This is a genomic window from Elusimicrobiota bacterium, assembly GCA_016218575.1.
GTDB lineage: Bacteria > Elusimicrobiota > Elusimicrobia > UBA1565 > UBA9628 > JACRDN01.
Genome location: JACRDN010000010.1, coordinates 1 through 57167, shown reverse-complemented (window position 1 = coordinate 57167; position 57167 = coordinate 1). Strand labels below are relative to the sequence as shown.

At 63.2% G+C, this 57167-nt stretch carries 47 protein-coding genes; 12 read left to right on the top strand and 35 right to left on the bottom strand.

Going from position 1 to position 57167, the window contains the following annotated elements; translation table 11 throughout:
- The first annotated feature begins 74 nt into the window (after positions 1 to 74).
- Complete coding sequence (locus HY921_02635; protein ID MBI5629764.1) at positions 75 to 734, top strand: hypothetical protein; 660 nt, start codon at positions 75 to 77, stop codon at positions 732 to 734.
- Here HY921_02635 and HY921_02630 read toward each other — a convergent pair.
- The 29 genes from HY921_02630 to HY921_02490 all read right to left on the bottom strand — a co-directional run bounded on the left by HY921_02630 (position 685) and on the right by HY921_02490 (position 39485).
- Complete coding sequence (locus HY921_02630; protein ID MBI5629763.1) at positions 685 to 2238, bottom strand: hypothetical protein; 1554 nt, start codon at positions 2236 to 2238, stop codon at positions 685 to 687. The two genes, HY921_02635 and HY921_02630, sit on opposite strands and share 50 nt — an antisense overlap.
- Positions 2239 to 2302: 64 nt before the next feature.
- Complete coding sequence (locus HY921_02625; GenBank protein MBI5629762.1) at positions 2303 to 3700, bottom strand: tetratricopeptide repeat protein; 1398 nt, start codon at positions 3698 to 3700, stop codon at positions 2303 to 2305.
- 347 nt (positions 3701 to 4047) lie between these two features.
- The gene (locus HY921_02620) at positions 4048 to 6405 is read right to left on the bottom strand and encodes a tryptophan 7-halogenase (protein MBI5629761.1); all 2358 of its coding nucleotides are present in this window, start codon (positions 6403 to 6405) and stop codon (positions 4048 to 4050) included.
- Positions 6402 to 8129 (bottom strand): tetratricopeptide repeat protein, encoded by a 1728-nt coding sequence (locus HY921_02615; protein ID MBI5629760.1) that lies wholly within the window; start codon positions 8127 to 8129, stop codon positions 6402 to 6404. The genes HY921_02620 and HY921_02615 overlap by 4 nt, the downstream gene beginning before the upstream one ends.
- Positions 8116 to 10140, bottom strand: coding sequence for a tetratricopeptide repeat protein (locus HY921_02610; GenBank protein MBI5629759.1), 2025 nt, complete (start codon positions 10138 to 10140; stop codon positions 8116 to 8118). Before HY921_02610 ends, HY921_02615 begins: the two co-directional genes overlap by 14 nt.
- Positions 10137 to 12170: a tetratricopeptide repeat protein gene (locus HY921_02605; GenBank protein MBI5629758.1), complete on the bottom strand. Its 2034-nt coding sequence runs from the start codon at positions 12168 to 12170 to the stop codon at positions 10137 to 10139. The genes HY921_02610 and HY921_02605 overlap by 4 nt, the downstream gene beginning before the upstream one ends.
- Positions 12167 to 14194 carry a tetratricopeptide repeat protein gene (locus HY921_02600; protein ID MBI5629757.1) on the bottom strand — a complete coding sequence of 676 codons (2028 nt, stop codon included), beginning with the start codon at positions 14192 to 14194 and terminating at the stop codon, positions 12167 to 12169. The genes HY921_02605 and HY921_02600 overlap by 4 nt, the downstream gene beginning before the upstream one ends.
- Complete coding sequence (locus tag HY921_02595) at positions 14169 to 15773, bottom strand: hypothetical protein (GenBank protein ID MBI5629756.1); 1605 nt, start codon at positions 15771 to 15773, stop codon at positions 14169 to 14171. The genes HY921_02600 and HY921_02595 overlap by 26 nt, the downstream gene beginning before the upstream one ends.
- Before the next feature lies 1 nt (position 15774).
- Positions 15775 to 17199, bottom strand: coding sequence for a tetratricopeptide repeat protein (locus tag HY921_02590; GenBank protein ID MBI5629755.1), 1425 nt, complete (start codon positions 17197 to 17199; stop codon positions 15775 to 15777).
- Complete coding sequence (locus tag HY921_02585) at positions 17196 to 18914, bottom strand: tryptophan 7-halogenase (GenBank protein MBI5629754.1); 1719 nt, start codon at positions 18912 to 18914, stop codon at positions 17196 to 17198. The genes HY921_02590 and HY921_02585 overlap by 4 nt, the downstream gene beginning before the upstream one ends.
- Positions 18911 to 19930 (bottom strand): radical SAM protein, encoded by a 1020-nt coding sequence (locus HY921_02580; GenBank protein MBI5629753.1) that lies wholly within the window; start codon positions 19928 to 19930, stop codon positions 18911 to 18913. The genes HY921_02585 and HY921_02580 overlap by 4 nt, the downstream gene beginning before the upstream one ends.
- Entirely contained in the window at positions 19927 to 20871 is a 945-nt protein-coding gene (locus tag HY921_02575) for a radical SAM protein (GenBank protein MBI5629752.1), read from the bottom strand. The genes HY921_02580 and HY921_02575 overlap by 4 nt, the downstream gene beginning before the upstream one ends.
- Positions 20868 to 24641: a tetratricopeptide repeat protein gene (locus HY921_02570; GenBank protein ID MBI5629751.1), complete on the bottom strand. Its 3774-nt coding sequence runs from the start codon at positions 24639 to 24641 to the stop codon at positions 20868 to 20870. Before HY921_02570 ends, HY921_02575 begins: the two co-directional genes overlap by 4 nt.
- The gene (locus tag HY921_02565) at positions 24626 to 25750 is read right to left on the bottom strand and encodes a radical SAM protein (protein ID MBI5629750.1); all 1125 of its coding nucleotides are present in this window, start codon (positions 25748 to 25750) and stop codon (positions 24626 to 24628) included. The genes HY921_02570 and HY921_02565 overlap by 16 nt, the downstream gene beginning before the upstream one ends.
- Positions 25728 to 26837: a radical SAM protein gene (locus HY921_02560; GenBank protein ID MBI5629749.1), complete on the bottom strand. Its 1110-nt coding sequence runs from the start codon at positions 26835 to 26837 to the stop codon at positions 25728 to 25730. The genes HY921_02565 and HY921_02560 overlap by 23 nt, the downstream gene beginning before the upstream one ends.
- Before the next feature lie 3 nt (positions 26838 to 26840).
- On the bottom strand, positions 26841 to 27290 hold the full coding sequence (locus HY921_02555; GenBank protein MBI5629748.1) for a hypothetical protein: 450 nt from the start codon (positions 27288 to 27290) through the stop codon (positions 26841 to 26843).
- 14 nt (positions 27291 to 27304) lie between these two features.
- Positions 27305 to 28759 carry a His-Xaa-Ser system radical SAM maturase HxsB gene (hxsB, locus tag HY921_02550; GenBank protein ID MBI5629747.1) on the bottom strand — a complete coding sequence of 485 codons (1455 nt, stop codon included), beginning with the start codon at positions 28757 to 28759 and terminating at the stop codon, positions 27305 to 27307.
- Entirely contained in the window at positions 28752 to 29225 is a 474-nt protein-coding gene (locus HY921_02545) for a hypothetical protein (GenBank protein MBI5629746.1), read from the bottom strand. The genes hxsB (HY921_02550) and HY921_02545 overlap by 8 nt, the downstream gene beginning before the upstream one ends.
- The gene (gene hxsB, locus HY921_02540) at positions 29225 to 30754 is read right to left on the bottom strand and encodes a His-Xaa-Ser system radical SAM maturase HxsB (protein MBI5629745.1); all 1530 of its coding nucleotides are present in this window, start codon (positions 30752 to 30754) and stop codon (positions 29225 to 29227) included. The genes HY921_02545 and hxsB (HY921_02540) overlap by 1 nt, the downstream gene beginning before the upstream one ends.
- Entirely contained in the window at positions 30751 to 31248 is a 498-nt protein-coding gene (locus tag HY921_02535; protein MBI5629744.1) for a hypothetical protein, read from the bottom strand. The genes hxsB (HY921_02540) and HY921_02535 overlap by 4 nt, the downstream gene beginning before the upstream one ends.
- A 49-nt stretch (positions 31249 to 31297) precedes the next feature.
- Entirely contained in the window at positions 31298 to 32260 is a 963-nt protein-coding gene (locus HY921_02530) for a hypothetical protein (protein MBI5629743.1), read from the bottom strand.
- Positions 32257 to 32676: a hypothetical protein gene (locus HY921_02525; GenBank protein ID MBI5629742.1), complete on the bottom strand. Its 420-nt coding sequence runs from the start codon at positions 32674 to 32676 to the stop codon at positions 32257 to 32259. Before HY921_02525 ends, HY921_02530 begins: the two co-directional genes overlap by 4 nt.
- A 263-nt stretch (positions 32677 to 32939) precedes the next feature.
- Positions 32940 to 33410 (bottom strand): hypothetical protein, encoded by a 471-nt coding sequence (locus tag HY921_02520; GenBank protein MBI5629741.1) that lies wholly within the window; start codon positions 33408 to 33410, stop codon positions 32940 to 32942.
- Positions 33385 to 34347: a radical SAM protein gene (locus HY921_02515; protein MBI5629740.1), complete on the bottom strand. Its 963-nt coding sequence runs from the start codon at positions 34345 to 34347 to the stop codon at positions 33385 to 33387. The genes HY921_02520 and HY921_02515 overlap by 26 nt, the downstream gene beginning before the upstream one ends.
- Position 34348: 1 nt before the next feature.
- Positions 34349 to 35320 (bottom strand): radical SAM protein, encoded by a 972-nt coding sequence (locus tag HY921_02510; GenBank protein ID MBI5629739.1) that lies wholly within the window; start codon positions 35318 to 35320, stop codon positions 34349 to 34351.
- Complete coding sequence (locus tag HY921_02505; protein ID MBI5629738.1) at positions 35317 to 36555, bottom strand: radical SAM protein; 1239 nt, start codon at positions 36553 to 36555, stop codon at positions 35317 to 35319. Before HY921_02505 ends, HY921_02510 begins: the two co-directional genes overlap by 4 nt.
- Entirely contained in the window at positions 36545 to 37822 is a 1278-nt protein-coding gene (locus HY921_02500; protein MBI5629737.1) for an aminotransferase class V-fold PLP-dependent enzyme, read from the bottom strand. The genes HY921_02505 and HY921_02500 overlap by 11 nt, the downstream gene beginning before the upstream one ends.
- Positions 37819 to 38649, bottom strand: coding sequence for a radical SAM protein (locus HY921_02495; GenBank protein ID MBI5629736.1), 831 nt, complete (start codon positions 38647 to 38649; stop codon positions 37819 to 37821). The genes HY921_02500 and HY921_02495 overlap by 4 nt, the downstream gene beginning before the upstream one ends.
- A gap of 80 nt (positions 38650 to 38729) precedes the next feature.
- Positions 38730 to 39485, bottom strand: a complete 756-nt coding sequence (locus tag HY921_02490; protein MBI5629735.1) for a hypothetical protein — start codon at positions 39483 to 39485, stop codon at positions 38730 to 38732.
- 100 nt (positions 39486 to 39585) lie between these two features.
- Between HY921_02490 and HY921_02485 the strand changes: the two genes are divergently transcribed.
- Positions 39586 to 41046 (top strand): hypothetical protein, encoded by a 1461-nt coding sequence (locus tag HY921_02485; GenBank protein MBI5629734.1) that lies wholly within the window; start codon positions 39586 to 39588, stop codon positions 41044 to 41046.
- Here HY921_02485 and HY921_02480 read toward each other — a convergent pair.
- Positions 41039 to 41710 (bottom strand): hypothetical protein, encoded by a 672-nt coding sequence (locus tag HY921_02480; protein MBI5629733.1) that lies wholly within the window; start codon positions 41708 to 41710, stop codon positions 41039 to 41041. The two genes, HY921_02485 and HY921_02480, sit on opposite strands and share 8 nt — an antisense overlap.
- A 351-nt stretch (positions 41711 to 42061) precedes the next feature.
- On the opposite strand from HY921_02480, the gene HY921_02475 reads away from it, so the two are divergent.
- The 5 genes from HY921_02475 to HY921_02455 all read left to right on the top strand — a co-directional run bounded on the left by HY921_02475 (position 42062) and on the right by HY921_02455 (position 47630).
- Entirely contained in the window at positions 42062 to 42640 is a 579-nt protein-coding gene (locus tag HY921_02475) for a hypothetical protein (protein MBI5629732.1), read from the top strand.
- Positions 42640 to 43986, top strand: coding sequence for an aminotransferase class III-fold pyridoxal phosphate-dependent enzyme (locus HY921_02470; GenBank protein MBI5629731.1), 1347 nt, complete (start codon positions 42640 to 42642; stop codon positions 43984 to 43986). Before HY921_02475 ends, HY921_02470 begins: the two co-directional genes overlap by 1 nt.
- Positions 43983 to 45554 carry an aldehyde dehydrogenase family protein gene (locus tag HY921_02465; protein MBI5629730.1) on the top strand — a complete coding sequence of 524 codons (1572 nt, stop codon included), beginning with the start codon at positions 43983 to 43985 and terminating at the stop codon, positions 45552 to 45554. The genes HY921_02470 and HY921_02465 overlap by 4 nt, the downstream gene beginning before the upstream one ends.
- 14 nt (positions 45555 to 45568) lie before the next feature.
- A complete protein-coding gene (locus tag HY921_02460; GenBank protein ID MBI5629729.1) occupies positions 45569 to 46864 on the top strand; it encodes an acetyl ornithine aminotransferase family protein in 1296 nt (431 codons plus the stop codon).
- Between the two features lie 199 nt (positions 46865 to 47063).
- Positions 47064 to 47630 (top strand): peptidylprolyl isomerase, encoded by a 567-nt coding sequence (locus HY921_02455; protein MBI5629728.1) that lies wholly within the window; start codon positions 47064 to 47066, stop codon positions 47628 to 47630.
- A gap of 274 nt (positions 47631 to 47904) precedes the next feature.
- On the opposite strand, the gene HY921_02450 is transcribed toward HY921_02455, so the two are convergent.
- The 3 genes from HY921_02450 to HY921_02440 are packed head-to-tail and all read right to left on the bottom strand — an operon-like array spanning position 47905 to position 50276.
- Positions 47905 to 48750: a hypothetical protein gene (locus HY921_02450; GenBank protein ID MBI5629727.1), complete on the bottom strand. Its 846-nt coding sequence runs from the start codon at positions 48748 to 48750 to the stop codon at positions 47905 to 47907.
- Positions 48750 to 49316, bottom strand: coding sequence for a LemA family protein (locus tag HY921_02445; protein MBI5629726.1), 567 nt, complete (start codon positions 49314 to 49316; stop codon positions 48750 to 48752). Before HY921_02445 ends, HY921_02450 begins: the two co-directional genes overlap by 1 nt.
- Positions 49317 to 49325: 9 nt before the next feature.
- A complete protein-coding gene (locus HY921_02440) occupies positions 49326 to 50276 on the bottom strand; it encodes a hypothetical protein (GenBank protein MBI5629725.1) in 951 nt (316 codons plus the stop codon).
- Between the two features lie 90 nt (positions 50277 to 50366).
- On the opposite strand from HY921_02440, the gene HY921_02435 reads away from it, so the two are divergent.
- From HY921_02435 to HY921_02415, 5 genes are read left to right on the top strand one after another with little or no spacing between them, the layout of a single operon-like run.
- Positions 50367 to 51248: a hypothetical protein gene (locus HY921_02435; GenBank protein MBI5629724.1), complete on the top strand. Its 882-nt coding sequence runs from the start codon at positions 50367 to 50369 to the stop codon at positions 51246 to 51248.
- A 49-nt stretch (positions 51249 to 51297) separates the two neighbouring features.
- Entirely contained in the window at positions 51298 to 52212 is a 915-nt protein-coding gene (locus HY921_02430; protein MBI5629723.1) for a CoA transferase subunit A, read from the top strand.
- 46 nt (positions 52213 to 52258) lie between these two features.
- Positions 52259 to 52951: a CoA-transferase subunit beta gene (locus tag HY921_02425; GenBank protein ID MBI5629722.1), complete on the top strand. Its 693-nt coding sequence runs from the start codon at positions 52259 to 52261 to the stop codon at positions 52949 to 52951.
- A gap of 3 nt (positions 52952 to 52954) precedes the next feature.
- Positions 52955 to 54643, top strand: a complete 1689-nt coding sequence (gene ettA / locus HY921_02420) for an energy-dependent translational throttle protein EttA (protein ID MBI5629721.1) — start codon at positions 52955 to 52957, stop codon at positions 54641 to 54643.
- The gene (locus HY921_02415; GenBank protein ID MBI5629720.1) at positions 54643 to 56190 is read left to right on the top strand and encodes a hypothetical protein; all 1548 of its coding nucleotides are present in this window, start codon (positions 54643 to 54645) and stop codon (positions 56188 to 56190) included. Before ettA ends, HY921_02415 begins: the two co-directional genes overlap by 1 nt.
- Here the strand turns inward: HY921_02415 and HY921_02410 are convergent.
- Together HY921_02410 and HY921_02405 are read right to left on the bottom strand one after the other, a co-directional pair.
- Positions 56183 to 56338 (bottom strand): hypothetical protein, encoded by a 156-nt coding sequence (locus tag HY921_02410; GenBank protein ID MBI5629719.1) that lies wholly within the window; start codon positions 56336 to 56338, stop codon positions 56183 to 56185. The genes HY921_02415 and HY921_02410 overlap by 8 nt on opposite strands.
- A gap of 131 nt (positions 56339 to 56469) precedes the next feature.
- Positions 56470 to 57093 (bottom strand): hypothetical protein, encoded by a 624-nt coding sequence (locus tag HY921_02405; GenBank protein MBI5629718.1) that lies wholly within the window; start codon positions 57091 to 57093, stop codon positions 56470 to 56472.
- Positions 57094 to 57167 lie beyond the last annotated feature (74 nt).

Below are 57167 nucleotides of genomic sequence, written 5' to 3'. Positions count from 1 at the left end.
CTTTCTGTTCCGAGGCCTACAGCGCGCAAAAAGTGCTCGATGAAATAAAAGGCGGGAGGCTATCGTCCTCCGCCTTGGACGAGGAACCTTCTCTCAGGAGGCCCCTCATCCGATATTACGCCTGCCGAGCCTTCTCCTCCGGACTGCCTGCAATCTGCGACCGCCTGGCTTTCCTCGATGAGGAGAAGAACGCCCGGAAGGGCGGGCCAGGCGTCTTCCCTGCCGCATACAGCTGCCGCAGGGATTTCTATTTATGGGTCTTTGACCGCGCCCGACTTCAGGCAAGCCCGGGCATCATCGAGGCCTGCCTGAAGGAAAACTCGTACCGCAGGCCGGGAGATGAAGGTCCGTTCAAGAAAGAATCTTTCGACAAGGCATGTCGAATCATCGCTAGGTATTCCCAAAAACGAGCGGACCTGGAAGGCGCCTGCGCCGCGCTCCTGCCGCATTTTAGGTCGCGCACGAGCCTGGGAGAATGCCGGGCTCTGTTCCGCTACGGCTACGGGGAGGACGAAGCCGCTTGCATGGGCCTGCGCTCGCCTTACCGCGTGGAGCGTTGCCTTGAACTCGTCCGCTATCGAAAAGCTTATCAGAGCCGCGACGTCGGCGCTTGCGGCGCATCCCTTTACTGCCGTCTGCTCATGGGAGACGGCCCTGGCGCCTGTCAATCCTTGAACGATGAAATCACGGGACTGTTCTGCTCCCGGTCGGCGGCGAGACGGAGCCTGGAGTGATGGCCTGGACGTACAGGTTCCCCTCCTGCTTCCAAGCCACCACGACGCCCCCGCCCGACTCGGGCATGGCCGTGATGCCCAAGGACCCCTCGCCTTTATAGCTTCCCAGGACCACGCCCGGGCCGGAGGCCGCGCCGTTTCGATCGATCCTGCGCGCCAAGACGTCCCGAGTCGCGTAATCGACCCAGGACGAATAAAACGCGCCGCCGTTGGCCAGCATGTCATGCTGATCCTGCGTGATGCTTGCTGCGACCGCCAGGGCGAACTCCGCGGCAGCGACCTTCCCCGGAGAAAACCTCGCAAGCCAGAGGCTCGCGGAAGACTCCGTCTCCGAGCCGGCGCTCACGAATCGCGCGGCCTCGTTGCAGACCGGGTGGCGGCGCCCCGCGGGCGCGGAGCATTCCGGACCGGAGCATCCGTTCTTGAAAGGGCCAGCGGGCCTGGCGGCGTACTGAAGAAGAAGGCCGCCTTCTCCGTCTACTTTGGAGAACAGGTTGAACTTATAGGAGGCCGGGTCTCCGTCTATTGAAACGGCCCTTGCCCCCCAGGACGGCTTGAGGCGGCCGCGTCCGTCCACTCGCGCCAGATGCAGGCTCTGTCCGCCATCGTGCCAGCCCGCCCAAACCACGTAGGCCCCGCCCGCCCCGTCGGCCGCCGCCGTCAAATAGCGGGCGCAGGGCCACGACTCGTTCATTCCCGCCGGGTAGCCGGAACTCAAACGGTTGACCCGGTAGGCGCCGACTCGGGAGACATGGATGGAAAAAATCTCCGCGAAGCGCTTGGACAAGTGGCTGTCCGCGATCACGAACAGGGCCTCGCCGCTTTTGGCGACTCCCGAGATGCCCAAATCCGCCCAAAAGACCGGAGGAGCCGTGGGCGTATCGTAAAGCTTTTTATTGTAAACCAGCCTCCCGGATGCGTCCACCCGGAAGACGAACACAGAATCGGATTCTCGGCCCTTCGCCGAGGCCAGGGAGGTCGCCCCTCCCTCCCCGTCAGCCAGCAGCAGGTAATTGTCCGCTCCGCCGGCCGCGCGGGTCGGAGAGGCCCAGATCGAACGCCCTTCGCGGTCGAAACGCTGAATGAAAAGGGGGCCGCTGCGCGAACCCGTCGAGGGGTCATTTTCCAAGGTGCTGTAAGCCACCAAAACTCCGCCCTTTCCGTCGTTGACAAGCCAAAGGTTCCACAAATCCTTGTCTGGATTTGAGGCCAGCAGGAGAGGATCGCCCCGATTCCACAGCTTCTCGCCCTTCGGGCCCAAATGCTGGCCGTAAACCTGGAGCGGCGTGTCCTCGAGCATGTCGGAAGCCACCCAAACCATGAACGTGCCCCCCGCTCCGTCGGAAACAGCGCGGGAGTAGCGCTCGTTATCCTTCTTGCCGCTGGGCAGGTTATTGGCGACGTAAAGAGGGAAAGGGCCCCATGCCAAGCCGGCCAAGGCCGCGGAAGCTCCGAGCCCGGAAACGACAAAGAAGAATACCGCCTTGCGGAAACACTTTGGCATGCGCGCAACACCCCCAGGTTTCGATTTCGCGGCCGTGTAGCTTATATCAAATGCTCAAAGCCAGTCAACAAACCGAGCGCTCCCACTCCTTGAGACGGCAACGGGCCGCCTCCGAACCCTCTTCAAGGGCGCGCTTAAGAGCCCGCCGGCCTGCCCTTCTTTTTCCCAGCCGGCGAAAAGCCTCGGACAGATCCGCCCAGGCCAGCGCGTCACGGCCGTCCATGAGTAAGGCCTTCTCCAAATGGCTGGCGGCCGGCGCGGGGCGGCCGAAGAGGAGCTCGACGCGACCAAGGTCGGTCAAAATCCAGGCGAAGCGAGGATCGCTCCGGACGGACTCCTGGAAATCCGCCAAAGCCTCCTCAATCCGGCCCTGGGCCAGGAAGGCCTTGGCCCTCCAGGCCAGGACCAGGGGATTGCCCGGATGTATCTCCAGGAATCTCTCGTAGCGCGACGAAGCCTCCTCGTGCCTGCCGGCCTGGGCGGCGGCCAAGCCCAGCCAGGCCCAGCCCCAAACATTGCCGCTTTCACGGGACGCCGCCGACTCCAACTCTTTGCAAGACTCATTCAAGCGGCCCAAGAGAAGCAGGAAAAAACCCCTCCAGCGCCGCATGGCGGTCGAGGGCTTAACGACTTCCAGGCGGCACGCGAAGGTCTCGAGCTCCGCCGGCGGGCGGGAAAACCATAGCTCCACGTATTTCGGATCCAATACCGCCGCCCGATCCATATCCACGGCCCAGGACTTCAGGCGGCCCAAATTCCAATGGGCCCTTGCCAGCCCATTCCAAGCCAATGCGTAGGAGGGCTTTCCCTCCAAGGCTGCGCTAAAATCCCTCAAGGCTTCCTTCATACTGCCGACCTTGAGACAGGCCAAGCCCCGCCAGGTCCGCACCCAGGCCGCGTAATCGTAGCCGGGATCTTGGGCCAGGGCCCGATCGAAGTCTTCAAGCATCCCGTCATGAATTCCGAGGATCCTCTTGGCCTCCGCCCGCCAAGCCAGATACCAGCCGTTGTCTGGCTCCAGCTCCAGGGCCCGGTCGAATGAAACGAGCGCTTGAGGGCTCCTGGCGAAGGATACCTTGGCTCTGCCCAACCAGGCGTGAATCCAGGCCCGCCCCCCCAGGGTCGCGGCCCTTTCGAGCTCCGCCATGCCCGCGGCGTCGCCCGCCTGCAGCCTCGCTTCCCCCCGCCAAGCGAGAATCATCGGGTCGCGCGCCCCAAGGCTCCAGGCGCGGCGCAAATCGCGCACCGCGCCGCGGTAATCGCCCCCGCGCCTTCTTAAAAGACCGCGCCAGGCCCAGGCCTCGGCCCTACTGGGGCTCGCCCCGAGCCAACGCTCGACGTGGGGCAGGAGCTCCGCGGAGGAAACTTCTTCGGGATTGTCGCGATGGAGCTTGGCGGGCTGTTCCTTCCTAGCCTCCGCGTAGGAAAACATGAAGCTTGGATTGAGCGCGTAAGCTTTCATGAGCTCCATCCAAGCCGCGGAACTTTCCCCGCGCTTAAGGCGTTGGGTGCTGCGGGAAAGGTGAGACCGGCAGCTCGCGCGGGAAGGCCTTGGGCTCAAGGCAGGCCGCCAAGGTCCCAAACCCGAATGATGCCGTCCCAGCCGCCAGAAACGGCTCGGCGGCCGTCCGGGGAGCGAGGGAGCAGGGAAGAACGCGCCGCGCGGGGCCCAAACAAAAGACTCAAACAGACAATCCATTTCATTGGGGCGGCGAGATTCTATTATATTGCATGCTTCACCTCAAGACTGAATGAAATCCGCCGAAACCCGTGGAGGTCCCGATTCTGCCCCCCTCCTCCGAGGCCTCCTCATCCCTCCCCGCATCGCCCTGAGCCCTCGATCACCAAGGCTTTTTTTAGATCCGTCCGGGCCGAGGCCAAATCTCCCAAAGCCGCGCAGGCCTTGGCTCTGAGCACCAAGGCCTCCGACTGCCTGGGGTTGGCCTCCAGCGCCCTCTCGGCATCCGCCTTGGCCGCCGCGGCCCGGCCCAGCGCGAGATTCAGCTTGGCTCGAAACACCAGGACGCGGTCCTCCAGCCAGCTTTTCTCGATGAGGCACTCGAATTCGCGGGCTTGTCTCGCGAGCGCGCCGCGGTCGGAAGACGCGGCGGGCAGGTCAAGGAAGTGCACGGCCTCGTTGAGGTCCTTTAATCCCTCATCGAGGCGCCCTTGGTGGCGGCGAGCCTCGCCCCTCAAGGCGTACGCCCAGGGCTTCTTAAGCCCGAGCTCGATAGTGCGGCAGAGCAGCCCCTCGGCCCTGTCCACCTCCCCTTGCGCCAAGGCCCGCTCCCCCTCCCGGAAAAGCCTCCAGACAGGCGAACCCTTGGCTTGAGAGGAGCGCCCCTCCGCCCCCTTCTTAAAGTCCACGGCTCCCAGGACCGACAAGTCCTTGAGCAGGCGGAAGACCTGTCCCTCGATGATATCACGGGGAAGGCCTCGCCTGAGCCCAAGGACGCTCTTGATCGCCGAGATGCTTCGCCGGCCGTTCAGCAATCCCAGCACCGCGGCATAGGAGCCGGGCAGGATTCTCTTGGGATTGACGGCCCGCGCCGAAGGCTCGCGCGACTCGGTTTTAACTATCTCAAGGCGCTTGATGGGGTACAGGCGGCCGGATTGGGCTCTAGGCAGAAAGGTCCAGGAGAGTTTCCTGGGCAGCTTCCAAAAAGGAATCCAGGAGTCGGGCAGTTCTTTCATGGCGGACTTCTCGCTCGCCCGGAGGGCGTTTTCCTCCAGGGTCGTGGGGTGTCCCATGAAGCCCGTTTCCACGATGGCCAGTATCTGGCGGGTCCAGCGCTTGAGCTCGAGCTTGGTCCCTTCCCATTGCCAAGGATGATGTTGGCCGGAGGCGCCGAAAAGAAGGGTCTGAGAGGTGTAGGCTCTCTCGAAATAATAGGTAAGGCCCGAGGCCACGGCCACGAAGGACATCTTGTCGGATAAATCCAGAGGAGACGCCCGGCCCATGGCCTGCCTGGCCTTTCTCCACCACGAGCGCGCATTCGGATCATTATGGTACCAGAACTCGATCAAGGCCATGAAGGAGCCGGCGATTTCCTTGCAGAAGCGATCGTAATCGTTCCATAGAAGCTTCCCCAGCCCCTTATCTTTCAAGCGCCAGGCGGTACTGAGCGCGTAGGCCGCCCGGTGACCGGAGATGTGCGCCATCATCACTCCCGAGGAAAGAAGAGGATCAAGGAAGAAAGCCGCATCGCCCGCCGCCAGCCACCCCGGCCCGCAGGCGTTCTCATTGGCGTAGGACCAATCTCCGGCCGTGAAAAAATCCTTTTCCGGCTCGGTCGGGTCCACTCCCCTCATGAGGCTCGCCTCTTCCAGAAGCGGCCATATCTCCGAGCAGGAGCGCAGAGACTCGAAGAAGAATTCTCTAAAATCCGACACCTTGCGCTCCCGCACGTAATCGGCCTTGGAAACCAAGCCCACCGATATCATGTCGCGAGACAGCGGAATGTACCAAAACCAGCCTTGGGGCGTGGAGCACACGAATATCTTGGTCTTGTCCGGATGCCCGGCATACTCGAATTTCCAGCGGGCGCCCTTGAAATAAGCGTAGCCGGCGATATTCTTCAAATCCTCTCGGTATTGGCGGGTCCGCCTTGCGCGGGAGAGAAAACCATTCTGCCCGCTGCAGTCGGCCAGCATCCGGGAGGCGAGCTCGATGCGGCGCCCTTCGGGCGACTCCACGATGAGGCCGCGAATCTCGCCGCCTTTCTCGACCGGCTCCACCGCCTTGAAGCCCATCCACGCCTCCGCCCCGCATTCCCGGGCGTGATCCAGAAGTATCTCATCATATCGAGATCGAAGGACTTGCCAAGAGAACTCGGTGTCGAGAAGGCTGCCGTATTTTTCGAGCATCTCGAGGTTGAGGTTATTGAAGTCGGCGTCCCAAGGCTCCCGGTTCTTCCCCCAAACGAACACCACCCCGAATTTTTTTGGAAATCCCACGGCGTTGATCTTGTCGAAAACCCCCATCTCCTTGAGGACCGGGATCATGCCCGGCAGGAGGGACTCTCCAATATGATGCCTTGGAAACGGACTTTTCTCGATGATGAGAACCTTGGCCTCGGGGTTGTATTTCTTGACCACAGTGGCCATGGTGGTCCCGGCTGGGCCCGCTCCGATCACCACGAGATCGTAAGCCTCCTTCATGCTCATGCGAACGCCCCCAAATTCTCATGCGCCCGATCCCGCAGCCAGAGCGCGGGCTTGGAGGCGGGATCGAAGCTGAAGTCAAGCGCGCGGCCGGCGAGCTCCAGGGCGCGGCGAAAGTCCCCCTCGCGCAGGCTCTTGAAGCCCATCCCCAGCCAATGCGCCATGCTGTCCCCTCCCTCCTGGGGCATGCGCCGAAGCTGCTCGAGGGGATCCCGATTCTCCCCTTCGAGCACGCAAAGCCCCGCGGCATAGCTGTTGAGGGCATCGGCCGCCGAGGCGAGATCCCCGTTCTTGATGTGGGCCTGGCACAGCCAGCGGTAAATCCAGCGGGCATGAGGGTAGAGCTCGAGGGCCTGTTTGAGGTCTGGGATCGCCTCCTGCCAACGCTCCAAGCGGCAGAGGGCCTCTCCCCGCCAAGCCAGGGCTTGGGGAGACTGGCCTTGAAGGACAAGGGACGCATTGAGAGCCTCCAGGGCCTCCTGCGTCCGCCCCAGAGAGAGAAGGCAATGCCCTTTCGCCGCGAAAGCCCAGCCAAGGCCGGCGTCGAGCGCCAAGGCCTTGTCGAACGAGGACAAGGCCTCATTGGGATAGCCGAGGCGGCGCAGGGCTTCCCCCTTCCAGACATAAGGCCAAGGCGCCCTGGGAGCGAGCTTGAGCGAACGGTCCAAATCTTCCAAGGCCGCGAAATATTCCTGGAGGAGGAGCCTCGTCTGCCCCCGCCAGGCCCAGGCCCAGGCCGCGCGCGGCCTTTCCTCTATATAGTCGCTTAAGCCCTTCAAAGAGCGCCGGCAGGCGGGGTTCGGGTGACTCATGCTGATGCGATGCTCGACCCAAACCCCTTGCCGGTCAATGAAGGCCGCGGCTCTCAGCGCCCGGCCCGCCTCATCCACCCACCCGAGCTTGAAGCAGGCCTCGGCCAAGGGGTAGAGAGTGGTGGGGTAGTAAGGGTTGAGCTTACGGGCCTTTTTTAGGAGGCGCGCGGCGCGGGCGTGGCGGCCGAGCTCCGCGCACGAGACCCCGAGCCAGGAGTAGCCGCGGTCGTAGCGGGGCAGAAGCTTTATCGAGCGCTCGAGCTCCCGCAAGGACTCGGGGGTTTTCTTCATCACGAACAAGGCCCGGCCCCGCCAGGACAGAGCGAACCCCGACTTGGGAGCCAGCTTCAGCGCCCGATCCAAATCCCCGACCAAGGAACGGTCCTTGAGGTCGGCCTTGGCCCGGGCCATGAAAAGAAGGGCCAACTCGTCCTTGGGCTCGAGCCGCGAGGCGCACCGGCAGTCCGCGACACAGCCCTCGAAATCTGCCATGTACCAACGGCATATCCCGCGCAGGATCCAAGGCCAGTTCCAGGACGGCTCGAGCGCCATGGCTTCTTCAAAGCAGACGATCGCGCGCGCGTAGCGCCGCGCCATCTCATGGGCCATGCCGGAAAGGAGCCGGCACCAGGCGTTCTTCGGCTCCAAGGCGGCGGCGCGCTCGAAGTCCGCCAGGGCTTCCGGCCCCAAGCGAAAAGAGCCCCAATAGCGCTCGCGGCGCAAAAGCCCGCGTCGGAGCAGGAGCCCGGCCTCGCCTCCCGGCCAGGATGGGGCCCGCCCGGCGCTCCAAGGAAACTTCCTTCCTATCGCCAGAAGCTCGCCAAAGCCGCGCAGGTCATTCTGCCGGTAGAACAGGAGGGCGTGGGCGACATACCCGCGCCAGGCGAGCAGAGATGTCTTTTCAGACGGAGGCAAGCCGGGCCTCCATCTCGCGGCATTGTTCGTCGTTGAGAAGATAAGGAAAATCGGCCAAAAGCCTGCGGTAGTCCTCGATGGCTTTCTCCGGGCGGCCGGCCGCCCGGCAAATCTCTGCCCTCACGGCGTAGGCCCGGCCCATATTGGGGGCGATCTCAAGGCAGCGCTCGGCCGCCGCGCGCGCCTTCTTGAGGTCCTCGCGGGCCAGGTGAACCTGGGCCAGCAGAAGGTAGGCCTCCGGATACTTGCCGTCCAGGAGAAGAGCCGTTTTAAGCTTCTCCACGGCACGCCGATAGCGGCCCTGCGAGAAGTCCATCCGAGCCTCAAGATGGTAGGCCCAGGGAATCTTGGACTTCGCCGCGAGCACTTTTCTTATGACGGCGCGGGCCTCGGCGGGGGCCCCCGCCTCGAAGCACGCCTCGGCCAGCCATCCATGGGCGATCCAGAGGCGCGGCGAAAGCTCGAGGGCGCGCATGAGCTTGCGGCGGGCAAGCTCCGGTCTCCCGGCCCTGAGCCAACCCCAGCCATGCCAAGCCAGGGCCAGGACGTTCTGGGGATCGAGCCAGGACGCCCTTTCGAAATCCTCGAAGGCCTCCGAGAAGCGCTGCTGTTGTATCCTCAACTGGCCGCGCCAAACAAGGAGGGAGGGCTCCCGGGGATCGGCGGCCAAGGCGCGCCCCAACTCCGCCGCGGCCCTATCCAGCTCGGCGGGGCTCGGGGCGTCCCCGGTCTTGAACGCCCAGTGGTAGCGGTGGTCAAGCAAGAAGGCCCGGTCCAGATCCCGCGCGGCCGCCGCCGGCTCGCCCAGCCCCCGCAAGCTCCTGGAGCGTTCGTAATAGGTGAGGCTGTAATAGGGATCCATGACAAGGGCACGGTCAAGATCAGCCAGGGCTTGCTTAGGCCGCCCGAGCTTGCGCCAAAGCGAGCCGCGCCAAACGTAGGCCCGGTGGTAAAAAGGCTGGAGGCGGACGCTCAAGGCGAAATCCTCCAAGGCCTCTTGCGTCTCTCCAAGAAGGCGCCTGGCGTTGGCCCGCCAGGCGTAAAACCAGCCGATGGACGGGGCAAGCTCAATCGCCCGGGTCAGGCGCTCGACTCCCTGGCGCGCCCCTCCCGGGGTGTAGCAGGCGGCCCGCCCGAAGAAGGCCTGGGCCCAGGCCAGGTCCGGATGAGTCTTGACCAGCCTTTCCACGAAGGAGTAGTCCTCGGCCGGGAAATGGGAGAAATGGGTCTGGGTCGCCTCCCGGCGGTAGTAGGCGCCGACCTTCTCCGGATGGGAGAAGGAGAATGCCAGCATCTTGCGGGTGTAGCGCGGCGACTCCACGTCCGAGGTCCGGTGAATCTGGAGGGTGATAAATCCGAGGACCGGGCTCGCGTTGTACGCCTGGCGCAGATAGAATGCCGCCTCGCCGGGGTCCTCGGCCAGTCGGCAGCGTAAAAGTGCTGCCGCAGAGCAGGCGGGATTTCTCCTCAAGGACTCCTCGTAGGCCTTGGCTGCGCGCACGCGCCGCCCCGCCTTTTCCTCGGCCCGTCCGAGAAGGAGCAGGCCTAAAGCCGACTCCGGGCGCAGGCCGAGAAAGGCCTCCAGGTCCGCGCGCGCCTCGTCGGGCCTTTCCCGCAAAAGCCTTCCCGCGCCGCGGTAGAGGTAGGCCCACGGCTGATCGGGCCCCGTTTCCACGGCCTTGGAGAAGCAGGTTTCACCCTGCTCCCCGCCGAGGTCGAGCTCTCCCAGCCAAGCGCGGGCCCGGGCATCCCGAGGATCCTTGTCCAGGGCCGCCTGAAAATCCCGGCAGGCTCCCCGATGATCTCCCATGATCCTCTTGAGCCTGCCCCGATAAAGCGGATCCTTGTCCAGGGCCTCCCGGCAGAGCGAAAGCTCGGGATGATGAAGATTCTTGAAATACTCGAGCTCATGCTCCGGGACGTGGGGCAGGCCGAAGCGCCCGGCCAAGTCCTCTATCTTTTCCGCCTGACCCAGCCCGTCCAAGAGCTCGGCGGCCTGCGCGAATTTCATCGGTTCAGCAGGGCCTTGAGGCGGCCCTTCTCCTCCTCATTGAAGAGATAATCGAATTTATCCAAGGCCAAGCGCCAGTCCTGAATCACGAGCTCTGGCCGGCCCAAGCTCTCGTTGATGCGGGCCCGCAGGATCACGGCCCGGCCGTGGTTCGGGGAGATGGCAAGGGCCTTCTCCACGCTGGAAAGGGCCTCCCTCGCGCGGCCGAGCTCGAGCCGGACCCGCGCCGACAAATAATAGCTTTCCGCGTCACGCCCCTCGAGACCCGCCGCTTTCTCGAAAGCGGCCAAGGCCGCACGCCCGCGGCCGAGCTCAAAGAGGAAGCGCCCGCGCTCCTGGTGGGCCCACCAGAGCCGGGGTCTTTGGCGCAAGAGCCCCTCCAAGAGGCGCAAGGCCTCCCCGCCCCGGCCTTGCGCGAACAGGCAACGCGCCATCCAGCCCCGGACGACGGTCAGGCCTGGTTCGAGCTCCGCGGCCTTCCTTAAGTAGAGTTCGGCCCGGCCGGGATCGCCCGCCTCGCAGAGAGCCCTTCCCTGCCAGGCATGGGCCAGACCGTGGAGGGGATCCAGGGCCAAAGCTTGGCTAAAATCCAGAATGGCGCGGGGAAAATCCCTCGCCTGCATAAGGGCCTGGCCCCGCCAGGTCCGCAAGGAGGCCGAGCGCGGGCAGCGCTTCAACGCGGTATCCAGCTCGGCTATCCCCGCCTCGAGCTCCTCCCGGGAGGGCTCTCGCCCCACGGCATGGACCCAGGAGTAGCGGTGGTCTTGGCGGAAGGCTTGATCGAGGTCCGCGGCCGCCCCCGCGTAATCCCCCAAGTCCCGCCGGGCAAGAGACCTCTCATGACGGGTGAAGGGATAGTCCTCGTCCACGGACACGGCGCGGTCCAAATCCTCCAGGGCCCGACGGGGGCGACCCAGCTTGCGCAGCACGGCCCCGCGCCAGGCGTAGGCGCGGTAATAATACGGCTGTAGGCGCAGGGCCTCATCGAGGTCCTTGAGGGCTTCCCGCGGCCGGCCGAGGGCCAGACGGGAAAGGGCGCGCCAGGCCAGGGGCCAGCCCCGGCCGGGGGCGAGCTCCACCGCGGCGTCCAAAGCCTCCAGGCTCGCCAATCCCAGCCCCGAACCCCGGGGGCTACGAGCCAGCGCCCTTCCCCAGAGGGCCCAGGCCCAGGCCCGATCCGGGCGGCGGCGCTTGGCGCGGGCCGCGATGGCCACGGCCTCGTAGTGGAACGGGGAATAGCGGATGTCCGCGGCAACGCAGCGCGCGCACGGCGCCTTGGCGCGCCCCTCCTCCAGGGAGAATCGGACGAGCTTTCGCAAGTACGCCTCCCAGCCTTCTCTCGGGCCGCGCTCGAACAGGGCCAGATGGGCGTAATCCGGTTCCGCGTCGAAGGCATCCTCGCAGGAGGCCGCGAATGCCCCGGGAGAGTCCTGGCTCCTGGCGCGCAAAATATGCGCGGCCGCTAAACCTTGCGAAAGCTCGGCCGCCCGCGCGAAGCTGCGCACGGCCGGGCGCCGGCGGCCTTCCTTGTTTTGCGCCAAACCCAGCATCAAATGGCCGAGAGACGAGTTAGGCCGGAGCCTCGCGAACGCCTCGAAGTCCCCGCCGGCCTCATGGAATTTTCCCGCAAGCCAGCGCCCGGCGCCGCGATAGAGGTAGGCGCAGGCAAGCCCGGGCTCAAGCCCTATCGCCTGGCTCAAGCTCTCCTCGGACGAGGGCTCCCCCAGGGCCAGCTCGCCAAGCCAGGCCATGGACAAGGACATCCGAGGATTCAAGTCCAAAGCCTCCTTAAGGTCCCGCGCGGCACCCAAAGCGTCTCCCATGAGCCGCCGGACCCTGCCCCGCCAGGCCAGAAGCCGGGGGCTTTTTTCGGCCTCGAGGCTCTTGAGGGCGCCCGAGAGCTCACCGAAATACAGCCCGCGAAAGTAAGAGAGCTCATGCTCCGGGATATGGGGAACCCCGTAGCGCAGGCTCAAATCCTCCAGCTTCTCGGCCTGCCCCAAGGCCTCGAGGAGGCGCGGAATGGTCATGGGATGGCTAAGAGAACCGCGACCGCGCGCTTCTCCTCGCTGTTGAAGAGGTAGGGAAATTCCGCGTAAACCTTGCGGAAGTCCTCGACCGTTTCCCGGGACCGGCCCAAGCGCTCCCGGATCCTAGCCCTAAGCAGGTAGCCCCGGCCCAGATTCGGGGATATGGTGAGGGCCTTTTCCACGGCGGCCAAAGCCTTCGGGAGTCTGCCCAGCTCGAGGCGAATGCGCGCCTCCAGATAATGGCTCTCGGCGTGCCGCCCCTCGCAAGCCAGGGATTTCATGATCCAAGGCAAGGCCCGGCGGGCGCGCCCCGCCTCGAGATAGAGCTCGGCCTTCTCCTGGAAAGCCCACCAGGTCTCGGGCTTGTCCTTGAGCAGCGAATCCAACAGCCTCTGCGCCTGGGCAAGCCGCCCCTGCGCGGCCAGGGCGCGGGCAAGCCAGCCTCTAAAAATCGAGAGTTCCGGGGCCAGCTCCGCGGCCTTCCTTAGGGCGTTCTCGGCCGGGCCGGGGCTTCCGCCGCCAAGCCGCGCCCGGCCGAGCCAAGCCTGGGCCAAGGCGTGCTGGGGATCGAGCCGGCAGGCCTTCTCGAGATCGAGCACGGCTCCGCTTTCATCCCCGGCCTCAAGGCGCAGCTGCCCCCGCCAAGCCAGAAGGGAGGGATGGCGCGGCTCGGCCGCGACGGCTTGAGAGATCTCCTCCAAAGCCAGAGCCCTCTCCTCGGGGGAGGGCTCGCGGCCGACCGTGAACAGCCAGCTGTAGCGGAAATCCAAAGCGAAGGCCCGGTCCAGATCCCGCGCGGCCGGCGCCCAGTCTCCCAGAGCGCGGCGGACCAAGGAGCGCTCGTGCCAAGCGAAGGCGTATTGCTCGTCCATGAACAGCGCCCGGTCGAGGTCCCCGAGGGCTCCCTTCAAATCCCCGGTTTTGCGCCGAAGGGCCCCCCTCCAGGCGTAGGCGCGGTGGTAAAACGGCTGGAGCCGGAGGCAGGCCTCGAAATCCCTCGAGGCCCCGGCGGGGTCCTCGAGCTTGATCCGGGCCAGGGCGCGCCAGGCCAGGATCCAGCCGCTCGATGGCGAAAGGGCCGCGGCGCGCTCGAGAAGCTCCAGGCCCCGGCGGGAGCGATCCAAGGAGGGCGGGCAGCGCAGGATCGCCCGGCCGCAAAGGGCCAGGGCCCAGGCCTTCCCCGGCCGAAGCTTTGAGAGGCGGAGCGAGTCCTCGTACTCCTCGAATTGGTAAGGCGAATAATGGATGTCCTCCTGCCGGTAGTACCAACCCGCGCGCTCCGGTTCCCGGAAGGCGAAGGTCCTGAGCCTCCGGAGATGCCCTGCCCAGGCGCGGCCGGGCCCGTGCCAGGACAAGGTGATCAAGGCGTAGGTGGGATCGGCGTCCAGGGCTCTCTCGGCCGATTCCAAGCCGGGGCCGCTTGCCAGCCAATGAAGCGCGGCGCAGGCGGAATTGAGAGCCGCCGCCTCGGCGAAGGCCCGGGCCGCCTCCCGGCCGCGGCCCAGCCGCTCCAGGGCCGCCCCGAGAAGGACCCGGCCCAGGACCGCCTCGGGGCGCAGGCGAAGGTGGGAGGCAAAATCCTCCAAGGCCTCATCAAGCCTTCCGCCCAGCAGGCGGCCGGCGCCGCGGTAGAAATAGGCGCAGGAAAGCCCCGGCTCGAGGGCGATCGCCTGGCTCAGGCTTTCCTCGGCCGACGCATCGCCCAAGGCAAGCTCCCCGAGCCACGCCCTGGCCAAGGCGAGGCGGGGATTTAGGTCCAAGGCCTTTTTGAAATCGCGAGCCGCCCCGACGGCGTCCCCCAAGAGGCGCCTTAGTCGTCCGTGTTCCAGATAAGCGTCCGCATTTTCGCGACGACCCAGCTCCCGGGAGGCCTCCTCTAAAGAGGAGGCTAATTCCGGGCGCCGGAGCCGCGAGAACTCTCCCAGCTCATACTCGGGGATGAACGGGAGCTTGAATCTTGAGGATAAATCCTCCAGCTTCTCCCAAAAGCCCCGATCCTCAAGCCGAGACAACGCGGGCTTCATCTTCCTCCAAGGAGTCCAAGAATTCACGGAAGGCCGGCTGGCGAGGTTCCAGAGCCGCGGCCGAGCGGGCGTCCTCGCCGGCCGCATCCCGCCGCCCGAGGCCCAGCTGGGCTTGAGCCCGCCAGAAATACAGCCAGGAATACTCCACCATGGAATCCCCCACGGCCTGGCCGAGGTCGCGGACCGCTCCCGCGAAATCGCCCTCGAGCAGGCGCAGGCGCCCGCGCCAAGCGTAGGCGCGGCCGTAGAAGGGATCGGCCTCCACGGCCCTGTCCAACTCCCGAGCCGCCGCGCCGAGCTCGCCCAGGCGAATGAAGGCCTCTGCGCGCCAGGCATGGGCCCAAGCCAAATTTCCGTTGAGACTCAAGGCGCGGTTGAGATCCGCGAGCCCCTGTCTCGCCTCTCCGATCTGCACCAAGGATTCCCCCCGCCAAGCCCTGGCCCAGGCCTGGCGGGGGCGAGACGCGGCGTGGGCCGTCAAGGCGCCGAGGGCGGATTCTCTCTCTTTATCGAGGGCGACGGGCTCCGCCGTCCAATTGCCGAGCCAATTGTGCCTGTGGTTGAGGCGCGCGGCAAGGCGCAGATCCTTAAGGGCCGCGTCCACGCGCCCAAGGCGGCTCAAGACCCGGGCGCGCTCGGCGCGGGCCTTTTCGAAATGCGGGCAGGCCCGGAAGGCCGCGCCCAAGGCCTCGAGGGCCTTATCGTTTAGGCCCAGGCCACGATAGACCTTGGCGAGCCACAGATAAGTCCGGTCGTAGGCGGGCTCCAGGGCCCGGGCCTTGAGAAGATCGCGCAACGCCCCGCGCGCGTCGCCGAGCTTTCTCCGCGCGTCGCCGCGCCAGGCCAAGGCCCAGCCCGCGCCGGGGCTGAGCGCCAGCGCCTGATCCAAATCCGCGAGGGCCGCCGCCTCCGGCCTCATCTGGAAGCGCACCCGCGAGCGCAGGGCCCAGGCCCAGGGATTTCTCGGCTCCAAGGCCAGGGCCCGGTCTATGAAAGCCATGGCCTCGGAGAGCTCGATGTCCACGCGCCCCGTTTCGCTCAAAAGGATGAAGGCCCAGGGCCAGTCGGGCCTGAGCCTTTCCAAGGCCGAGAAGCTTTCCCGGACCCGCCCGAGCTCGCCGCGCCGCAGCCGTGCCAGCCCCTCCCACACCCGGGCCGGCCAGAATCTGGGAAAGCGCCGGGAGGCCTCGGCTAGGACCGTCAAGCCTTCGCCGCGCGCGGTGCGCTCAAGAAGAGACTCTAGAAGACTTTTCCCTCGGGAGCGAGCGCTGGGCGCGTACAGCCGCAGTATCCCCAAGAGCACCGCTGCCTGGGGCAAATCGGGCCGGGCCCGGCTCCAGGCCAAGAGGCGTCTCTGTGCCGCGGACCAGCGGCCCCTAGAGACCTCCCCGCTCAAGGCACGATAGTCCGGCATGGCGGGCAGGGCCGAAACAATCTCCTCGACCGCCGGAAAAAACGAGGATGGAACCGCAGAGAGCGCGCCCAACCGGCGGGTCGCCGACAGCGAGGCGATGCAGGCGTGCCGGTGCAAGAGAACGCTTTTAAGGAAGCCCAGAAGAAGCTCGGCGACGGGCTCCATGTCAGGCCGCGGCCAGGAGCCGCCGCGCCTCCTCGCGCCAGGCTTGGGCCTGCGCGTATTCCGGATAAATCCCTACCGCCCGGTCCAAATCCTCGACGGCACCCGACAAATCGCCGAGCCGGCGGCGGCATTCTCCCCGCCCCGCGAAAGCCCAGGCCGCGCGATGATCGAGCTCGACCGCCTTCGTAAAATCGCGGAGCGCTTGCCTCGGAAGATCCAGGGCCGCCAGGGCCTCCGCCCTCCAGCCCCAGGCCTGGGCGTATCCGGGGCTAAGAGCTACGGCGCGGTCGAGCGCCTCGCGCGCCAAGCCGGGCTCTCCGCGGCTCAGGAGAATCTTGCCCCTCCAGGCCCTGGGCCAGGCCAGGCGCGGGGAAAGACGGAGGGCTCTCTCGATGTCCGCCAAGGCCTCGGCACTTTTGCCCCACTGCCAATGAGTCCAGCCCCTCCAAGCCAGGGCCCAGGCCATGCGGGGATGGGTCTTCAAGGTCCGGGAAAGTTGGCCTATCCCCTCCTCGAACAGGGCGGGGTCATTCTTGGGATTGAACACCCAAGAGTAGCGCGGGCCCAAGGCGTGGGCGCGGTTAAGGGCGCGCAGGGCCTGCGAGAATTCTCCCAGCCCCTTGTAAGCCGCCATGATCTGGTTGCAGGCCCAGGACTTCTGGTCCGCGGTGTACTCGAAATCGTAGTTGTAGATGGGATCCCACGCGAGTGAGCGGGACAAGTCCTCGACAGCCTCCCGGTGCTGGCCCAAGGCCACGCGCACGCCCCCGCGCCAGGCCCAGCCGCGCAGGTAGCGCGGCTCGAGCTTGAGGCCCAGGCTCAGGGACTTAAGCGCCTCGGAGAATCGTCCCTGATGGCGCAGGGCCTCTCCGAGCCAGCAGCGCAGCCAGCCCCAGGCGGGCTCCAGGGCCACGGCCCTTTCCATGTCGCTCACCCCATCGTAAAAACGCCCAGCGTTGGTGAGCTTGACGCGCGAGCGCATGGCCCACAAGGCGGCGGAGCCCGGCTCCAAGGCAACCGCGGCGTCGAGGTCGCTTACGGCCTCCTCGTAGCGCATGAGGCTTCTCAAGGAGAATGCGTGGAAAACCCGCGCCCAGGCGCAATCGGGAGCGCGGCGCAAAAGCCCTTGAGCGGCCGGGATGAGCCGCGGGAATTCCTCGGCCGAGAGGGTGGTTAGATCCCGGTAGGCGGGAAGATAGGAGTGGTCCATGCCGGACATCGCCCGGAAATCTCCCAGAGCCCCGGTCTCGTCCCCGGCCAAGAGCTTGAGGCCCGCCCGGTAAATGTAGGCCTGGGCGCAGAGGGGGTCAAGCCGCGCGGCCTCGTCGAAGGCCGCTATGGCCTTGCCCATGTGCCCCTCGTCCACGCAGGCCCGGCCGCGGGCCATGGCCGCCATGACCGAAACCCGGGGACGGTAGGCCCTCATGCCTCCAGGACCCCCTGGAGACGCAGTTCCCTCACGAAGTTCGCGGCCGGGCCCTCGGCCCACCAGGAGGGAACGCCGCGGGCCGGGAGCCCTTCCTTGATCTGGCGCCAGGACTTTCGGCCGTCCAAGTCCTTCAAGAGCTCGAGATGGTGGCGGGCCACGGCCCGACGCGGGTTGAAGCAGTCCCCCAGGCCCTCGGCCGGGTCGTGCTTCAAGAAGCGCGCGCGCTTGGCCGCCAAGAGACGGCCCCGGCCCCAATCCGGGATGAAGGAATACTCAACCTCGTAGGGGCAGGACAGGCGCGGCCGGCAGTTCTCCGAAAGGCCTTCCCGCGCCAGGGCCTCCAGGGCCGAGTCGCGCCCAAGGACGGCGGCGTAAAAAGGATAGTCCCCGGGAGCCACCGGCTCCGGCTCCAAGGCCGAGGCCGCCGACAGAGCCCTTTCGTAATGGCGCGTGAGCCCCGCCGAGACCGCGATGAATGCGTTCTGGTCCCCGAGCTCGACCGGGAGCCAGGCCCTCTGGATCCGCCGCGCGCGCGCCCACCAGCTCTCGGCCCGGCGGTCGTTCCCGTACCAAAACAGGGCCAGGGAGAGGAACTGAGCGGCCGATTCCCGGCAGAAAGTGTCGTAGTCCCTCCAGAGGAGGGACCTCATCTCGGAACTCTCCTCCCGCCAATGGGCAAGTGCTGTGTAGGCGGCCCGGTGCGCCCCCAGATGGGCCAAGGTCACGCCCGATGACAGGATCGGATCCACGAACACGGCTGCGTCGCCGGCCGCCAGCCACCCCGGCCCCGAGGCGGCCTCGTTGAGGTAGGACCAATCGCTCTGGACGAAGAAATCCCTGCCCGCCCCGTCGAAATCCCTCTCGAGCTGGGCGTTCTTGAGGAGAGGCCATATCTCCCGGCACTTCTTGAGCTCCGAGAAATACAGCTCACGCAGGGATATCCCCCGGCGGCGCGGCGCGCCCGCGCCGGCCACCAGCCCCACCGACACGATGTCCGTCGAGATGGGGATGTACCAAAACCAGCCGGCCTCGGTCGCGCAAATGAATATCTTGGTCTTGTCCGGATGGCCGGTGAAGCGGTATTTCCAGTCGGCGCCCCGGAAATAGGCGTAGCCCGCCACATTCTTCAAGGCCGGGTTGTAGCTGCGGATTTTGCGGAAGCGCGACAAGAAGCCGCTTTGGCCGCTGCAATCGGCCAAGAGGCCTGCGTAAACCGGCTCGGGCAAGCCCGAGCCGGTGGAAATCGTCAGCCCTGTGATTCTCCCCTCGTTTTCTATAATTTTCAGCGCCGCCGCCCCCCGCCGGACCTCGACCCCGTTTTCCTCGGCGTGGCGCAGGAGGATATCGTCGTAGAGCGAGCGCCGCACCTGCCAGGCGTACTCGATTTTCTCGGGGAGGCTCCCGTGGCGCCTCAGCATCTCGCCGACATTGACGTCGTTGAAATCGTTCTCCCAGACCTCCCGACCCCGGCCCCAAAGGTAATTGGCTCCGATCTTGCGGGGAAATCCCGCCGCGTCCACCTTCTCGAACACCCCCATCTCCTTGAGCACCGGCACCAAACCGGGCAGGAGGGATTCTCCTATGTGGTGCCGGGGCCCGGGGCTCTTTTCCAACAGGAGGATACGCCTCTCGGGGGCGTATTTCTTGGCGAGGGTGGCCACGGTGCAGCCCGCGGGCCCGGCGCCCACCACGACCAGGTCCCAAGGTTTCACGCCGGGCACAAGGCCTCCGAGAGAGCCCGCCTAAAGGCCGCGTCCGCCCGGTGAAACCCCCTCACCGCGCAGTCGGGGTCGCGCCCAGAAGCCAATGCGTGGAAATAGGTTTCGCGCGGGCAATGGCCGCGGGGGCCTCCGAGGCGCTCGTGGATGAAGCGCCGGGCCCGCTCGTGGAAGGACTCGCGCAAGCCCCAGTCCACGCCGTTCTCGCAGTCTCCCGCGGTCCAGGCTCCGAGCTCCCCGTAGGGCCTGGCGAAAAGCCCATCGCAGGGGTAATACCGTCCGTCCGCCCCCAGGACCAGGTCTTCGTACGGGTGATCCGCGTTCCGGCAGTCCGGCGGGGCCGAGACAAGGGCAAGCAGACGGTCGAGCTTAAGTCCCGCGGGCTCCGCCTTGGCCAGGGTCCGGAGGTAGCGCGAGAGGCCCTCAAGACTTGCGCGCAAGGTCGCCAGCCCCGCCTCGCTCCACTCCTCGAGAACGTCTAAGTGGAAGCTCAGGCGCCGAAAGCCCTCGCGCCTTAAGAATTCGACGCCGTTCAAAAGCAGCCCTGCGGTGTCCTCGCGGAGCACCATGCTGACGTTCAAGCCCTGGCGATCCTCGGGCCCGATCCGACGCAAAACCTCCGAGAGGGCGCAGTCCCACGGGTCCTTGAGGATGCGGCGGTGCCGGCCATGCGCGGCCGCGGAGCCGTCCAAGCTCACCGAGATCTCGGCGCCGAGGGCCCGCAGGCGGGCGAGCTTTTCAGAGTCGAGCAAGGTCCCGTTGGTCACCACCCGGATTCCGGCAGGGCCCCGGCTCCTGATGAAGCCCGCCAACTCCAGGAGGGTCGGGTAATGGATGAGGGGTTCGCCTCCGAGAAAGGTAAATTGAGCCCCCGGCCGCCGCAAATGGTCGAGAATGGCGCGCCGCCCGGCCTTGGGGGAAAGGACCGCGGCCGGCCCTCGGTTCAAGTCCAGGAAGCAGTAGTCGCAGGACATATTGCAACGATTGGAGAGAAAAATCAGGAGATTCATAGAGCCATATCCCCCTCGCAGCGGACGGGAAGGAACTCCCTCTCCCCGTAACGAAGCCGGTACTCGCGCTCGACACCTCGGCAGCGCCCGGCCAAGGCGCAGTCGGCGCAGGCCGCGACCGGGCCGCGGGCGGCGTCCTTCATCAGCTCGAGATCCTGGGTGAAGCCCTCGGGATGGGTCATCGAGGACGTCCCGCTTTCCCTCTCCCAGTCGAGCAGGCGCTCGGCAAGATCCGGAAGGACGCAGGGCGGAAAATTAGCCAGATAAAGGGCCTCGCTCCTGCCGGCCCGGGCCAAGCGCTCCGCCCCGGCCATGACGGAAGGCAGCGCCTCCTCGTAGGTCAGACCGATAGCGTCCGCATTCAAGGCCATCATGCCCTTGAGATGCGGAAAATAGACGATCGCCTCAGGGACCGCCAGCCCGACGCAGAATCTTTCCAGAAAATCCGGCAAAGCCGCCGCGTTGCGGCGGCAGAGCACGAAATTAAGGCCCACCCCCGCCCCGAGCTCGCGCAGGACCGCCAGCGCCGACAGGGCCTTGTCGAAGGCGCCGGGGACTCCCATGATCTCGTCATGAACTCCGGCATCCGCGGAGTGGATGGAAAGGCGAAAATGGGTCGCGCCGGCGGCCACCAGCTCCCCCGCGTAGCTGCGGCGGCCGAGGCGGATGCCGTTGGTCACCACGGTCGCCTGCTCAAAGCCGAGCTTCCGGGCCAAGCGAAGGATCTTCGGAAGATCCTCTCTCAGGGTGACCTCGCCCCCATGGAGATTGAGCCGCCGCCGCCCTTGCCCGGCCGCGGCGTACAGGCTTTCTGCCGCCTGCTCGAAGGAGAGATCGCGCCTCAAGAGCTCCGGGGTGAGCGGGGGATTGTAGCAGAACGGGCATTTAGCCCCGCAGGCGTAGTTGAGGAAAAGCTCGTGGACCGCCTCCTCGGTCTTCATGCCTTGACGGCCTCCAAGGCGGATAATGGCCGGAACTCCCCCTCGCCGAAAAGCGAGACGTAGCCGCGCTCGACCCCTAGGCAGCGGGAGGCGTGCCTACACGAGGCGCAGGCCGCGACCGGCGCCTTGCCGCTATTGGTCACCTCGTGTATGAGCCCGCCCGAGCCGTCGGGCAAGGTCACGAGGTCCTCGGGGCGCTGACCCTGGCCGGACTCCCCCGGAACCCGCGTCCAATCCAGCATGAAGGGCTCTAGCTCCGGCGCGGCGCAGGGCGGGAAATGGATCAAGGCCGGTCGAGCCGCGACCCCATCAGCGGCCAGGAGGCGGAAGGCCTCGCGCACCCGCGGGACCGCTTCGCCAAAGCTGAGCTTCAGGGCCTCGCGGTTTGCCGGCAAGGCCGCGAAGCCCTGATAGCGCATGAAGTAGGCGATCACGTCGTCAAGCCCCCACTCCTCGAAGAAATGGCGGCAGGTTTCGGGAAAGTCAGCGATGTTGCGCTTATTGAGGACCGTATTGACTCCGAGCCGGACCCCCAGCCCTTTGAGGTTGGCCACCGCGCGCTCGACCTTGGCGAAGGCCCCGGGCACGCCCACCTGGGGGTCGTGGACCTCGGCCCGCGCGCCGTGCACCGAGAGACGGAAGCTGTCTGCGCCCAGCTCCACGAGCTTGCGGGCGTAGGCGGGATCGGCCAGGCGCAGGCCGTTGGTCGTGATCTGCACGGATTGGAACCCGATGCGCCGGGAGAGAGCCACGAGCCTGGGCAAATCCTCGCGCAAGGTGGCTTCGCCGCCGATGAATTTGAGGGCGCGATAGCCCCGGGCGTAGCCCAGGCAGAGGCGCGCGGCCAATTCCTGGAAGCCCAAGCCGCGCTCGAGCTCCGGGAGCGCATCGGGAGGGTTGAAGCAGAACGCGCACTTGGCGTTGCAGGAATAATTGAGGAAAAACTCCATGGACTTTCCGGGGCCGCCGGGAAGCAGCGAAAAGATCCGGACTCGCGCCCCGGACTCGACCCGAGCCAATAGCTGGCTGGCTTCTGCGAAGCTCGGGCAGAGGCGGAGGGCTTTCTCGATATCCTTCTTGGCCTGGCCCCGCCGGCCCATCTTGAGCCGAACCTTGGCGCGGGCCAGGCAAATGCGCGAGGAATAGGGATTGAGGCTCCCGGCGAGCCGAAGCGCGGCCAGAGCCCCGGAAAGTTCGCCTCGGCGCAGGCGGACCTCGGCCTCAAGCTCGTGGAGGCGGGCGTACTCGGGATCGAGGGCCAGGCCCCGCCGGATATCCTCCTCCACCATCGAGGAGAAGCCCTCGCTTAAAAGCCTCGCCTCCGCCCGCCAGGCCCGGGCCCAGGCCATGCCGGGGTTTTTCTCGAGCGCGTCGCTCAAGATGGGCAGGGCTTCGGCCGGCCGTCCAAGACGGATCAAGGCCTCTGCCTTCCAGGCCGCAAACCAAGCCTCTTCGGGATGCCGGGCCATGGCCAAGTCCAGCTCCGCCAGAGCCCCCTGGAGGGCTTCCGGCGTGGTCTTGTCCCAGGAAAGTTCGCTGTTCAAGCGCGCGGCCTCGTGAAGATCTGCCAAGGCGCCCGTAAAATCGCCCCGCCGGCGCCGCAGGCGCGAGCGATCGAGCCACGCCCGGGCCGTGGGCCGGCGCCGGACCGCGAGGTCCAAGTCCCGGGCCGCGTTTTCCCATTGCCCGAGCTGAAGATAGGCGGTGCCGCGCCAGGAGTAGGAATTCGCGTAGCCACAATCCAGCGCCACGGCGCGGCTCAAATCCCGCACCGCCTCCCGCGGAAGACCCGCGTGCCTCTGGCCCTCCCCGAGCCAAGCCCAAATCCAAGCAGCGCAATCGAGCCGCGCGGCATGGCGCAAATCGGCCAGGCCCGCGCCGACCTCTCCTTTGAGGAGACGCGCCTGCCCACGGTAGGCCAGGACCGGGCCGCAGTGAGGCCCCACGGGGCCCTCCATATCCTGGAAAAGGGACCCCTGCGGCTCCAAGGCCGCCGGAACCGGAGCCAGGCCGAAAATCCAGGCGCAGTCCGGGTCCAGGCGCATGGCTTGGTCCGCGTCGCGCAGGGCTCCCGGCAGAGAGGCTTCTCGTTTGGCGCGGTAGCGCAGGAGATAAAGCCAGGGGAAGCGCCGGCCGTGCCTTTTTACGATCGGAGCCAGCCGGCTCAGGGCCTCGGTGAAGAGCCCATCCCGCCTATCCTTTTCCGCCCTCCAGACCTCGAGCCATGGGAAGGTCTGCATTGCGGAGCAAGAGAGGAACAGCTCTTCCCGGCTTTCCTCGACAAGGCCTTCGGCCAAAAGAGCCTTGGCCCGCCAATAATGAAAAACCGCCGGCCGGGAATCGAGGGCCAGGGCCGCGTCGCAGTCCTTGAGGGCCTGCCCGGACAGCCCCAGCTCCAGCTCGGCCTCGGCCTTCCAGGCGTAAATCCAGGAATATTCGACGCGCCGCGCGGCGAGGGTCTTGCGGTAATCCGCGAGGGCCCCGCGCCATGACCCCTCCAAGGCCTTGGCCCTGCCGCGCCAGGCCCAAGCCCGCGCGTAGCCGGGGTCCAGCCTCAAGGCCCGATTGAAACAAGGGATGGACTCGCGTGCCCGCCCCGATCTCAACAGGCATTCCCCCTTCCAGCAGAAAGCCCAGGCCCGGCCCGAGGGCGGGAGAGGCAGAGACAGGGCCTTGTCCAAGGACGAAAGGGCTTGATCGAATTTCCCAAGCTGGACCAAGGTTTCCCCGAGCCAGGCCAGAGTCCAGGCATGGCCGGAATTCTCGGCGCCGAAGGCCTCGAGTTCCTCCAGGGCGGCCAAGGCCTCTGGACTGGACTCCTGGCCCTCGGCCGTCCAGGCCCCGAGCCAATTATTCCTGTGGTTGAGGCTCGCGGCGCGGTTCAAGGCCCGCAAGGCCCGCGGCACCTCCCCCAGCTTTCTCAACACCCGGACCTTTTGGCGGTGGGCCTTCTCGAAGTCGGGGCAAATCGCGATTCCTCGGTCCAAGGATTCCAGCGCTTGGCGAATTTCGCCCCGGGCCTCCAGGAGCTTAGCGTTCCAGCAATAAGCCTGGTCATAGAGGGGATCGCGCCTCAAAGCCTTCTTGAAATCCACGGCGGCCTCCCTCAGGCGCCCCAAACGGCGGAGGGCCTCGCCCCGCCAAGCCAGCATCCAGCCGCAGGCGGGTTCTAGTTTCAATGCCTGGTCCAAGCAGGAGAGGTCCTCCTCCCGGGTCCCGGCCTGAAAAAGAACGCGGGCCTTGAAGGCGTGGGCCCAAGACCACGAGGGGTCCAGCGATAAGGCCCGCTCATAATCCGCCAGGGCCCCCCGATAATCCAACAACGACCTCTTGGCCTCCCCGCGCAGAAGATGCCCCCAGGCCCAGTCCGGATGAAGGTGAAGGCCTCGCTCGAAGCAGTCCAAGGCTCGCGCGAAATAGCGGTCGCCATCCCATAGTCTCAGGTAGTTGAGGCCGAGGCCGACGCGGGCCCAGAGGGCTTCCCCGGGGCGCTTGGCGCGGAACTCAAGCTCCGCGAAGTCCCGGGAGCTTGCCTTGAGTTCGGGCGTGGGGGTCAGGCACAAGCGCAAAAGCGCGCGGCGCAGCGCAGGGGACCCGGCGCCATCCCCAACCGGCGCCAAGTCGCGGGAGATCCGGCAGGAGCGGCCGATCTCGATGAGGGTCCGGCGGCCTCCGGTGTGGGCCAGGTGATGGATGAGGTTGGCCTTAATAAGGCCCCGCAAGGCCGTGGGCAGAAGACCCGGCCCGCTCAGCCTCAACTGATCCGGCATCGCACCAAGGCCTCACGCAAGTACTCTCTCATCATGGGATCGCTCTTGGCGGCCAGGGCCACGCGGTCCATGAAGGCGCGAGCCATCTCCGTGCGCCAGCGGTAGGGATCGTTTCCCTGGTTGATGCCGGGGCTGCTGTAGTAGTCCGCGGTGCAATTGCGGCAGGCCTGGCTTTCGGCGGAAAATGCGCAGGCCCGGTAGCGCTCGCTCACCCCCCCCTTGGCACTTCCCACCGCCGAGCGGCGCCGGCCCTCCCAGTCCACGAAAGCGAAGGGGTAGAAGGAATAGCTCCCATCCGGGTAGCATTCCATGGAGGAATGGAAGGGGCAGTGGTCCTCGAGGATCACCCCCTCCTTGAGCATCAAGGGCGCCAAGGAACAGACCAGGAAGCGCCTCCGGCCCTCCCGGGCCTCGGACCATACCCACTCCAGGACCTTACCGAGCATGGGCCTGAAAAGCGTCCGGGCCTTCTCCCAGCCGAAGCCATGGATCACCTCTATCTCCACGTTCTCGAAGCCCATGCCCACCAAGGCCTGGAAATTCTCCAGCATGCGCTCGACGTTGTCCGGGTGCACGCATTGAATGGCCATGGTGCGGCGCCGCCCCATCACATCGAAGATGCGGTCGAGGTTGGGCCGGATGCGGGCCCAGCTTCCAGCTCCGTTTTTGAGCCTCCGCCGCCGGTCATGGGTCTCGGCGCCGCCATCGAGGCTGACCGACAGGAAGAAGCTCTGGTCACGCAGGAACTCCAGCTGTCCGCGCGAAACCGACACCCCGCTCGTGCATATGGATAGGTCGAGGTCCTTCTTCGCCTCGGCGGCCCGGGCCCTGGCGTAGAGGGCAATCTCCCGGGCCAGGTCGAATTTAAGGAATGGCTCGCCGCCGTAAATCAGGAGCTTTTTTACTTGGCCCGGGGAGGAGAGCATGAAGCCGATGAGGGCTTGAACCACCGGCCAGGACACGACCTCGCCAGACTCCTTGTCTATGAAGCAGTACTCGCAGCGCAGGGGACACGCCGTGTTGATTGCCACCTTGAAGCGGCGGATCTCCTTGTTGGTGGCAAGCCCCCCCGCAAGGCTCGGGGCATCAGACGAGGCGAGGCCGGACATAAAGCTCCTCAAAAACCGGATGGCCCTCGAGCGCGCGCGCCAGTCCCACCAGGCTCTCGGCGAAGAGCTCGCCTACCCTGTGGAAATTCTCAAGCGCCGGCTGGGGATCCGCCCCCGCCTGGCGGCTGTGGAAATACACGCCCATGGGGCAGAAGGACTCGTCCTTGCCCCAGCCGCGGGATTCGATGTACTGCGCCGCCTCGCGAAAATGCTCCTGCCTTTTGTCCCAATCCATTCCCGCGGCGGCGTTTCCCACTTTCTGGCCCTCGGCCTCCCCGATCGGGAAGCTCAAGGCCTTGTCGCAGGCGTAGAATTGCTTGTCCGGGCCGAGGACCACGTTGTGGCAGTCGTGCCACCAACGCTCACCCGCGGCATTTTTAGGAGCATTCTCCAAAACCGAGAACAGGATGGGAATCACGAAGGGTCGCATGTTCTTCTCCAAAATTAAGCGGTAATAGCGAGCAAAGCCCTGCATCACGCCCCTAAGAACCTCCAAGCTTTCCAGGGACCACGCCTCGTAGAGCTCGGGATTGAAGGTGATGCGGCCAAAGCCCATGCGGTAGAAAAAATCGATGTTGGGCAGGAGTTCTCCCACGCTCCCGGAGTTAAACACCAGACTCACGCCCAAATTGTCCTTGGGGATGTCCTTGAGCCGGGCCATCACCTCGGCGAAAACAGAGCGGTCCTTGTCGCCGTGGAAGAACCTCTTGGCGTCGTTGGTGCGCTGGGTTCCGTCCAGGCTGATCGTGGCGTAGACCTCGTAGTCGTTGAGGAACTCCAGCCTCTCCGGAGTCAGGAGCGTCCCGTTGGTGAAGGTCTGCAGGACCAGGCTCTCCCCGCCCCTCCAGCGCGCGTGCCGGACCATGCGCTCCAAGAGCGGGAAATTGAGGAAGGGCTCTCCTCCCAAGAAGGTGATCTTCTTATCCGCGCCAGGCACCTCGTCCAGGAAATAATCCACCGATTCCTTGACGTCTTCGAAGCTTAGATGAGCCGGCGCCCCCTGGTTGACCGAGACATAGCAGTAGCTGCAGGCCAAATTGCAGCGGTTGGAAAGATAAACCGCCAAATGATTCGGCGCCGCAGCCATTCGTTAAAAGCAGCGTGGGCAGCACCAGCCGCCGCGGCAATGACTGCCGTGGGAGCCATGTGAACCGTGGGAACCGTGGGAGCCATGTGAACCGTGGGAGCCGTGGGAGCCATGCGAACCATGGGAGCCATGCGAACCGTGCGAGCCGTGGGAGCCGTGGGAGCCATGCGAACCGTGCGAGCCGTGAGAGCCATGGGAGCCGTGGCTCACATGCGAGCCGGTGCCGCCGGAGTTGTGGAGGTAGTTGGAGTGCTGGGCGGGGGCCGGAGCGGCCTTCAAGAGGGCGGCGCCGATGATGCCAAGCGCCGTCGCGGTCTTGACCACGTTCTCCTTGGTGATTTTCCCCTCCTCGCTGCTTAGGAACACCGAGGCGTCCTTCTTGAGCTGGGGCAAGAGCTCCGGCTTTTTCTTCTTCTTTCCCTTGCTCTTGTCCTTCGGTTTTTTCTCAGCCATGGCGTCCTCCTCGATTAGCGGTCCTTGTACTCGAGCCACGACTCGAGGACCTTCCTGGCCTCCGGATCCTCGAGCCTTTCAAATAGAACGTCGAAAATTCCCATCATCTTCCCGCACCAGGCGTTGGACGTAAATTGCCCCCAGAGGCTGGCCTGGGTCCGGTGGTTGAAAACGGGAGAAACCGTGCAGTACGGGTTGTAGGCGCATTGGAAGCACAGAGGCTGGCAATTTGGGCTGGCTGCCATGAGCGAGGCCCTTACCGTCGGATGGTCCAAAAGCTCCGCGTAGCTCGACTCTCCCGCTCGGCCGATCTTGAAGAATTCGTCCCCCTCGTTGGCCAAGAGCCGTCCCTCCTCGCAAGTGTAAACGTCGCCATCGTGGTTGTAGGCCAGGCGGCAAAGCGCGTCGGCGTTCGGGAAGCGCCAATGGCCCTTCTCCAATATCCGAATGAGGAAAATGAGGGCCATTTTCTCGTAGGCCTTCACCCCTTTGCGGTTGAGCTCGATCAGGGAGTCCAGGACCTCGGCGTAAAAAGCCGCGAACTCCTCCGCGCCGTATCCGATCTTGTCCCAAGCCCGCGCCGCAAACCCAATGGGGTCGAGCGGCCCGACCTGGATGCGCTCAAGGCCCAGCCCCGACAGCTCCTCCACGATTTCCCTGGCCCGGGGCAAAGACTGGCGGGTCACGGTGCAGATGGCGTTGGGGGCGTCGAGCTTGGCCCCTTGTCGCCTGCGCTCTTGGATTTTTCTCAGGCCGGCCGTCACCTCTTGGTACGTATTGCCGCCCAAATGGATGCGGTTGCGGTTGTGCAGATCCTCGGGCCCGTCCAGGGATGTGCAGAAGGAGACTCCGTTTTCCTCGGCCCACGCGACCACCTCGTCGGTCAGCAGGCTGAAATTGGAGATAAGGCCGAAATGAAGGGAGCGCTTGGCCGCCTCGTTCTTCTTCCTGGCATAGGCAACGATGAACTTCACGACGGGCCAGTTGAGCAGCGGCTCTCCTCCCTGGAACTCGATCATGAGCGACGGGCTTGGGCTCTGGAAAATGAGCTCCACCACTTGGCGGGCCGTCTCCACGCTCATGTCCTTGTCGGTTCTGGAAAGGTCCACGACGCTCGCATGGCAGTACGCGCATTTGAAATTGCAGCGCAAAGTCACCACGACCGTATGGACGTTGGGGCCTTTCCAATCGAGCAGGTTCTTGTCTACGCTCGCCCCGGCCAGGACCCGGAAATCCAGCTGGTCCCTCAGGAACTCCTTTTGTATGAGGCCGCCCGGCCCCTTGGCCAGGGTGTCGTCCGGCCCGATCTCTCCGGTCAAGTAGCGGCGGTAGTCCTCGGCAGAGAGTGCTGCGAACTCCCCGGCCTCGTTGGTGACGAGGACTTTCGAGCCTCGAACCCGGAAATTGTGCTGAGCGACCCGCTCGGCCTTGGGGACGGACGGGGTCTCGAGCTCGGTCAGCCTAGACACTCGCATCCTCCGCCGGGGGCGGAATTGGGGCTCCCTGGGGCGCGATTTTCCTCGGCATGGTCCTGGCGATCTCCTCCTGAGCCTCCCGCATGAGCCGGGCCGCGAAGACCTTGAACTCATCCGTTTCTTCTCCCGAGGCGGGCGCCGCCTCCCCACCACGGGCCGCCAGAAGCGCCTGGGTGACGATGAGGTTGGAGATCTTCCGGTTGAAGGCCCCGACCACGAAGCGGTACTCCTGGTTGAGCATCTCGTTCAAGAACTCCCTGGCCAGGACCTCCAACTCCGCGGCGGCGCTCTTTTTCTTGGACTGCAAGGCGAGCTCGAAGGCATCCTCCGAGCGGTCCAGGAACACGTTCGCGCGCCCCGAGAAGATGTGGGCCGAGATCTGCACGGCATCCAAAGAATACGCCTTGGCGCAGGCCTCGAAGCTCACGGTCCGCTCTTCTTCGTCTATTTCAAATTCCATTAAAGCAGCTCTCCCTGCCCAACGCCCGCGGGCGCCGGGCCACTTTCTTGCCAGCGGCATTGGTCGCGTTCGAGCCATCCATCGAGCACCTTCCGGGCCTCCGGGTCCCGCAGCTTCTTGAACAAAACGTCGAAAGTCCCCATGTGCGAAACGCACCAGGGGCTCGAGGGAATCTGCCCGAAGACGCTTTTCTGCGTCTCGTAATGAAATACCGGCTCGACGCCGCAATAGGGCTTGTAGGCGCACTGGAAGCACATGGGCTGATTATCCAAGGTCGAGGAGGCGGCGCAGGCCCTGGTCGTGGGATGGTCTATGACGTCCGCCCAGGAGTCCTTGATTGCGTCCCCCACCCGAAAGAGCGGGTCGCCCTGATGGTCCACCATCCGCCCCTCGTCGCTCACGAAAATCTCGCCGTTGTAATTGTAGGCCAGGCACCCCAGCACCGCGCCCGCCGGGGAGCGCAGGTCCATGAAGCCCGGGTCCTCGCCCTTGAGAATCTTCGTGAGCAGGATCAAGGCCGTGCGCTCCATGATCTGGGATTTCCCCGAGCGGTTGAGCTCTAGGATGTAATCGAGGGACTTCTCGTAGAAAGCCGCGAATTCCTCGGCGGAATAGCCGATCTCGTGCCAAACCCTCTTGGCGTAGCCAATCGGAGACAGGGGACGCAGGAATATTTGCTCCAAGCCCAGGCCCGCGTACAAATCCACTATCTCCCGGTAGTATGGGAAAGAGAACCTCGTCGTGGTCATCAAGGCTCCCGGCAGATAATGCTTCTTGTCGGCATCCTCGCGGCAGCGCTTTTGAATCTCCGAAATCCAGCGCACCACCTTGGGCTGGGCCTCGCCCCCGCCCAAAAAGGGGCGGTTGCGGTTGTGCAGCTCGGCGGGGCCATCGAGAGATGTGCAGATGGAAACATGCCGGTCCATGAGGAAGTCGAGCTTGTCTTCGGTCATCAAGGTGAAATTGCAGACCAAGGCCATGATGAGCTTGCGCTTGCCGGCCTTGGCCTTGGCTTGGGCGTAGTCAATGATGAATTTCACCACCGGCCAATTGAGCAATGGTTCCCCGCCTTGGAATTCGACGCAGAGCGTGGGGTTGGGGGTCCGGAATATGAAATCCACGGTTTTCCTCGCCGTCTCCAAATCCATGTCCGTGTCGGTGCGCGACGGATCGACCACGCTCGAATGACAGTATTGGCACTTCTGGTTGCAGCGCAAGGTGACCACTATCATGTGCAGGCTCGGGCCCGGAGTCCACTGGAAGGAGTTCTTCCTGACGTAGGAGGCGGCCAAGGCCCTGAAGTCCAGGAAATCCCGCAAAAATCCCTTGTCCTTCAAGGATTGCCAAAGCGGTTCGTTTTGGGCAAGCTCGCCGGCCATGAAGCGCTTGAAATCGCAGTCCTCCATCATGAAGTGGTGGCCCCAGTCGTTGGTAAGAAGATGCCAGCCTCCCATGTCGCGGAAATTAAATGGGCCCAGAGACTGGGTCTCGATGGAGGTCCCGGCGGGAAGGGAGGTCAGCCGGCTCATGAGAGGCTTCTTTTTTCTTCCCAGGAAGCCTTGATGTTCTTCGGGTCGGGCACCGCCTTCTTCTGGTTGAGGGTCTTGATCTCCTCCTCCACCTCGGCGATAAGCTTCTCGATCTCCCGGCGCTGCTCATCCGAGAGCTGGTCCGGGGGCGGCTCTGCGGGCTGCGGCTCGGGCGGAAGCTGGCCGTTGGCAAGCATCACCGCCTGCTCGGCCACGAATTCCCTCACCGGCAGATTGTTCTTGGCGACGGCCCAGCGCACCTTCTGTGTCGCGAGCTCGCGCTTGAAGGCCTCGGCCAGGGCCTCCGGGAACAGAAACTCCGGCCGCTTGGCGGCCAGGCAAACCTCCAAGGTCTTCTCCCGGTCCCCAGAAACGCGGACGTAGGCCCGGTCGGTCATGAGATAGGCGGCGGCGAGGATCGGCTCCATGCCCTCTGCCTTCACGTCTAGGCGCAGGCTCAGCTCGGAGGCGTCCTTGGGGTTCGTAGAGGTCATAAATTCATGCCGGAACAGCCAACAATCGTATCAGGTTTGTCGCCGGTAGTCAAACTCGGTCGCGTGGGGAAATCAAGTCGAGAAGCGCCATGTTCAAGGCGCAAAGGGGGCTTGACGGAGTCTGGCCCCAAATCGCGGACTGCAGAGCCCAATGACGGGAAGGAGAAACGGCGCAGTAGGCCTTGTAGCGGCACTGGAAACAGCGCGGCTGATTCTCCGCGTGAGAAGCCGCAAGGCACGCCCGCACCGTCTCGTTGTGGGACAGATCGGGATATTTGAGCTCATCGGCCCGCCCCAGCTTGAACGGAGAATCCCCCAATCCCAAAGCGAACTCGCTAGTGTAGACATCCCCCTCCGGCCCGTAGGCCAGCTCCCCCAGCACGTCCAGGCCGGGAAGGTGCCAAGGCTGGCGCTTTAGGAACGCTTCTTGTCCCTCCTCCACCAGTTTGTCTCGGCCGATCAGCTCAAGCTGGTCGAGAGCCCGGGAATAGAAGTCAAGGAAGAGCTTGCGGCCCTTGACGGCCTCCAGAAGCCCCGCTTCCGGCGCCAGGAGCACGGCGGAAAATCCCATGGCCAAGAGCCAATCCATCCAAGCCGCCGGGGCCGCGGAGTCCCGCCTCACCTCCGCCAGGGCTCGAGCTGCCGGAAATGGCGGCCGGACTCCCGGCTCCGGAGCGCCGCGCAAGGCCAGATCTGCGCGCAGGATAACCTTGCGGGCGCCCAAGAACTCGAGGCGCGCGGGTTCTATAGGCTCCGCCGCGCGCAGGAACATGCGAACTTCCCTTTTGGACCACTCGGCCCTGAGCTGAATGTATTGAACCAGGAACCAGGCCGCGGGCCAGGCCGCCTCGAGGCTGCGCGCACAGAGCTCGATGCTGAGAGCCGGGCTCGGGGTGGCGAAGATGAAGTCCGCCGCGCGCCGCGCGGCATCGAGGCTCATCGCTCTCCCGTGGCGCTCCAGCGCCATGACATGGCGCGGCGGCCCCTGCCAGGACTCGATGCCTGCGGTCATAATTTATGCGCCTCTTCCATGAGAGATCCCACCTCCGCCTCGCGGTCCAGGCGCACCTGGGGCTCTAGCTCCTCGAGGGGATCGGCGGCAACGGCGACGAATCCTCGCGCCAAGAGGCGCGAGAAGACCTCTTGGGTTTGTTTGAAGTTGAAGGCCACGACTTTCTGCCGGTAAGCATGGCTCAAGGCCTCGTTGAGAAATTCGCCGACGGCCTGCACCCGCCGTCGTTGGGAGAGCCCGCCTATCCCCGCGCGGCCTTTCGTCCATTTGAACTCGATTTTATAAGCCTTGCTTCCCTCTTCCAGATAAACCAGCGCCCGGTCTCCGGCCGCCAAGGCCCCGGCCGCCAGGCTTTCCCGCGAGTAGAATGACTTGGGAAGGAGAAGGGTGGCGCCGCCGCGCTTGAATGAAATCATTTCCGCCCTAAGGGCTCGCAATGAAATAATATGACCAACTGGCAGGCCCAGATTCGAGTTGATTTCGAGGCGCGAGGAGGGAGCAATGCCGCAGCGCATTGTGACCGACGAGCAACGAAGAAATCGGCCGAAGATGGGCCTGCCCGGAGGGCCGGGGCAATTTTGGGCTGCGACTTCGTCTCTCGTCACTCACATACCGTTGCGGGTATGCTCGCTCCTCGATCCTCGTCTCGCCCCAAAATTGCCCCGGCCAGTTGGTCATATTATTTCATTGCGAGCCCTAAGGCCCTGGCCTCGTCCCATGGGGTTCTAATCCCCAAGGGGTCCGCCATTTGGAGCTCCTCGGCCAGCAGCCTGGAGATTTCCCTGCGCTGCGCCGCGTCAGCGGCGTGGTGTTCAAGGCCATCAGGAGTTGCGTTGGGCTTTATGCGCTGCGCCGCATCAGCAGCGCGGAGCTTAAATCTCTCTCTGCGATTTCTCCGCGCCAAAGTCCATCCCCGGAGCTGTTCCTGGTAGGCGGTCGAGAAGGCTTCGGCCAAGCCGGCCAGCTTCTTTCCGGGCTTGGGCCAAAGCGTCGCCCTTGGGGTTGCACCCTTGAGCTCGAGGCCGACATAGGCCCTCTCGGTCATGAGATAACAGGCTCCGAGCCAGGCCTTGGAGTCGGCCCCAAGCCGGAAGACCCGGAGCCGGCCCATCCGCGGCTCGGCCTTAAAGCGGAAGGCTTTTTTCTTCAAGGGACTCGATGGGGTGATAAGGATTTTGGCTCAGAACCACGGGCCTGGCCTTCAAGATCGGGGCGATGTCCGGGGCTCCGGCGTGCTTGACGTAGGAACGGTGCACTCCCACGCACTGCGGCCGGTACAGACATTGGGAGCGGCAGCCCTCCAGATAGGAGACCTTAAAATCGGCCAAGGTATTCCAAACCATGGGCCAGAGCCGGGTGGGCACGGTGCAGAGGGAGAAATGGTAGAGTCTGGCGTCCTTGAACCTCAGAAGTTTCTCGTAATTGCGGTCCACGGCACCCGCTGCCTCGGACATGGGAATCTTGAGCGCCTCGCGGTACTTCTCGGCAAAGCCCTCGATCTCCTCGTAGAGAAGTGTCAGACGATCTACCCAGGGAAACTCGGCCAAGAGGAAATCAAGGAGCCCGTCCAAATAGCGGCATTGGATGCGGGTGAGGATCACCCGGATCTCGACGAGTTGGCCGGGCTTGCGGTGGCGCTCGAGATGCCAAAGGCCGCGCGTGGTCTGTCGGAAGCTGAGCGGCGTTCGGGAAATGCTCTCGTGGGTTTTAGAATCGTAGCCGAACATGGGAATGGCGGCCTCGAAGGCAGTCCCCGCTATCCCGCAGGTCCGGCGCGCGAAATCCTCATAGGCAAACATACGGCCGTTGCTCAAAAGCCGGATGAGGTTCTGCGGGAACTCGCTGCGGATGAGCGCCAGTATTTTAAGGAAATCCGGATGGATGGTGGGCTCCCCGCCGGTGAGGTTGAAGTAGTCCCGGACCTCGTCGAATTTGACGAAGGTGCGCAGGCCCCGCTTGTAGTCCTCGAGCTTCTTCTTGATCTCCTCGAAGGAGTATTTGTCGGTGGTGTGGCGGAAGCCCTCCACAGGGTTGGAGCAGAAGACACAGCCTATGTTGCACTGAGGCCAGATGGGGAAATCGGGCATGTCACCCGCCTCCCCGCGGGAGGCGGGTCGCCGTGAGGGGCGTTGGCTGTTCTACTGGCTTTAACTCCTCATCCCCGTAGTGCCGCAGGTATTCTTTCCACAGCCCTTCGCAGCGTTCGTAAAGCGCGCAGCCTTCGCAGCGCTCGGTCTTGGCCCGGGCCGCGAGCTTGCGCGATCCCCCCACGTCCTCGTTCTTGAAGTCCGGCGCCCAATGCCGGGTGTGGAAAAGCTCGACCTCCCTGAGCTCGCTCACTTGATCGAGGTACTCCGCGAAATGGCAGAGAGGGACGTAGCGCACGCACCAGTCCCTGGTGCCCCAACGCCGGCCGATGTCCAGCGTCTCACGCAAGTAAGGCGCGGCTTCGGCGATGCGTGGAACCAGGCCTTTGAAATTGGTGTAGGCGCCGCCGTAGGTGGGATCCACGAAAATGAACTCGGCGTGGTGGATGTCGAGCTCGATGAAGAGCCGGCCGATGTCGGGCATGCGCTCCATGTTTTGCCTAACCACCGTGCAGTTGGCGAAGATCCGCTCAAATCCCAGGGCGCGGACGTTCTCTATCCCCTTCAAGAGCTCCTCGAAAGCCCCCGGGGCGAAGGTGAGCTCGTCGTGGAGCCGCGCGTCGTGGCCGTGGATGGAGAAGATGAGGTCGGTCACCCCGGCCTCGACGGTTTGGCGCGCGAATTCGGGGTAGGAGAGCATGCGGCCGTTGGTCACCACCACGACGTCCTTAAAGCCCAGCTTCTTTGCCGTGCGCACCAAGGGCAGGAAGTCCCCCCTGATCGTGGTCTCCCCCCCGATGAGCTCCAGGTACTCGACCCCCTTGGCCCGGGCCTGGGCCATCTCGGAGACGATTTGCTGGGTGGACTTATCCGGAAGATCCCTCTTGTTGAGGTCTATGCAGAAATGGCAATGGCTGTTGCAGGAAAAACCGGTGAAAAGGACCAGCTTCTCGATCTTCCCGGGCTCCTTCATTCAGGCTTCAGACTCCAAAAATACTTGCCCCGCCTGAACTCCCGATGGACCAGGCCCATGCGGATCAAGGTTTCGGCGGCGTTTATCACCGCGTTCTCATCCTTGCAGTCCTTGCAGAGCGGGATGCCCTCCGCGACCCCAAGAAACTCCTTGGTCGCGACGGGGCTTTTCACCTTCAGGACCTCGAGAACGCATTTTTCGTTGTCGGTAAGCACGCTGCGTCCCTCGTGACGGGGCCTTTGGCTCTGGGCATCGTAGCGCTGGGGGACCTCCGAAAGCGGCGCGATCTCCCCAATCCCGAAGAAGCGGGCGTAGGATTTGTCAAAACCAATGCAGCGGTCGTTGTAGACGCAGCGCCCGCAGGCCTCGGTTTTGACGGTGTGGAACTGGGCCGTCATGTCGAGGTCCCGCTTTTCCCCCTTGGGGCTCACCACCATGGTGTTGAAGGCCGACCATCCCAGCATCTGCTGCTCGTAGCCCGGAAGAACGCACGGCGTGAAATGGAGAAGGAGCGGTGGTTTCGGAAAGTTGATCCTTGTAAAGACCTCGTATGCCCGGCGGATGTGCGGAGCCATGTCCGTCAGCCTGGCTCCCATGAGGGGAACATGACTCGTCATGTTCCCCTCATACAAGGGTGCTATGATGACGAAATTGGAAAGTTCGAGCTTGATCAGGAACAGCTCGTAGAACTCGACGAGATGCCTGTAATTCCACTCGTTCAAAACGATGTTGACTCCGATGCCGACATTGAGCTTCTTTAAGTTCTCGATGGCGCGCAGGCATTTGTCGAAGGCCCCGGGAACCTCCACGAGTTTGTCGTGGAGCCCTGCCTCATGGCCGTGGATGGAAAACTTGACGAAGGTGAGCCCCGCATCGGTCAAGGCCTTGACGTAGTCGTAGTCCGCGATGCGCACGCCGTTGGTCTGAATGCGGATGTAGGTGTAGCCGATCTTGCGGGCCAAGGCGATGAGATTGGGCAGATCGCGCCGGATGGTGGGCTCGCCCCCGGTGAATCCCAGCCTGCGGTAGCCGTTCTTGTAGGCAAGATAAAGGTGCTCCACCGCCTTTTCGAAAGGAAGCTCGTTGGGCGCCTTGCGCCAGTCGAAATCCTGCGAGCAGAAAAGGCATTTGGCGTTGCAGGCGTAATTGAGAAGAATATCGAAACACTTGGGCTCGTCGAAGGCGTCCCGGTCGGCCGAGGCCTCCACGCCGGGAAGCTCCGCCTCAATGCTCATAGAGCGCGCGCAGGTACGACCCCACGGCCTCCAGGAAGAAATCCACCTCCTCGGCGGTGTTGTAGGCGAAGAAGGAGACCCGCAAAGTGGCGGGGAGCGCAAGCCTCTGGTGCAGAAGATGCGCGCAGTGCTCCCCGGCCCGGATGGCGATGAAGCGCTCTCCCAACTCGTGGTTGAGAAAGAGATTGAAGTCCGCGACCGAGAAGCCCTCCTGGACGGGATGGAAGGAAACGAGCGCCCCCTTGGCCAAGTCCTCCTCCCGCCCCAGGACCCGGAGTTCGGGAAACCGGGCCAGCCCCCGCGCCAGGCGCCGCACCAAAGCGGAGACGTGAGCGCGGAGTTCCTCCTCGGGAATCCGGCGCAGAAAATCCACGGCCTCCTTCATGCCGAGGATGGCCGCAAAGTCAGGCACCCCCGCCTCAAAGCGCGCGGGGGCGTCCAGGTATTCCACGAGAGGAGAGGCACCCCTCTCCCAAACGACGGACTTCACGGTCCCCCCGCCGACTTTGGCGGGTTTAAGCCTGTTGAGCAAATTCTCCTTGCCGTACAAGACCCCGGCCCCAAAGGGGCCTCCGATCTTGTGCGCCGAGAAGGCGATGAAGTCCGCGTTGACCTCCTGGACCTTCTCGCGATGGGTGGCCACGTATTGAGCCTCGTCGCTGAAGATAAGCGCGCCGCGCCTGTGGGCAAGGTGGCTCGCCTGAGCCAGTGGCTGAATCCCCCCGTAAACGTTCGAGGCCCGAGTCATGCACACCAATGCGGTTTTCTCAGAAATCAGGCCCTCGAGAGCATCCAAATCCACGCGACCATCACGGCTCGGACAGAAGCGCAGCGAAACCTCCCCTCTCAGGCAAGCCTCGTGAAACGGAAGGAAAATCGCGTTGTGCTCGAGGTCCGTCAGAACGACCTCGCGGCGCTCCCCATCGAAGGGGAATGCGCGGGCAAGAAGATTGGCCGCCTCCGTCGTGCCTGAGGTGAAGACGATCTCGTTGGGAGATTCCGCCGAGATGAAGTCGGCCGCGGTCCGCCGGGCCTCCTCGAGCCAGTCCTGAACCTGCTGGGAGGCCAGATGGGTCGAGCGCTTTCCGCCGCAGCCGCCCCAATGGAGGTAGAAATCGCCCAGCCTCTCGGCCACGGCACGGGGCTTCAAGGCCGTGCAGGCGCTGTCAAGATAGACGAGCTTCCGGCCTTGCACTCTCTGTTCCAAGGCCGGAAACTCGTCTCGGATGTTTATCAGATCCAATTCCTTCGCCTCAGCGGTGGTCATAGAGCGCCGTATATCTCGATGTAGTCGCGCCGGGGCCCCGGACAAACGTCCTTCATGGCGCAAGGCTTGCAGTCGGCCACCTGCTGCTTCTCCGACAAATGGACTCCCGAGGTGAAGTCTCGCATCTTGCGGTAGTCGGCGTGGTGCTCCCGATGATCCATGACAAAGCAAACCGGGATGTGATCCACGTCGAAGTCCAGCCCAAGCTCCGAGCAGCGCCCCATGGCCGCGTTGAGATAGGGGGCGGCGTCCCGGAAGCGCGGCATCACCGCCTTCTCGCCCCTGGCCCGCCCCATGCCCTTGCAGTAGCTGAACTGGATCCAAGAGAACCCGGGGAGCTCGCGCGCGGCGAAGCGCACGAAGTCCTCGCAGTGCCGGTAGTTGGCCTCGTGCACGATGTAGTTGAGCCTCACCGAGGCTCCGAGCTCCAAAAGACGGCGCACCCCGGCGACCCTCCATTCGAAAGCCCCGGAGGTCTCGGTCACCGCGAGGTCGAGCTCCGGGGTGTGCGCGGAGAAATTGATGTTGAAGAAATCCACCAGACCCACGAGCATCTTGAGGCGCTTGGGGTTATAGCGGGTCACCATCACCCCGTTAGTCTGGAACTCTATGATCTTATTTTTTTGGCGGCAACGGAGGAGGATTTTCAGGAGTTCGGCCGGATCCTTGACCATGGGGTCGCCGCCCGATATTTGGACGTGTCCGGTCTTGTCGCGGTCTATTTGGTCCAGGAGCGAGGCCAGCTCAAAATCCCCGCTGCGCCCATCGGCCGAGCAAAAAACGCACTTGATGTTGCAGACCCCGTTGATGGGCAGGTGCAAAGCCATTCGGGGAAAGTATACCGCAATTTAGTGACAGTTACTTAATTGCGAATTCTCCGGAGAATTAAGTAACTGTCACTAAATTATCACGGGCAGGCTCCGCCGCACGGGCAGCAAAGCATGCTTCCTTCCTGGCCTCCGCCTCCGCCGGTGGTCGCGATGTTTCCAGTCACCATGTACTCGGCCCAGACGCCGGCGATCAAGGTGGCGTAATTATTGGCGCCGCAGTTGGTGGTGCCTGTCGTAAATCCCGTGATGGTGCAGCCGGTTTGCGTGGCCCGAAGCCCTGAGGTCTGCAAAGGAAGATTAGAGGCAGAGGCGGTGGGAGCTCCCCCAATTCCAACATAACCGCTCCCGTCCATGACAAGCCTAGGGGTGTTCGAGGCTCCGGTGGCGAGGATAAGGCGGCCCGCAGGAGAGCGCATCACTATATCGTTGACCGTGCTTCCGGTGGCCCAGGCCCCCGCCGCCGTCACCCCGGCCACCGTGCCGAGCTCGGTGTTGGAGCTGTTGATGATCTTGATCGCGGGAGAAGCCGATCCTCGCACCGCCAAGCCCAGCATGCTCCCGCCCGCGTCCAAGGTGGTTTTCGCGGTAAAACCTCCGCTTGAATGCAGGCTCGTTGTGCCGATGCCGAGGTTTCCGCCGTCCCTGGAAAGATAGGTATTGTTGGTCGCGATGAGCTGGGTGTATATTCCCGAGGGCGCGGGATAATACGTGGTCAAGGTCACCGATTCCGTGGCAAGCTCGGGCGCGAAGACCGATAGAAGCAGGCCGGCCAAGCCCCAACGCACCAAAGCCGGGGTAACCCGAATATCGAGGCGGAGATTCAACTCGGCCATACCTTCCGTGAGTTTAACAGGCCCGATCGGTTCTGTCAATATCGCAAAATATCCTTTTATTGCATAGATTTTCAGGCATATAGGTGTTATAATCAGCCCCATGATCGAGCGGCTCAAGACCGCCCTGCCGCCCTGGACCCTGGGCGCCTTTTTTGGGCTTCTGAGCGCCCTGTTTCTTTCAAGGCAATACGACGCCAGCGCGTTCACTTATGTCGTGGTCGCCGAGGAGGGACTGTGGAAAGTCCACCAAACGGCTCACCCCCTTTACGTCCCACTGCTGCGCGGCGTGGCCCTGCTGCTGCGCGCTCTGGGCTTCCAGGGCAAGCTCCTGCCCGTCTTTCAACTCCTAAGCCTGCTCGCCGCCGCGGCTTGGCTGGCGCTTCTGTGCAGACTCTGCCTGAGATTCACGAAAACCCCGTGGGTCGCCGGCGCGGCCGCTCTGGCTTTGGCGGCGCAAAGGCATCCGTGGATTTTTTCCATGCAGACAAAGCCTTACATGCTGGGAGCCCTATTGGCGACTGCGGCCTTGCTGGCGCTGACGGCGGAGAATAACACAACGAAACCTCTCCCCATACTACTCACTGCGCTGGCCGCTGGATTCGATATGGCCAACCTAGCTCTCATCCCTTTGGGAGCCTGGCTCTTGAGGCGGCGCGGGCCCGGCCAAGCCTGGGCTTTCGCCGCGATCTCCGTCGGGCTCTGCGGGCTCTACGGCTTCACGATGCCGGCTGGCCCTCTCGCCGCGCTAAAGGCCATGTACGCGCCTCCCCATTTCGAGAAAACCTCTCTCTATCGAAATCCCGATTTATTGGCCATGCCGCTGGTCTACGCGCGCTGGCTGGCTGGCCGCCTGCCGGAGTCTCTTTTCGTCCTGCCTGTTTTTCTCTCGGCCGCGCCCGCCGCCCGGCGCCTTTGCTCCGACGCCTGCGCACGCCGGGCCTTCTCATGGGCGGCGGCTATTTTCGCCGCCTATTCCGCCGTTTTCATCCTATTCCATGCCGCGGACGACTATGCCTTCTGCGCCGCCCTCGGCCTCCCCCTGGTTCTAGCCGCTTTGGCCGACCGCGTCCCCGCGGGCAAGCCGCTCTTGGCCGCGGGGACGCTGGCCATCGCGGGCTTTTCCTTCTTCACGGCCATATTCCCGCGCTCCCGGCCTTGGCGGGACCCCATCCAGATCGAAGGAAACTTCCTCCTGGAAAAGATGGGCTCACGCGATCTGCTGGCCATGGCCGGAGCCCCGGACTGGATATTCGGCTATCTCTACCGGGACCGCCTGCGCATGATCCGCTTCGACGCGGGCTCTGGGCAGAGCGCGGCATTTTCCGCCGCCAAGCTTGATATCCACGCCCGGGCATTCGGGGAAATCTCAGGCACTCTCAAGAGAGGAGGACTCTGTTTTCTCGCGGCCGATAGCTACTTTCGCCCAAGCGACGTTTTTTCAAGCCCGGAGATAGACGCCTACCAAGCCCGCGTGCAGAGGGAGCTCTTGAAGCGTTTCCGGCTTGGGCCGCCGCTCATATCGCCCCAGGGCCAATGGTATGTGCCGATTATGGCTAAATAACGACGGTCAGCATATTCAAGGCTTCTTGAGCTTCCTTGAGCAGATGCAGCTGGGAACCCGGAGAGAGGGCCCCTGGGCGCAGGCCGTCGAACAGGCAGGAGAGGGCCTCGGGAATATCCAGATCATGGGAGAGGGCGTCGCGGAAGCGTTTTTTATAGCCGGCCAGCCCCGCCTGGCTCGGAGCCGAGCCTCCGTAATGGCGAGACAAACGCTGGGCGATCTCCTCCAAGCACTCCAGGTCGTGGCGCGCCGCTTCCAGCGCCTGTGGAGAAAAATCAAGGGGCTTGCGGTAATGGCTTTTCAGGCAAAGGTAATCCATGGGCGCGGGACCGAAACCACGGGCCTCGGCCTCCTCCCAACTTAGGCTCCCCGCTATCGCATCAGGGTTGATCCTCAGCCATATCCGAGTGCCCGGCTGGGGAGCGGAAACTCCAAAATAGATCTCGGGGGGGCGGCCGCCCTGCTCCAGGCTCTTGTCGTTGAGGGCATAGCCCAGATAGGAGAATATCGGGGCCAGCCGCGAGCCCAAGGCCTCCGCGCGCAGGAACACGAGGCTTCCCCTGCGAGGCAGCGCCTTCTCGAACTGCACATCTATGCAGGGCGGCGCGGCGGGCTCAAAGCGCTCGCTGCGGCCAGCCAAGGCGTTGTAAAAGGAGAGAATCATGACTCCAGGCCATTTTAACATTTACCCTGCCAGCACTTAGGGCTCGCAATGAAATAATATGACCAACTGGCCGGGGCAATTTTGGAGCGAGACGAGGATCGAGGAGCGAGCATACCCGCAGCGGTATGTGAATGACGAGGGACGAAGTCGCAGCCCAAAAGTACCCCGGCCCTCCGGGCAGGCCCATCTTCGGCCGATTTCTTCGTTGCTCGTTGGTCACAATGCGCTGCGGCATTGCTCCCTCCTCGCGCCTCGAAATCAACTCGAAGCTGGGCCTGCCAGTTGGTCATATTATTCCATTGCGAGCCCTTACGCCCCGGCCGGATTTTGCTAAAATCCGGAGCAGGAGACATGATTTCATCTTTGCCCGCCGCCTTCTTTCTCGCCGCGCTCCCCGCCGTGGGCGCGCAGCAGTATTCAAAATCCTCTCAGGGCTCCTCCTCAAGCGGGAGCCAGTCGGGAGGCTCGTCGTACGGTCAAGGCTCGTCCTATTCCACCCAAAGCTCATCCCCCTCCTCGTCCGGCGCGGCGCAGGAAGCTCCGGCCGAGGTCGTGGGGGGCTCTTTTCGCAGCTCCCGCTATGAAGCCGAGAAATCCGGACAGCAAGGAGCGCAGGACAAGGCCGAAGAATCCAAAAGAGAGCCCTTCGCCGAGCCGCTACCCCCCCAGGAAGCCATGAGCCTGGGCGACGCCTGGCACAACTATAGAACCGTGCTCGGCATCTATCTTTCCCGCAACGGACTGAAACTCCGCGGCCTGGACAAGTCCTCCTTCACCGAAACCGCCCCGGGCCGCTACAGGGCCGTGGTCCGCTTTCAGAGCAAGAATAGCAAGACAATCCGCGAAGCGGAGATCACGGCCGACCTTTCCGGCCCCTCCTGGGACGTGACGAAGGTCGAGCTGAAAAAATCGCGCAAGGGACGACCCTGATGGCCTACCGCTATCCCGAAAGCCCGGTGTTCTACCGCGCCTTAAACCGGGCTTTCCCCAAAATCGTCAAGGGCGAAGGTTGCTGGCTCGTAGATGAGAACGGCAAGCGTTACCTGGACGCCTGCGGGGGCGCTTTCGTCGCGAACCTCGGCCACGGCGTGGTCGAGATCTCCCAAGCTCTCGCCGCCCAGGCCGCCAAGGTGGCCTATGTCAACGGCACTGCCTTCACCAACGAGCCCGCCGAGGAGCTGGCGCGGGAGCTCTCCAGCCTCGGCCCGAAGGGCCTCGGCCATTGCTATTTTCTCTGCAGCGGCTCCGAGGCCGTGGAGGCGGCGCTCAAGCTCGCGCGCCAATATTGGGCCGAGATCGGCCAGCCCGGGAAGACGAAAATTATATCCCAAAGCCCGGGCTATCACGGCAACACCTTGCTTGCTCTCTCCGCCTCGGCCCGCGGCCATTACAAGAAATTGTTTTCCTCTTGGCTTGTGCCCGTGCCCATGATTGCGGCTCCCTACCCATACCGGTGTTCCTGCGCCGGGTTGTCTGGCAAGGAAGATTGCCCCGATTGCTCGGGAGACTCCCTGGAAAAGGCTCTCATTAAGGAAGACCCCTCGACCGTCGCCGCCTTCATCGCGGAGCCCGTGGGCGGCTCCTCGACCGGGGCCTCGGTCCCGCGGCCCGATTATTGGCGCCGCATCCGCGAGATTTGCGACAAACATGATATTTTCTTCATCGCCGATGAGGTTTTGACCGGGGCCGGGCGCACGGGGAAATGGACGGCCCTCGAGCATTACGGCGTATCCCCGGACATAATGATCCTGGGCAAGGGCCTGAGCGGAGGCTACGCCCCCCTTTCGGTCATGATGACCTCGGACCGGCTCGCTGAGGCCGTGGCCTCGGGTTCCGGAAGCCTCAAGCACGCCCAGACTTTCTCGCACACCCCGCTCATCTGCGCGGCCGGGCTGGCGGCGGCGAGATATATCAAATCCCACGGCCTTATCGAGCGGGCCGCGAAAACGGGAGAGATTCTTCAGGCCCGGCTCAAAAGCCTCCTGGACCTGCCCGCGGTGGGGGACGTGCGCGGTATCGGGATGCTGGCCGGAATCGAGTTCGTGTCGGATAAAAAGACGAAGAAGCCCTTCGACCGGAGCCGCCGGATGGCGGAAACTTTCGTGGACAGGGCTCAAGAAAACGGGCTCGTCTTATGGCCCAACGTGGGCCAGGCCGGCGGCGAGAATGGAGATCTCGTCATGGTGGCACCCCCTTTCATCATCGGAGAGGACGAGATCGAGGAGATTGTCTCCCGCTTTAAGAAAACCCTATCCGAGACCATGGAGCTACTATGACCACCGCGGCACCCTTCAAGATCACCTACACCTCGGCCAACGCCGACATGGGAGAGTTCCACCGGCTGTTCGATGAAGCCTTGGCCCGCGTCCGGGCCAAGGCCGGGAAAGAGCACCCGCTCTACATAGCCGGCAAGCCGGTGAATTCCTCCTTGGAACCCATCACCGACCTCTCACCCATTGACACCGCCCTTGTCTTGGGAAAATTCGCCTCCGCCGCCCCCGAACAAGTGGACCTCGCGGCCAAGACCGCCTGGTGCGCGCAAAAGGCCTGGCAAAAGGTCGCCTGGCCCGAGCGCCTGAAAATCCTGCGCCGCGCGGCCGGCCTCATCCGCGAGCGCAAATACGACATCGCCGCGGTCATGAGCCTCGAGGTCGGCAAAAGCCGGATGGAGGCCATGGGAGACGCTGAGGAATCCGCCGACCTCATAGATTATTACTGCGCGCAGATGGAGGAAAACAAGGGCTTTGTCCGCCCCCTGGGCAAGCTCCTCCCGAACGAAAGGACGGCCTCCGTCCTGCGCCCATACGGCGTATTCGCCTGCATCGCCCCCTTCAATTTCCCCATGGCCCTGTCCACGGGGATGTCCTCGGCCGCCCTCATCGCCGGCAACACCGTCGTCTACAAACCGGCCCAGGACACGCCTTGGACCGGGCTCATGCTCTACGAATGCTACCGCGACGCCGGAGTCCCCGGAGGGGCCTTCAACTTCATCACCGGCAAGGGCTCCATCGTGGGCGACGCCTTCTGGAATCATCCCAACGTCCACGGCATCGTATTCACCGGCTCCAAGGAAGTGGGCCTGCGCATGGTCAAGGAATTCAACACCCAATGGGTCAAACCCACTCTCATGGAGCTGGGCGGAAAGAACCCGGCCATCGTCATGGACTCTGCCGACCTCGACATGGCGGCCGAAGGGATCATGAAGTCCGCCTTCAGCCTTCAGGGCCAGAAGTGCTCCGCCTGCTCGCGGGTCTACGTCCACGAGAAAGTCGCGAAGGCTTTCCTGGAGAAGCTGCTGGAGAAGACTTCGGCGATCAAGAAGGGCGATCCCACCCAGAGGGACGTTTTCTTCGGGCCCGTGATCAACGCCAAGGCCGTCAAGACGTTCGAGGGAGCATGTGCTTCCGCCCTTCAGGGCGGAAGAATTCTTGTGGGCGGCCGCCGCCTGAGCGGCGGTTCCTTTGACAAGGGTTATTTCGTCGAGCCCACCATCGCCGAGCTCCCTCTCGGCCACGAACTATTCTTCCGGGAGCTATTCGTGCCGTTTCTCAGCGTCGGCGTGGTGAGCGGCCTCGATCAGGCCATCACGGAGTCCAACAAGGCCGAATACGGACTCACCGCCGGCATTTTCACAAAGAACCCGGAGGAGATCGAGAAGTTCTTCGATGAGATCGAGTCCGGGGTCTGCTACGCCAATCGCCGGACCGGCGCCACCACCGGGGCCTGGCCCGGGGTGCAGGCCTTCTGCGGCTGGAAGGGCTCGGGCTCGACCGGCAAGGGGGGCTGCGGCCCCTACTACGTCCAGCAATTCATGCGCGAGCAAAGCCGCACCGTCATGGAGTGACCATGCCAGTCAAAATTTCCCAGGATTACCCCCGCATCCTCGTCTCCCCTCCCGGCCCGCGGGCCAGGAGAATCATCGCCCTTGACAAGGAATGGGCCTCCCCTTCCTATATTAAGGAATACCCCCTGGTCATGGCCGGGGGCCAAGGCGCCATGGCCGAGGACATGGACGGCAACCGCTACATAGACTTCATGGCCGGCATCGCGGTCTCCTCCACCGGCTACAACCATCCCAAAGTGGTCCAAGCCGTGCAGGAGGCCGCCGGAAAGTTCTTCCACATCTGCGGCACGGACTTCTATTACGAGGGCATGGCCCGGCTCTGCGAGAAGCTGGCGAAGCTCGCCCCGGGGAAGGGCAAGAAGAGGGTTTTTCTCACCAACTCCGGCACCGAGGCCGTGGAAGGGGCGGTCAAGCTCGCGCGCTACCACACCGGACGCTCGCACCTCATCGCCTTCGACGGCGCCTTTCACGGGCGCTCCTACGCGGCCGTAACCTTGACCGCGAGCAAGTCCAAATACAAGACGGGCTTCGGGCCGCTTCTTCCCGAGGTCACTCACCTGCCCTACGACAACCCCTACCGGGGGGTCGAGGGCCTCGAGGCCGCCAAGCGCTTCTTCGAGAGCAAGGTTTCCCCCCGGGAGGTCGCCGCGGTGTTCATCGAGCCCATCCAAGGAGAAGGAGGCTACGTGATGCCCAGGCCGGAGTTCCTGAGGGCATGGCGCAAGATTTGCGACGACAACGGCATCCTTCTCGTCTTCGACGAGATCCAATCCGGGGTGGGCCGGACAGGGGAAATGTGGGCGGCCGACTATTTCGGGGTGGAGCCCGACGTTCTCCTAACGGCCAAGGGGCTGGGCTCGGGCATGCCCATCGGCGCCATCGTGGCCAAGGAAAAAGTCATGACCTGGCCCCAGGGCTCTCACGGCACGACCTTCGGCGGCAATCCCGTCTGCTGCGCCGCGGCTTTGGCCACCTTGGACCTGGTCGAGGGCGGGCTTCGGGAAAACGCGGCCAAAATGGGGGAGCGGCTCCTCTCGGGACTGCGCCGGTTGCAAAAGAAACACGCCGCCATCGGCGACGTGCGCGGGGTGGGCCTCATGATCGGAGTGGAGTTCGTCAAGAACAGGAGTACCCGCGAGCCCGATCCCGGGCTCGTGGGAAAGCTCGAGCGATTGGCCTTCAAGAAGGGCCTCCTGTTGCTTTCTTGCGGCAAGTCCGTGATCCGAGTGGCCCCTCCTCTCGTCCTCAACTCCTACGACGTGGACACGGGGCTTGCGATTTTAGACGACTGCTTGACCAATCTTTCCTGAAGTTATCCACCAAAACTCCCCGGGAAGTTTTGGTGGATAACTTGCATTGACCCGCCCAAGCCGCTACAATTTCCCAATGAATATCATAGTTGCCGCTTTAAGCGCTTTCCTATTGGCCGCGCCTTCCTTAGTGACCGCCGCGACAATTGTTCCGGGACCCCAACGGAAAAAACCTAAAACCAACGCCCAGGAGACTCTGATGAACCCGCAAAAAGCCAACGAGAAGGCCCCCGCCAAATTCAATGCCCAGTTCTCCACCAGCAAAGGGGACTTCACCGTTGAAGTCCACCGCGAGTGGTCTCCTCTCGGAGCAGACCGCTTCTACAATCTGGTCAAGGCCGGCTACTACGATGACTGCGCCTTCTTCAGGGCCATCAAGGGCTTCATGGTCCAGTTCGGGATCAACGGCTCGCCCGCGGTCAACGCCCAGTGGAGCAAGGCCCGCATCCCGGATGACGAACCCATCGGGGCTCAGTCCAACGCCCGGGGCTTTCTAAGCTTCGCCATGGCGGGGCCCAACACCCGGACCACCCAGCTTTTCATCAACTACGCGGATAACTCCAACCTCGACGGAATGGGATTCACCCCCTTCGGGAAGGTCACCGGGGGGATGGACGTCGTGGACAAGCTCTACCAGGGCTACGGAGAGGGCGCCCCGCACGGCATGGGCCCGGAGCAGGGACGAATCCAAAGCGAGGGCAACTCCTATCTTAAGGGCGAGTTTCCCAAGCTCGACTACATCAAGGCCGCCAAAATCAAAGGCTAGTGTAGTGTCCCGGAAATAACTGAACAATGGCTGGGGCTAGTTTGGCCGGATTCAAGGCGCGAGAAGCGAGCATACCTGTAGGTATGTGAGCGCCGAGCAACGCGGAAGCCGGACAAAATAGCCCCAGCCCGGAGGGAAGGCCCATCTTTGGAGCATTTCGTCGTTGCTCCTCGGTTACAGGCCTCGGCCTGCGCCCTCGTCGCGCCTAGAACTGTTCTCAAATCTGGGCCTTCCATTGTTCAGTTATTTCCGGGACACTACACTAGCGCTCTGGCTAGCGCCCAAGGACGGCTTGAGCCATATCTTCCAGATAGCCCGGCAAGCTGTCCCAATCTCCGTTGGTCGCGTAGATCCAGGCAGCGCTCCGGGGATAGGCGCCAAGGAGCTGCTGAGGGCTGGGCTCATGATGCAGCAAAACCAAGGAATGCTCCGGCTTCTGCGCCCATGGCTCCAACATCGCCCTGAGACCTCTTTCAGCTCCGAAATCCTTCCCCGCTCTTTCCATGATACAGGCGATTCTCGAACCTTGCGAGCCTTGAACCATCTCCTTAAGATAGCTCATATACTCCCAATAGCCCCCGGCGTTGTATATGATCATTTTATTCCTCAACGCATCCGCGGTCGCCTTCAGGGGGGCGTAGCGCTTGCGAAACTCTTTTTGCTGTTGGGCCAGGCTCTTGCCCTTGGAGAATTCCTCCTTCAGTCCTACCTCATCGAAGAAGAACCCGTCCAAGGCCGGGACGTACCTGTGCCACTGCGCGACATCCTTGGCCGCGGCCAGGATGGCCGCGCCGTAATCCGTCCTCGCATAGCCGAGCACCTTGGTGTTGTATTTATGGAGCTCGGCCACGAGTTCGCGATAAAGCTTGAGCTGCGCCGCCTCAGAGCCGGGGCCGCTGCTGGGATTGATGATTATGACCAGCTTCGCCTCGCTGTCCTTGTACCTCCTTGACAGAGACTTGAGCCTTTCCCAATATTCGAACTGCCTGGGATTTCCGTAGTCCTTGGCCTCCGGGCCGGCGTAGTAAATATAGGCGGGTACAATCATCCCGCGCTCGCCCGCCAAAGACGAGGCCGCCATCAAACCTACAAGAAACGCCGAGACCCAGAGGGAGCGCATCAGGAGGCCTTAAACTCGATGCTGACATCCTGGCGCTCGGCCTCCGCGACCTTGAACATCTCCTGAGCGGAAAATCCCATGCTTCTAGCGAAGAACATGTCCGGAAAGCTTAGGATGCGGATGTTGTAGACGTTCACTGAATCGTTGTAGAATTCCCGCCGGTCGGCGATCTCGGACTCCAGGCTCGTGATCCGAGCCTGGAGCTGCTGGAAGGAGGCCTGGGCCTTGAGGTCGGGGTAATTCTCGGCCAAGGCGAAGAGCTGGCGAATCGCCCCCTGGAGTTCGCCCTCGGCCTGGCCCTTCTGTCCCGGCCCCGAGGCGCGCATGAGGGCCTCCCGGGCCTGAAGGACCTTGTCGAAGACCGCGCGCTCGTGGTTCATGTAGCCCTCGCAGGTCTTGATGAGCTTGGGAAGCTCGTCGTGCCTTTGCTTTAGGAGGACATCTATATTGGCCCAGGCCTTCAAGATGTTGTTCTTGAGGGCGACGAGGCCGTTGTAAATGGTCATAAAGTAACTGAGCGCGACTCCCGCGAGCATCACGAAAACCAAGAACAGAACCAGCGCCATGTTTCCCCCTTACCTTTTGAACTTGAATTTGAACATAAATCCCGCCGCAGCCCCGCCTGCCGCCAGCACCACCACCCAAGATGGGGAGAGCTCCTGCCGGAAGGCCAGCCACACCCCGAGCGCGAAGGCTCCCAGCCCTGCGATCAGCGCGGCCAGGCTCATGAAACCGCCATTCTGCAGGAGCTCCTTCTCTAGCGCCGTGGACACGATCATGGGCTGGTCCGCGGGCTTTTTTACGATCAAATCGTCCTCCACAGGGTGAGAGGCGGCTGCGTCTTTGGCTCGAAATTCCTCCTCAAGCTTGGCGTAAAAGGCGTCCCATTCCATGGGATCTATCTGACCATTCTTGTCGGCGTCGGCCATTCGCTTCGGATCCTTCTTGGCCTCCTGGAGAAAGCGCGAGAACCTCGCGCCGCGCTCGGCCACGTGGTCGGCGGCGCGGGTGAGCTCTCCCAGGACGTAGAGCGGGTTCATCTCGTAAACCGTCTGCTGCTTGACGCGCATCTTGCTCCCCGGGCCCGAGCTCACGCCCCAAGTCATGAGGACCGGGGCGAGCCTGGGCCAATTGCTGTCGGTGATATGGAGCACGTATTCCTCGGCCGTGAGCTCGGCCCCATGCGCGTCAATGAGCACTCTCCCCGTCTCATCCTCCAAATAAAACAATCCCGGGGAGCATATCTCTCGAATATCCCGCCAATGCGAATTCTTTCCGCTCTCCACGAACTCCTGAACGACGGACTTCCACCAACAGCACGGCAGGCGCGAGATGGGGTCCAAGAGCTCGAATTTCCTCCTCGCCCGCCCCGAAAGCTCGACAAGGCCCATCGCGGCCGAGCGCACCTTCGAGGTCGGGGTGTTCTCGATGAGTCTTTTCCTGCGGATGGAGTCGAGCCCCCACGCCACGGCGGCCGGCCCCCCCACCAAGGCGTAGAGCATCAGCTTGAAGTTCCCATCGGACATTCACCAGGATATAGCAGGAATATAGCCGTTCATCAAGAGGCGGAATGCCGCTATTGACTTTTCCCGGTTTCCGCCCCATCCTTCGAAAGAATGCTCATGCTCAAAGCAAGACAGCTCATCATAGTCGCGAGCATTATGACCAGCGCCAATCTCGCTTTCGCTAAAAGAGAATTCTACGATGCTCCTCAAAGCATGGCCGCCTGCAAAGACCGCCGGCCCGCCGGGTGGCCGGAGGAACAATGTCTGCGCGCGCGCAAAGCCACGGAGATTTTCTACCGCCTGATGGCTGCGACCGGGCTCGACACGGCCAAGGTGCGTATAGTGTTCAACAATTCCGATGAAGTAAACGGCAGAATGGGCCATTACGAACGATTGGAGATCAATGGCGGCCTTCTAATAAAACCCATTCCAATGATTATGGAGATTATGTCCCATGAAATAGGACATTGGATCCAAATGATAAAGGGAATTCGGGAAGAGAAAATCCGCCGGCACACGAGCGAGCAGTTGGAGGCCCAGGCGGACTGGCTGGGGGTTCGACTGGCGGCGCGGGCCGGCTATGCGCCGCAACTGTGGCTCTATGGGCACGCGCGCGTCTGGGGCTGTAAAAAGACGATGCGGGACCAGATGCCGTTTATGCATCCCTTGGATGAGGATCGTTGGGTCAACATAAAAAGCAAACTGAATCAGCTCGAATCATGGGCCGCAGGGCGCAGGGAAGACCTAAAAGCCACGCCAGAGCCCATAGTCCCAGGATCCCCTCGGATTTTCAAAGAACAGGGGGATATCGCGCGCGGTACGCCGGTGACTCAAGATGAAGCCGTCAAGCAATGTAAAGATTTTATTTCCTCCATAGAGATGAGCGGAGCTGTCACGAGAGTTTTTGGAGAAGGCAGCGACAAAACCCTTCCCGCTTCTCATCTCGAAAAATGGCCTCCCCCGTGGGCGCCTGGCGACCCTCCGCCCTTCTAAGGCAAGTCTCTCTGCCATTTTTAATATAATCTAGTTCTTGAGATTCCAGATGCACGGTCTTAATTCCAAACTCGCCACGATGAAGGAGGCTGTCCAATCCTTGGTCAAGGATGGGGACACGGTTCTCATAGAGGGATTCACCCACCTTATCTGCTTTGCCGCTGGCCACGAGATCATCCGCCAGGGCCGCAAGAATTTAACCCTCTGCCGCTTGACCCCCGACCTCATCTACGACCAGATGATCGCGGCGGGCTGCGCCAGGAAACTCGTGTTCTCCTGGGCCGGAAACCCCGGGGTCGGTTCGCTCCACGCCTTCCGGCGCGCAGTCGAGGCCCGGCCCCCCAAGCTTGAGATCGAGGAGTATTCCCATTTCGGCATGGTGGCCCGGCTCTCGGCCGGAGCCGCGAACCTCCCCTTTTGGCCCTTGCGCAATTACGAAGGGACCGACATTCCGAAGGCCAACCCCCTCATCAAGGGCGTGGACTGCCCCTACACGGGGGAGCGCCTGGCGGCGGTCCCCGCCCTGCGCCCCGACGTCTGCGTCGTCCATGCCCAGCGCGCCGACAAGAACGGCAATACCCAAATCTGGGGCCTCATGGGCGTGCAGAAGGAGGCGGCCTTCGCCTCCAAGCGCGTCATCGTGGCGGTCGAGGAGATCGTCCCCGAGTCCGTGATCCGCTCCGACCCCAACCGGACCCTGATCCCCGGCCTGCAGGTGGACGCGGTGGTGCGCGAGCCCTGGGGGGCGCATCCCTCCTACGCCCAGGGCTATTACGACCGAGACAACGACTTCTACGCCCAATGGGACAAGATCGCCCGGGAAGAATCCTCCCTTAAACGCTACTTGGACGAGTTCGTCTACGATGTAAAGGACCGCGCCGAATATATGAGAAACCACCCCGGCCTGGCTGAGAGACTTAAGGCCAAGGAAATGGTTTGCGGCGGCGTGAATTATGGCTACTGAAGAACCCGCCGCCTTGGCGGCGAGGGATTATACCCTCGGAGAAATTATGGCCGTGCAGGCGGCTCGCGAAATCAAGGACGGCGACGTGGTCTTTGTCGGCATCGGCCTTCCCAATCTCGCCTGCAATTTAGCCCGCGCCACCCACGCCCCCAACATGACCCTCATCTACGAGTCGGGGGCCGTGGGGGCGGTTCCGGAGCGCGTCCCCCCCTCCATCGGGGACCCCGCCTTGGTCACTGGCTCGCTCATGGTTTGCAGCATGTCCGATGTGTTCCAATGCTTCCTGCAGAACGGCAAGATCCAGGTGGGATTTCTGGGCGGGGCCCAGGTGGATCGCTGGGGAAACATCAACACGACGGCCATCGGACCTTACAGCGCTCCCACAGTGCGCCTGCCCGGCTCGGGAGGGGCCTCTGAGATCGCCCTCCACGCCCGGCGCGTGCTCATAGTGTCCAAGCTCGACAAGCGCGCTTTCCCTGAGAAGGTGGACTTCATCACGAGCTCCGGCAAGCGCGTGAAGAAGGTCATCACCAACATGGCCATTCTCGAGCCGGACGAAAATACCGGGGAACTCCTCCTCACAGCACTTTATCCCGGAATTTCATTCGCGCAAGTCCAGGAAAATGTTGGCTGGAAACTCTCCGCGCAGCCCTCCCTGGGCAAGATCGATCTTCCGACCCCGCAAGAGCTCTCACTACTGCGGGAGAAACTAGACCCCCAACGCCTGCACATCAAATAACCCATGGCCACCACCATCGACAGCAAGCAAATCATATATTCCATGGTTGAGGTGAGCCGCATCCATCCTCCCAAGAAACAAGTCTTGAAGGACATCTCGCTTTCCTTCTACTACGGCGCCAAGATTGGAGTCCTCGGCGACAACGGCAGCGGGAAAAGCACGCTTTTGCGCATCATGGCCGGCGAAGACCCCGACTACGTGGGAAAGATCACCATCTCCAAGGGCTACACCGTCGGCCTTTTGGAGCAGGAACCTCGCCTGGATTCTAGTAAAACCGTCAAGGAGCTGGTCGAGGAGGGCGTCTCCGAGATCAAGCAGCTCTTGAAGGACTATGATGACATCAGCGAAAAGCTTTGCGGAGAGCTCCCTCCCGAGGAAATGGAGAAGCTCATGAACAAGCAAGGGGCCCTCCAGGAGAAGATCGAGGCCGTGGGCGCCTGGGAGCTCGACAACCGCCTCGAGCTGGCCATGGATGCCCTGCGCTGCCCGCCGCCCGACCAGCTCGCAGCCCAGCTCTCGGGAGGCGAACGCCGCCGCGTAGCCCTGTGCCGTCTCCTCCTGCGAGAGCCGGACATTCTTCTCCTAGACGAGCCCACCAACCACCTGGACGCCGAGTCCGTAGAATGGCTCGAGGAACACCTGCGCCAGTACAAGGGCACCATCATCGCCGTGACCCATGACCGCTACTTCCTCGACAACGTGGCGGGCTGGATCCTTGAGCTTGACCGCGGGGAGGGCATCCCCTGGAAGGGCAACTACGCTTCCTGGCTCGAGCAGAAGCAGGAGCGCCTGGCCCGGGAGACCAAGGCCGAGTCCAAATACCAGAAAACCTTGGCCCAGGAACTCGCCTGGGTGCGCATGGGAGCCAAGGGCCGGCAGGCCAAGAGCAAGGCCAGGCTCAAGGCCTACGAGGAAATGCTGGAACAAGGCTCCGAGAAACGCGCAGAGGACCTCGAGATCTACATCCCCCCGGGCCCGCGCCTGGGAGAAGTAGTCATCGAGGCTCAGGGAGTCTCCAAGGCCTACGGCGAGAAGCTCCTCTTTGAAAACCTTTCGTTCAAACTTCCGCCTAACGCCGTCGTGGGCGTAATCGGGCCCAACGGAGCGGGAAAAACCACCTTATTCAGGCTCGTCACCGGCCAGGAGAAGCCCGACAACGGCTCCTTCAAGATCGGGGAAACCGTAAAGCTCGCCTACGTGGACCAAAGCCGCGAGAGCTTAAAGCCCGACCAGAACGTCTGGGAAGCCATCACCGATGGGCTCGACACCGTCGCCTTGGGCAAAAAAGAGGTCAACTCCAGGCATTACGTCTCGCGCTTCAATTTCTCGGGCTCCGACCAGCAGAAGCTGGTGGGCTCGCTTTCCGGCGGGGAGCGCAACCGCGTTCACATGGCCCGGATGCTCAAGGCCGGCGGCAACGTCCTCCTCCTCGACGAGCCCACCAACGACCTCGACGTCCACACCTTGCGCGCCCTCGAGGAGGCCCTGACCAACTTCGCTGGCTGCTGTGTCGTCATCAGCCACGACCGCTGGTTCTTGGATCGCATCGCCACCCATATCCTCGCCTTCGAGGGCGACAGCCAGGTCAAGTTCTTCGAGGGCAACTACTCCGACTACGAGGAAGACCGCAAGCGCCGCCTGGGCCCCATCCAGCCCAAGCGCATCCATTACAAAAAGCTCACCCGGAGTTGATGCCTCCCGCTGGGCAATTCCTAGTCTACGGCTACCCCCTGCTTCTTGCGGCTCTTTTCCTTTCCTGGCTTCTATTGGCTTTTCTGCAATTTGGTGTGGAATTCGGTAACTGTCACCGAATTGAACTCGCCTGCCTGGGCGGAATTTTCGTCGCTGCACTCTCCCTAAGACTTCTCTGGCCGCACCGCCCCCAAGTCTATTTCGACGAGTTCGAGCACGCCGACATCGCCGCCAACCTGGCTCGCCGCGGGGCCTTCGCCGAGTCTTGGGCCGGGGGAAGCCCGGAGCTCTCCGTTCTCAAGACCCCGACCTGGCCCGGAGGTTTCCACTTCCTGTTGAGCCTCATCTTCCGGGCCTTCGGCCCGAGTTGGGCCGCGGCCGCCGGCCTCAACGCCCTGTTGGCAAGCGCCTCCATCCTCCTCATTTTTTGGGCGGCGCTCCTCGCCTGGGACGACTGGCCCGCCGCCGCGACGGCGGCGGGCCTGCTGGCATTCTCCCCTCTCCACTTGAGGTTCTCCACCTGCGGGGACCTCACGGCTTCCTCGCTTTTTTGGATTTTGAGCGCGCTCGGCGCCTTTTTTCTCGCCCTCCGCGAGAAAAGCCTTAAACGCTATCTCCTGCTTCTGACAAGCCTTGCCATCGCGGCCCACACGCGGCCTGAAAACCTCCTCCTCTTCCCGGTCTTGCTCGGCTCGCTGCATCTTCGAGGCCAAGCGCCTGGAGGCAAGCCGGCGCGCGCCGCGGAAACGATATTCATCGCGAGTTCGCTCCCCATACTACTGATTGCCTTCGTCAACCATTCGCAAGGACTCCCCGGTTACGGAGAGTCATTCTCTTCCACTTTCGGCCATCTGGCGCGAAACATCCCGAGAAACCTCCTTTATTTCCTGCGCCAGCCAGGATTTTCCCTAATGGTCATCCCGGCCGCCATCTATGGCGCGGCCTCCCCAAAGGCCAAGGGCGGGCAGGCACCGCTCTTGGCGCTGGCTCTGGGCTACGGACTTCTCTATAGCGGCTTCTTCCGCGGGAACTTCAATCTCGGAGCCGAGTGCCGCTACGCGCTAGCCCCCATGATTTTCATCTACATCTTTGCGGGGCTCGGGCTTTCCGCCGCTTCCAAAAGGATGGGCCTGGCGGCCCTTCCCGCCCTGGGGATCGCGTTCACGTCTTTTCTAAGCGCGAGCCAATATCGCTGGCAAAAGGAGTCGGCCTTCGACCAGGAGTATCGGTTCATGCTGGAGTCGTCAGCCAGCCTGCCCTCCGGCGCTTGGATCATCGCCTACTCCCCGCCCGCCGTTCTCTCCGTCATGAGAATGGCGAGCATCAGCCCCTATCTGATCCTGGAGCAGCCCGAGACTTGGCTCAAACATCTGGAGGGAAAGGAGGCGGTACTGTTCAAGGACTGCTGGTGGCATGAGCGAGCGCGGGACTCCGCGCCAGTGGAGGCGATTCTACGGCAAGCCTACGACTTGCAGCCCCTCCGCACGGCTCACATCGGTTCGAAGGACTTCTCCTTCGAGCTGCTCATCCCCAAGCGCCTCAAATAGAACTCGTCGCCTCGGTCTTGACGCAGGTCCAGCAGCAGAGAAGCTGGCACTCTATGGTCTGCCCGCACTTGGCGCAAACCCAGGCGTCATGGGCCTGGGCTTTCGGAGCCTCCACCGCGGCCGCGGGAGCAAGAATGGCGTTTTCCATGATAAACCTCATCCAAAGGATGCGCTCATTCTAGCTCTCTGCGTTCTCGCGAGCGTGGGCCCCTTGGGCTGGGGAGGCAAGGCAATAGTCCTATAAATTTCTAGGACTATCGGGCATTAAAGGCGGAAAGTTTAAGGAGCGGGGCGGGCGAAAATCAAGTATTCTTCTTCCCAGTCGCGGCGGAACGTTCCTGCTTTTGTTTTCTGATCTTTCCAGCGCCACTCATGGACCACCTTGCATATGAGGGTTGCTTTAGTGTGAAGGCGGCATTTAAAGGACAGCTTCTCCCCTTGACCCGAATCAAATTCCGAGTTCGCCACCCAAAAATTAACTGAATTACTCTCGAGCCACGAACCTTTCAGAGGAAAAGAGTTTTTGAAACTCATCCAATCGAGTTTGTGATGCGAGAAACTGTGCAAATACTCATTATTAGCATCATACCGCGCAAAGACCAATGATCCGCCTCGCAGCCTTTGAACTGAATCGCGGTAAACCTCCACCTGAAGCTTCCACACCTCGATCTCTTTTCCGCCTCTTATAAATCCGCCCATATCGCTAGAATAAGAACTATTATTTCCAGCTAAATCGTAAGCGCCGGCGGCTCGCTCCCAATTCCAAAAACCCAAGGCCTGCCCCATCTCAGCCACCTTCCGCGTGACCTTGGGCAACGAATCGGCCTCGGGCTTTGCCCCTTGCGCCAACGCGATGGAATAAAAACAGGAGAGAATCATGAAAGATAGAAATATGTTCTTCATATGACTATTTTATCGAATCCATGCCGCGCGCAACTGGGCCAAAAGGGCAAATTCCCCAGGCTAAAGGGCCTAGT

What these genes read in the sequence shown, in the direction of transcription:
- HY921_02475 (MBI5629732.1), top strand. Translation starts at nt 42,062, where the DNA reads ATGATTTCATCTTTGCCCGCCGCCTTCTTTCTCGCCGCGCTCCCCGCC.
- HY921_02515 (MBI5629740.1), bottom strand. Translation starts at nt 34,347, where the DNA reads ATGCCCGATTTCCCCATCTGGCCTCAGTGCAACATAGGCTGTGTCTTC.
- ettA (MBI5629721.1), top strand. Translation starts at nt 52,955, where the DNA reads ATGGCCACCACCATCGACAGCAAGCAAATCATATATTCCATGGTTGAG.
- HY921_02495 (MBI5629736.1), bottom strand. Translation starts at nt 38,649, where the DNA reads ATGGCTTTGCACCTGCCCATCAACGGGGTCTGCAACATCAAGTGCGTT.
- HY921_02410 (MBI5629719.1), bottom strand. Translation starts at nt 56,338, where the DNA reads ATGGAAAACGCCATTCTTGCTCCCGCGGCCGCGGTGGAGGCTCCGAAA.
- HY921_02505 (MBI5629738.1), bottom strand. Translation starts at nt 36,555, where the DNA reads ATGAGCATTGAGGCGGAGCTTCCCGGCGTGGAGGCCTCGGCCGACCGG.
- HY921_02450 (MBI5629727.1), bottom strand. Translation starts at nt 48,750, where the DNA reads ATGCGCTCCCTCTGGGTCTCGGCGTTTCTTGTAGGTTTGATGGCGGCC.
- HY921_02565 (MBI5629750.1), bottom strand. Translation starts at nt 25,750, where the DNA reads ATGTCCGGCCTCGCCTCGTCTGATGCCCCGAGCCTTGCGGGGGGGCTT.
- HY921_02555 (MBI5629748.1), bottom strand. Translation starts at nt 27,290, where the DNA reads ATGGCTGAGAAAAAACCGAAGGACAAGAGCAAGGGAAAGAAGAAGAAA.
- HY921_02490 (MBI5629735.1), bottom strand. Translation starts at nt 39,485, where the DNA reads ATGGCCGAGTTGAATCTCCGCCTCGATATTCGGGTTACCCCGGCTTTG.
- HY921_02620 (MBI5629761.1), bottom strand. Translation starts at nt 6,405, where the DNA reads ATGAGCATGAAGGAGGCTTACGATCTCGTGGTGATCGGAGCGGGCCCA.
- HY921_02435 (MBI5629724.1), top strand. Translation starts at nt 50,367, where the DNA reads ATGCTCATGCTCAAAGCAAGACAGCTCATCATAGTCGCGAGCATTATG.
- HY921_02405 (MBI5629718.1), bottom strand. Translation starts at nt 57,093, where the DNA reads ATGAAGAACATATTTCTATCTTTCATGATTCTCTCCTGTTTTTATTCC.
- HY921_02545 (MBI5629746.1), bottom strand. Translation starts at nt 29,225, where the DNA reads ATGGAATTTGAAATAGACGAAGAAGAGCGGACCGTGAGCTTCGAGGCC.
- HY921_02525 (MBI5629742.1), bottom strand. Translation starts at nt 32,676, where the DNA reads ATGATTTCATTCAAGCGCGGCGGCGCCACCCTTCTCCTTCCCAAGTCA.
- HY921_02580 (MBI5629753.1), bottom strand. Translation starts at nt 19,930, where the DNA reads ATGAATCTCCTGATTTTTCTCTCCAATCGTTGCAATATGTCCTGCGAC.
- HY921_02485 (MBI5629734.1), top strand. Translation starts at nt 39,586, where the DNA reads ATGATCGAGCGGCTCAAGACCGCCCTGCCGCCCTGGACCCTGGGCGCC.
- HY921_02605 (MBI5629758.1), bottom strand. Translation starts at nt 12,170, where the DNA reads ATGACCATTCCGCGCCTCCTCGAGGCCTTGGGGCAGGCCGAGAAGCTG.
- HY921_02445 (MBI5629726.1), bottom strand. Translation starts at nt 49,316, where the DNA reads ATGGCGCTGGTTCTGTTCTTGGTTTTCGTGATGCTCGCGGGAGTCGCG.
- HY921_02530 (MBI5629743.1), bottom strand. Translation starts at nt 32,260, where the DNA reads ATGACCGCAGGCATCGAGTCCTGGCAGGGGCCGCCGCGCCATGTCATG.
- hxsB (MBI5629745.1), bottom strand. Translation starts at nt 30,754, where the DNA reads ATGAGCCGGCTGACCTCCCTTCCCGCCGGGACCTCCATCGAGACCCAG.
- HY921_02440 (MBI5629725.1), bottom strand. Translation starts at nt 50,276, where the DNA reads ATGTCCGATGGGAACTTCAAGCTGATGCTCTACGCCTTGGTGGGGGGG.
- HY921_02480 (MBI5629733.1), bottom strand. Translation starts at nt 41,710, where the DNA reads ATGATTCTCTCCTTTTACAACGCCTTGGCTGGCCGCAGCGAGCGCTTT.
- HY921_02600 (MBI5629757.1), bottom strand. Translation starts at nt 14,194, where the DNA reads ATGAAGCCCGCGTTGTCTCGGCTTGAGGATCGGGGCTTTTGGGAGAAG.
- HY921_02575 (MBI5629752.1), bottom strand. Translation starts at nt 20,871, where the DNA reads ATGAAGACCGAGGAGGCGGTCCACGAGCTTTTCCTCAACTACGCCTGC.
- HY921_02625 (MBI5629762.1), bottom strand. Translation starts at nt 3,700, where the DNA reads ATGAAAGCTTACGCGCTCAATCCAAGCTTCATGTTTTCCTACGCGGAG.
- HY921_02610 (MBI5629759.1), bottom strand. Translation starts at nt 10,140, where the DNA reads ATGAAATTCGCGCAGGCCGCCGAGCTCTTGGACGGGCTGGGTCAGGCG.
- HY921_02465 (MBI5629730.1), top strand. Translation starts at nt 43,983, where the DNA reads ATGACCACCGCGGCACCCTTCAAGATCACCTACACCTCGGCCAACGCC.
- HY921_02590 (MBI5629755.1), bottom strand. Translation starts at nt 17,199, where the DNA reads ATGAGGGCCTACCGTCCCCGGGTTTCGGTCATGGCGGCCATGGCCCGC.
- HY921_02535 (MBI5629744.1), bottom strand. Translation starts at nt 31,248, where the DNA reads ATGACCTCTACGAACCCCAAGGACGCCTCCGAGCTGAGCCTGCGCCTA.
- HY921_02570 (MBI5629751.1), bottom strand. Translation starts at nt 24,641, where the DNA reads ATGCCGGATCAGTTGAGGCTGAGCGGGCCGGGTCTTCTGCCCACGGCC.
- HY921_02470 (MBI5629731.1), top strand. Translation starts at nt 42,640, where the DNA reads ATGGCCTACCGCTATCCCGAAAGCCCGGTGTTCTACCGCGCCTTAAAC.
- HY921_02430 (MBI5629723.1), top strand. Translation starts at nt 51,298, where the DNA reads ATGCACGGTCTTAATTCCAAACTCGCCACGATGAAGGAGGCTGTCCAA.
- HY921_02630 (MBI5629763.1), bottom strand. Translation starts at nt 2,238, where the DNA reads ATGCCAAAGTGTTTCCGCAAGGCGGTATTCTTCTTTGTCGTTTCCGGG.
- HY921_02425 (MBI5629722.1), top strand. Translation starts at nt 52,259, where the DNA reads ATGGCCGTGCAGGCGGCTCGCGAAATCAAGGACGGCGACGTGGTCTTT.
- HY921_02560 (MBI5629749.1), bottom strand. Translation starts at nt 26,837, where the DNA reads ATGGCTGCGGCGCCGAATCATTTGGCGGTTTATCTTTCCAACCGCTGC.
- HY921_02595 (MBI5629756.1), bottom strand. Translation starts at nt 15,773, where the DNA reads ATGGAGCCCGTCGCCGAGCTTCTTCTGGGCTTCCTTAAAAGCGTTCTC.
- HY921_02455 (MBI5629728.1), top strand. Translation starts at nt 47,064, where the DNA reads ATGAACCCGCAAAAAGCCAACGAGAAGGCCCCCGCCAAATTCAATGCC.
- HY921_02415 (MBI5629720.1), top strand. Translation starts at nt 54,643, where the DNA reads ATGCCTCCCGCTGGGCAATTCCTAGTCTACGGCTACCCCCTGCTTCTT.
- HY921_02500 (MBI5629737.1), bottom strand. Translation starts at nt 37,822, where the DNA reads ATGACCACCGCTGAGGCGAAGGAATTGGATCTGATAAACATCCGAGAC.
- HY921_02510 (MBI5629739.1), bottom strand. Translation starts at nt 35,320, where the DNA reads ATGAAGGAGCCCGGGAAGATCGAGAAGCTGGTCCTTTTCACCGGTTTT.